General features: G+C 68.3%; 48 protein-coding genes and 1 pseudogene (1 of these 49 cut by a window edge). 20 read left to right on the top strand and 29 right to left on the bottom strand.

Annotated features, from left to right (window positions below):
* The 5 genes from QZ814_RS10330 to QZ814_RS10310 all read right to left on the bottom strand — a co-directional run.
* Positions 1–2,277 carry the 5' portion of a GH92 family glycosyl hydrolase gene (locus tag QZ814_RS10330; RefSeq protein ID WP_294331652.1) on the bottom strand. Its footprint begins 45 nt before the window's first position, so 2,277 of the gene's 2,322 nt are visible here — the first part of the coding sequence; its start codon is at positions 2,275–2,277; its stop codon lies off the left edge, out of view.
* A complete protein-coding gene (locus QZ814_RS10325; protein ID WP_294331651.1) occupies positions 2,277–3,704 on the bottom strand; it encodes a glycoside hydrolase family 125 protein in 1,428 nt (475 codons plus the stop codon). Before QZ814_RS10325 ends, QZ814_RS10330 begins: the two co-directional genes overlap by 1 nt.
* On the bottom strand, positions 3,701–6,262 hold the full coding sequence (locus QZ814_RS10320; RefSeq protein ID WP_294331649.1) for a glycoside hydrolase family 3 C-terminal domain-containing protein: 2,562 nt from the start codon (positions 6,260–6,262) through the stop codon (positions 3,701–3,703). Before QZ814_RS10320 ends, QZ814_RS10325 begins: the two co-directional genes overlap by 4 nt.
* Entirely contained in the window at positions 6,262–8,856 is a 2,595-nt protein-coding gene (locus QZ814_RS10315; protein WP_294331647.1) for a glycoside hydrolase family 2 protein, read from the bottom strand. Before QZ814_RS10315 ends, QZ814_RS10320 begins: the two co-directional genes overlap by 1 nt.
* Before the next feature lie 113 nt (positions 8,857–8,969).
* The gene (locus QZ814_RS10310; RefSeq protein ID WP_294331645.1) at positions 8,970–11,291 is read right to left on the bottom strand and encodes a family 20 glycosylhydrolase; all 2,322 of its coding nucleotides are present in this window, start codon (positions 11,289–11,291) and stop codon (positions 8,970–8,972) included.
* Between the two features lie 248 nt (positions 11,292–11,539).
* Here QZ814_RS10310 and QZ814_RS10305 point away from each other — a divergent pair, with 248 nt between their 5' ends.
* The 3 genes from QZ814_RS10305 (at position 11,540) to QZ814_RS10295 (ending at position 16,643) form a co-directional block, all read left to right on the top strand.
* A complete protein-coding gene (locus QZ814_RS10305) occupies positions 11,540–12,277 on the top strand; it encodes a GntR family transcriptional regulator (protein ID WP_294331643.1) in 738 nt (245 codons plus the stop codon).
* Between the two features lie 35 nt (positions 12,278–12,312).
* Positions 12,313–15,198 (top strand): beta-galactosidase GalA, encoded by a 2,886-nt coding sequence (gene galA / locus QZ814_RS10300; protein ID WP_294331641.1) that lies wholly within the window; start codon positions 12,313–12,315, stop codon positions 15,196–15,198.
* Positions 15,199–15,749: 551 nt separating this feature from the next.
* On the top strand, positions 15,750–16,643 hold the full coding sequence (locus tag QZ814_RS10295) for an alpha/beta hydrolase (RefSeq protein ID WP_294331640.1): 894 nt from the start codon (positions 15,750–15,752) through the stop codon (positions 16,641–16,643).
* 125 nt (positions 16,644–16,768) lie between these two features.
* Here the strand turns inward: QZ814_RS10295 and nagE are convergent, their stop codons facing one another.
* The 7 genes from nagE to QZ814_RS10260 all read right to left on the bottom strand — a co-directional run bounded on the left by nagE (position 16,769) and on the right by QZ814_RS10260 (position 26,267).
* The gene (gene nagE / locus QZ814_RS10290) at positions 16,769–18,487 is read right to left on the bottom strand and encodes an N-acetylglucosamine-specific PTS transporter subunit IIBC (RefSeq protein WP_294331639.1); all 1,719 of its coding nucleotides are present in this window, start codon (positions 18,485–18,487) and stop codon (positions 16,769–16,771) included.
* Complete coding sequence (gene ptsP / locus QZ814_RS10285) at positions 18,484–20,964, bottom strand: phosphoenolpyruvate--protein phosphotransferase (RefSeq protein WP_294331637.1); 2,481 nt, start codon at positions 20,962–20,964, stop codon at positions 18,484–18,486. Before ptsP ends, nagE begins: the two co-directional genes overlap by 4 nt.
* A gap of 86 nt (positions 20,965–21,050) precedes the next feature.
* The gene (gene nagA, locus QZ814_RS10280) at positions 21,051–22,184 is read right to left on the bottom strand and encodes an N-acetylglucosamine-6-phosphate deacetylase (protein ID WP_294331635.1); all 1,134 of its coding nucleotides are present in this window, start codon (positions 22,182–22,184) and stop codon (positions 21,051–21,053) included.
* Complete coding sequence (locus QZ814_RS10275) at positions 22,181–23,230, bottom strand: SIS domain-containing protein (protein WP_294331633.1); 1,050 nt, start codon at positions 23,228–23,230, stop codon at positions 22,181–22,183. The genes nagA and QZ814_RS10275 overlap by 4 nt, the downstream gene beginning before the upstream one ends.
* Positions 23,231–23,290: 60 nt before the next feature.
* Positions 23,291–24,031: a copper homeostasis protein CutC gene (locus tag QZ814_RS10270; RefSeq protein WP_294331632.1), complete on the bottom strand. Its 741-nt coding sequence runs from the start codon at positions 24,029–24,031 to the stop codon at positions 23,291–23,293.
* Between the two features lie 44 nt (positions 24,032–24,075).
* On the bottom strand, positions 24,076–24,984 hold the full coding sequence (locus tag QZ814_RS10265; protein WP_294331631.1) for a hypothetical protein: 909 nt from the start codon (positions 24,982–24,984) through the stop codon (positions 24,076–24,078).
* The gene (locus QZ814_RS10260) at positions 24,942–26,267 is read right to left on the bottom strand and encodes a replication-associated recombination protein A (RefSeq protein ID WP_294331628.1); all 1,326 of its coding nucleotides are present in this window, start codon (positions 26,265–26,267) and stop codon (positions 24,942–24,944) included. Before QZ814_RS10260 ends, QZ814_RS10265 begins: the two co-directional genes overlap by 43 nt.
* Positions 26,268–26,399: 132 nt before the next feature.
* Between QZ814_RS10260 and ubiM the strand changes: the two genes are divergently transcribed.
* From ubiM to QZ814_RS10245, 3 genes are all read left to right on the top strand, one after another.
* Positions 26,400–27,572: a 5-demethoxyubiquinol-8 5-hydroxylase UbiM gene (gene ubiM / locus QZ814_RS10255; RefSeq protein ID WP_294331625.1), complete on the top strand. Its 1,173-nt coding sequence runs from the start codon at positions 26,400–26,402 to the stop codon at positions 27,570–27,572.
* Between the two features lie 215 nt (positions 27,573–27,787).
* Entirely contained in the window at positions 27,788–28,288 is a 501-nt protein-coding gene (locus QZ814_RS10250; RefSeq protein WP_294331623.1) for a PadR family transcriptional regulator, read from the top strand.
* A 72-nt stretch (positions 28,289–28,360) separates the two neighbouring features.
* Positions 28,361–28,684, top strand: coding sequence for a DUF2218 domain-containing protein (locus tag QZ814_RS10245; RefSeq protein WP_294331622.1), 324 nt, complete (start codon positions 28,361–28,363; stop codon positions 28,682–28,684).
* Between the two features lie 39 nt (positions 28,685–28,723).
* Here QZ814_RS10245 and QZ814_RS10240 read toward each other — a convergent pair whose 3' ends face one another.
* The 3 genes from QZ814_RS10240 to QZ814_RS10230 form a co-directional block, all read right to left on the bottom strand.
* Positions 28,724–29,842 (bottom strand): collagen-binding domain-containing protein, encoded by a 1,119-nt coding sequence (locus tag QZ814_RS10240; RefSeq protein WP_294331620.1) that lies wholly within the window; start codon positions 29,840–29,842, stop codon positions 28,724–28,726.
* Between the two features lie 348 nt (positions 29,843–30,190).
* Complete coding sequence (locus QZ814_RS10235; RefSeq protein ID WP_294331619.1) at positions 30,191–32,707, bottom strand: TonB-dependent receptor; 2,517 nt, start codon at positions 32,705–32,707, stop codon at positions 30,191–30,193.
* 426 nt (positions 32,708–33,133) lie between these two features.
* Positions 33,134–34,285, bottom strand: coding sequence for a glycosyltransferase family 1 protein (locus QZ814_RS10230; RefSeq protein ID WP_294332579.1), 1,152 nt, complete (start codon positions 34,283–34,285; stop codon positions 33,134–33,136).
* Positions 34,286–34,380: 95 nt separating this feature from the next.
* Between QZ814_RS10230 and QZ814_RS10225 the strand changes: the two genes are divergently transcribed.
* Positions 34,381–34,599 carry a DUF2945 domain-containing protein gene (locus QZ814_RS10225; protein WP_294331617.1) on the top strand — a complete coding sequence of 73 codons (219 nt, stop codon included), beginning with the start codon at positions 34,381–34,383 and terminating at the stop codon, positions 34,597–34,599.
* Positions 34,600–34,720: 121 nt separating this feature from the next.
* Here the strand turns inward: QZ814_RS10225 and QZ814_RS10220 are convergent, their stop codons facing one another.
* Positions 34,721–36,250, bottom strand: coding sequence for a peptidase S10 (locus QZ814_RS10220; protein ID WP_294331615.1), 1,530 nt, complete (start codon positions 36,248–36,250; stop codon positions 34,721–34,723).
* 50 nt (positions 36,251–36,300) lie between these two features.
* A complete protein-coding gene (locus QZ814_RS10215; protein WP_294331614.1) occupies positions 36,301–36,801 on the bottom strand; it encodes a GNAT family N-acetyltransferase in 501 nt (166 codons plus the stop codon).
* A 253-nt stretch (positions 36,802–37,054) separates the two neighbouring features.
* On the opposite strand from QZ814_RS10215, the gene QZ814_RS10210 reads away from it, so the two are divergent.
* The gene (locus tag QZ814_RS10210) at positions 37,055–37,690 is read left to right on the top strand and encodes a CAP domain-containing protein (RefSeq protein WP_294331612.1); all 636 of its coding nucleotides are present in this window, start codon (positions 37,055–37,057) and stop codon (positions 37,688–37,690) included.
* A gap of 68 nt (positions 37,691–37,758) precedes the next feature.
* On the opposite strand, the gene QZ814_RS10205 is transcribed toward QZ814_RS10210, so the two are convergent.
* From QZ814_RS10205 to radA, 3 genes are all read right to left on the bottom strand, one after another.
* Complete coding sequence (locus tag QZ814_RS10205; RefSeq protein ID WP_294331610.1) at positions 37,759–38,385, bottom strand: L,D-transpeptidase family protein; 627 nt, start codon at positions 38,383–38,385, stop codon at positions 37,759–37,761.
* Positions 38,385–39,002, bottom strand: a complete 618-nt coding sequence (locus tag QZ814_RS10200; protein WP_294331608.1) for a PEP-CTERM sorting domain-containing protein — start codon at positions 39,000–39,002, stop codon at positions 38,385–38,387. The genes QZ814_RS10205 and QZ814_RS10200 overlap by 1 nt, the downstream gene beginning before the upstream one ends.
* Positions 39,003–39,282: 280 nt before the next feature.
* A complete protein-coding gene (gene radA, locus QZ814_RS10195) occupies positions 39,283–40,662 on the bottom strand; it encodes a DNA repair protein RadA (protein WP_294331606.1) in 1,380 nt (459 codons plus the stop codon).
* A 104-nt stretch (positions 40,663–40,766) separates the two neighbouring features.
* Here radA and QZ814_RS10190 point away from each other — a divergent pair, with 104 nt between their 5' ends.
* The gene (locus QZ814_RS10190; RefSeq protein WP_294331605.1) at positions 40,767–41,327 is read left to right on the top strand and encodes a CvpA family protein; all 561 of its coding nucleotides are present in this window, start codon (positions 40,767–40,769) and stop codon (positions 41,325–41,327) included.
* A gap of 10 nt (positions 41,328–41,337) precedes the next feature.
* On the opposite strand, the gene QZ814_RS10185 is transcribed toward QZ814_RS10190, so the two are convergent.
* Both QZ814_RS10185 and QZ814_RS10180 read right to left on the bottom strand, forming a co-directional pair.
* Positions 41,338–42,093, bottom strand: a complete 756-nt coding sequence (locus tag QZ814_RS10185; protein ID WP_294331604.1) for a helix-turn-helix domain-containing protein — start codon at positions 42,091–42,093, stop codon at positions 41,338–41,340.
* Positions 42,090–42,467 carry a VOC family protein gene (locus QZ814_RS10180; protein WP_294331602.1) on the bottom strand — a complete coding sequence of 126 codons (378 nt, stop codon included), beginning with the start codon at positions 42,465–42,467 and terminating at the stop codon, positions 42,090–42,092. Before QZ814_RS10180 ends, QZ814_RS10185 begins: the two co-directional genes overlap by 4 nt.
* A gap of 184 nt (positions 42,468–42,651) precedes the next feature.
* Between QZ814_RS10180 and QZ814_RS10175 the strand changes: the two genes are divergently transcribed.
* The 5 genes from QZ814_RS10175 to QZ814_RS10155 all read left to right on the top strand — a co-directional run bounded on the left by QZ814_RS10175 (position 42,652) and on the right by QZ814_RS10155 (position 46,162).
* Positions 42,652–43,086, top strand: a complete 435-nt coding sequence (locus tag QZ814_RS10175) for an iron-sulfur cluster assembly scaffold protein (RefSeq protein WP_294331600.1) — start codon at positions 42,652–42,654, stop codon at positions 43,084–43,086.
* Positions 43,086–44,867: a cation:proton antiporter gene (locus QZ814_RS10170; RefSeq protein ID WP_294331598.1), complete on the top strand. Its 1,782-nt coding sequence runs from the start codon at positions 43,086–43,088 to the stop codon at positions 44,865–44,867. Before QZ814_RS10175 ends, QZ814_RS10170 begins: the two co-directional genes overlap by 1 nt.
* Before the next feature lie 25 nt (positions 44,868–44,892).
* A complete protein-coding gene (locus QZ814_RS10165; protein ID WP_294332577.1) occupies positions 44,893–45,231 on the top strand; it encodes a DUF423 domain-containing protein in 339 nt (112 codons plus the stop codon).
* Positions 45,228–45,587, top strand: a complete 360-nt coding sequence (locus QZ814_RS10160; protein WP_294331595.1) for a hypothetical protein — start codon at positions 45,228–45,230, stop codon at positions 45,585–45,587. Before QZ814_RS10165 ends, QZ814_RS10160 begins: the two co-directional genes overlap by 4 nt.
* A 77-nt stretch (positions 45,588–45,664) precedes the next feature.
* On the top strand, positions 45,665–46,162 hold the full coding sequence (locus QZ814_RS10155; RefSeq protein ID WP_294331593.1) for a YcxB family protein: 498 nt from the start codon (positions 45,665–45,667) through the stop codon (positions 46,160–46,162).
* A 4-nt stretch (positions 46,163–46,166) separates the two neighbouring features.
* Here QZ814_RS10155 and QZ814_RS10150 read toward each other — a convergent pair whose 3' ends face one another.
* Together QZ814_RS10150 and QZ814_RS10145 are read right to left on the bottom strand one after the other, a co-directional pair.
* Positions 46,167–46,310 (bottom strand): DUF2256 domain-containing protein, encoded by a 144-nt coding sequence (locus tag QZ814_RS10150; RefSeq protein ID WP_294331591.1) that lies wholly within the window; start codon positions 46,308–46,310, stop codon positions 46,167–46,169.
* Between the two features lie 4 nt (positions 46,311–46,314).
* A complete protein-coding gene (locus QZ814_RS10145; RefSeq protein ID WP_294331589.1) occupies positions 46,315–48,192 on the bottom strand; it encodes a M1 family metallopeptidase in 1,878 nt (625 codons plus the stop codon).
* A 115-nt stretch (positions 48,193–48,307) separates the two neighbouring features.
* Here QZ814_RS10145 and QZ814_RS10140 point away from each other — a divergent pair, with 115 nt between their 5' ends.
* Complete coding sequence (locus QZ814_RS10140; RefSeq protein ID WP_294331587.1) at positions 48,308–49,279, top strand: methyltransferase; 972 nt, start codon at positions 48,308–48,310, stop codon at positions 49,277–49,279.
* Between the two features lie 120 nt (positions 49,280–49,399).
* On the opposite strand, the gene aroB is transcribed toward QZ814_RS10140, so the two are convergent.
* Together aroB and QZ814_RS10130 are read right to left on the bottom strand one after the other, a co-directional pair.
* Positions 49,400–50,497 (bottom strand): 3-dehydroquinate synthase, encoded by a 1,098-nt coding sequence (gene aroB / locus QZ814_RS10135; RefSeq protein WP_294331586.1) that lies wholly within the window; start codon positions 50,495–50,497, stop codon positions 49,400–49,402.
* Positions 50,494–51,033: a shikimate kinase gene (locus QZ814_RS10130; protein ID WP_294331583.1), complete on the bottom strand. Its 540-nt coding sequence runs from the start codon at positions 51,031–51,033 to the stop codon at positions 50,494–50,496. The genes aroB and QZ814_RS10130 overlap by 4 nt, the downstream gene beginning before the upstream one ends.
* A 74-nt stretch (positions 51,034–51,107) precedes the next feature.
* Between QZ814_RS10130 and QZ814_RS10125 the strand changes: the two genes are divergently transcribed.
* The 4 genes from QZ814_RS10125 to QZ814_RS10110 are packed head-to-tail and all read left to right on the top strand — an operon-like array spanning position 51,108 to position 54,897.
* Positions 51,108–51,245, top strand: a complete 138-nt coding sequence (locus QZ814_RS10125) for a hypothetical protein (RefSeq protein WP_010543352.1) — start codon at positions 51,108–51,110, stop codon at positions 51,243–51,245.
* Positions 51,226–53,031: a hypothetical protein gene (locus tag QZ814_RS10120; RefSeq protein WP_294331580.1), complete on the top strand. Its 1,806-nt coding sequence runs from the start codon at positions 51,226–51,228 to the stop codon at positions 53,029–53,031. The genes QZ814_RS10125 and QZ814_RS10120 overlap by 20 nt, the downstream gene beginning before the upstream one ends.
* Positions 53,028–53,939 (top strand): tyrosine-type recombinase/integrase, encoded by a 912-nt coding sequence (locus QZ814_RS10115; RefSeq protein ID WP_294331579.1) that lies wholly within the window; start codon positions 53,028–53,030, stop codon positions 53,937–53,939. Before QZ814_RS10120 ends, QZ814_RS10115 begins: the two co-directional genes overlap by 4 nt.
* 10 nt (positions 53,940–53,949) lie before the next feature.
* A complete protein-coding gene (locus QZ814_RS10110) occupies positions 53,950–54,897 on the top strand; it encodes an acetyl-CoA carboxylase carboxyltransferase subunit alpha (RefSeq protein WP_294331575.1) in 948 nt (315 codons plus the stop codon).
* A 90-nt stretch (positions 54,898–54,987) separates the two neighbouring features.
* Here QZ814_RS10110 and QZ814_RS10105 read toward each other — a convergent pair whose 3' ends face one another.
* Together QZ814_RS10105 and QZ814_RS10100 are read right to left on the bottom strand one after the other, a co-directional pair.
* Positions 54,988–55,152 (bottom strand): Flp family type IVb pilin, encoded by a 165-nt coding sequence (locus QZ814_RS10105; RefSeq protein WP_294287363.1) that lies wholly within the window; start codon positions 55,150–55,152, stop codon positions 54,988–54,990.
* A 113-nt stretch (positions 55,153–55,265) separates the two neighbouring features.
* Positions 55,266–55,466 (bottom strand): Flp family type IVb pilin, encoded by a 201-nt coding sequence (locus QZ814_RS10100; RefSeq protein WP_294287365.1) that lies wholly within the window; start codon positions 55,464–55,466, stop codon positions 55,266–55,268.
* Positions 55,467–55,555: 89 nt separating this feature from the next.
* On the opposite strand from QZ814_RS10100, the gene QZ814_RS10095 reads away from it, so the two are divergent.
* Entirely contained in the window at positions 55,556–55,924 is a 369-nt protein-coding gene (locus QZ814_RS10095) for a (deoxy)nucleoside triphosphate pyrophosphohydrolase (RefSeq protein WP_294287373.1), read from the top strand.
* On the opposite strand, the pseudogene QZ814_RS10090 reads toward QZ814_RS10095, so the two are convergent.
* Positions 55,895–56,437: pseudogene (locus QZ814_RS10090) on the bottom strand (SAM-dependent methyltransferase); the annotation flags it as partial. The gene QZ814_RS10095 and the pseudogene QZ814_RS10090 overlap by 30 nt on opposite strands.

The following is a 56,437-nucleotide window of genomic DNA, read 5'->3' as shown; positions in this document are numbered from 1 at the left end:
CCGGCCGAACGCCGGGTTCGGTGTAGCCGACATGGTGAAGCGTAGCGTACCGCCCTTCACCAGATCGGCGTGCGCGATCCAGCTCTTGGTCCAGGGTTTGCCGTTCCAGGTGACGGCGGCCACATAGGGCGTGTCCGGCCGGTTGCCCGGCGCCTCGATAACCAGCCGTTTGCCCGCGCCCACCGTCACCTCGGCGCGCTCGAACAGCGGGGAGCCGAAGACATAGACCGTCGAGACCGGATCGACCGGGTAGAAGCCCAGCGCCGAGAAGACGTACCAGGCGCTCATCTGGCCGCAATCGTCGTTGCCGATGATTCCATCTGGATCGTTCTTGTACATCTCCGTGCACAGCCGCCGGACCATCGCCTGCGTCTTCCAGGGCGCGCCACAATAGGCATAGAGATAGGCGGCGTGCTGATCGGGCTCGTTGCCATGCGCGTACTGGCCGACCAGCCCGGAGATATCGGGCGGGGCATTGGCCGGGAGCGTGGAGGGCGCGTTGAACAGCGCATCGAGCTTCGCCTCGAACGTGGCGTCGCCGCCCATATGCGCGATCAGGTCGTGGACGTCGTGCTGGTTGAGGAAGGTCGCCTGCCAGCCATTCGCCTCGGTATAATCGCGCCACCAAGGCTTGGGCATGTGGCCGAGCTGGATCGGATCATAGGGTGTCCACCAGCTGCCATCGGCGAAGCGGGGGCGGGCAAAGCCGATATTGCCGTCGATCACGTTGCGCCAGTTGCCCGAACGCTTGGCCAGCCGCGCCGCATCGGCCTTCTCCCCGATCGCGGCGGCGAGGTGCGCCGATGCCCAGTCGTCATAGGCATATTCCTGGGTGCGGCTGACGCTTTCCCACCATTTGTCGGCGGGCACATAGCCGAGGCTGTCGTAGAGGTCGCGGCCCTTGCTGTTGTCGAGGTCCGGCGCGGTGAAATCGAAGCTGCGGCGGCGGATCGCGGGCCAGGCGGCGGCGTACTCGGCCGGAATCCCCTTGGCCTGCGCCTCGGCGAGCGGCACCACGCCGTGCCAGCCGATCATCGTGCCGGTTTCCTTGCCCTGCAGCGGCCAGACCAGGGGGCCATAGGGTGACTGGGCAGTCTGGCGGATCAGGTCATCGACGAGCGACTTGACCCGATCGGGCGCGATCAGGGTGAGCAGCGGGTGCAGCGCGCGATAGGTGTCCCACAGCGACCAGGTGCTGTACGCCGCGCCGCCCATGGGCACGGTGTGGATCTGCCCGTCCATGCCGAGATAGCGGCCATCGACGTCCGAGAAGAGCGTGGGGGCGAGCTGGGCGTGGTACAGCGACGTCGTGAGGATCGTCCGCTGGTCGGCGGTGCCGCCTTCGACGCGGACGGCGTCGAGCGCCGGTTGCCACCGGGCGGTGGCTTTGCGACGGGTGGCATCGAAGTCCCAATGTCCCGCTTCGGTGACGAGATTGGCTCGGGCCCCGGCCACATCGACGCCGGAAATGCCACAACGTACGGAAATCGGAGCATTTCCGGCGTCCGCATAGTGCAGCACCGCCTTCAGTCGCCGCCCGGTGACCCTGGTGCTGCCGGCGGGCTGCTCGGCATCGTCATCGGCGTAGAGCGTGATCCGATCGGGCTGGCGCGAGAGCTGGAGCGCGAAGAAAATCTTGCGGCCCTTGGCCCAGCGGAAGACTTGTCGCTGGCCGGTGATCGTGCCGTCCGGCGCCACCTCGATCACCGCGTCGGCGATCAGCGGCGGGTTGTCCGAGCTGTCGAGCACCAGGTGCGAGAGGTCGAGCAGGATGTGCCCGGCGCCGGCGGGGAAAGTGTAGCGATGCCAGCCGGTTCGCTCTGTAACGGTCAGCTCGGCGCGGACGCCGTTCTCCAGCGCGACGCTGTAATAGCCCGGCTCGGCGCGCTCGTCCTGATAGCGCTGCCGATAGCCGGTCTCCGGCTTTTCGCGGGTGCCGGGCTGCAGCACCACCGGTCCCCGGCCGGGGACAACGAGCAGGTCGAGCATGTCGCCGATGCCGGTGCCCGAGAGGTGCGTATGCGAGAAGCCGAGGATCGAGCCGTCGGTGTGATAATAGCCCGAGCAGGTCTCCCAGCGCTCGACGCCGGTATCGGGGCTCAGCTGCACCATGCCGAAGGGGAGCGACGCGCCCGGATAGGTATGTCCGGTGCCGCCGGTGCCGATGAACAGGTTGGGCGCAGTACGGCGCGGCGCCTGCGCAAAGGCGATGCGCGGCGTGGCTGCGGCGGCCAGACCGATCGCGCTGGAGCCGAGCAGGCGGCGGCGGGTGAACATCACAGCATCTCCTGAAGGAGCTGGGGTTGGGTGGCGGCCAGGTGGACGATCAGCTCGCCGAACAGGCCGTTGGCCCAGGCAAACCAGTCGCGGGTGAATTTGGCGGGGTCATTCTGGTCCACGGCTTCATGGATAAAGCCGGTGCCAGCATCGCTATTGCTAAGCATTCTCAAGATATTGCGAGGCGTTCGCACATCGTCATCATGCGAGAATGCCCGAATAATCAGTGACATAGGCCAGACCTGGCCCAGCCCGACATGCGGGCCGCCAATGCCTTCGATCACCTTGCCGCGCGACCAATAGGGATTGGTCTCGCTCCACGCCGCCGCGGCGGTGCGCTGCCATAGCGGGTCGGCGCGATCGAAGCAGCGCAGATAGGCGAGGCTGGAAAGCGACGGTACATTGGCGTCGTCCATGAAGATCGCGTTGCCGAAGCCGTCGACCTCATAGGCAATCACCTCGCTGCCGTCGCGCAGCCGCATCGTGCCATAGTCGCGGAGCGCGGCGGCGACTTCGTCGGCCAGCGCGGTGGCGTCGCTCGCCAATGCGGTGTCCTGGCGGGCGGCCATCACGAGTATCGCGAGCTCGCGAAGTACCGTCACGGCGAAATAATTGGCAGGAATCAGAAAGGGGTAGATGCAGGCATCGTCTGAGGGTCGGAAACCGGAATGGATCAGCCCGACCGGCCGTGTCGGCGCGCCATAGCCGTCGAGCATCAACGTCTCGGTCGGCCGGTCGCTGTTGCGGAGGAACCGGTACGGCCCGGCACCGGTCTTACGCTGCTGCTCGCGGAAGGTGCGCAGGATCGCGCGGGCAGATTCTGCCCATTGTGCATCGAACGGCGTGGTGTCGCCGGTCGCCTTCCAGTAATCATGGGCCAGGCGAATGGGATAGCAGAGGCTGTCCACCTCCCACTTCCGTTCGGCGACGCCGGGCTTCATCTCGGTCTTGTCCGCGAGCGCCCAGCTCAGCTTGGTGCGGGCGTTCGGATCCTCGAGAAAGGCGTTGGCATAGGGATCGAGCAGGATGCAGCGCGCTTGCCGTGCGATCAGGCCGTGGTAGAGGCGGCGCAGATCGGCATCTTCCCTGGCGAGATGCAGATAGGGACGCACCTGCGCTGAGCTGTCCCGTAACCATAGTGCGTCGATGTCGCCGGTGATGACGAACGCATCTGGTTTTCCATCGACCACGCCCATCTTGACCGTGGTGTCGAGCGTATTGGGGAAGCAGTTGCCGAACATCCAGCGCAGCTTCGGATCAGCGATCTGCTTGGAAACGCGCGTGATTTCACGCTCCACCGCCTTGCTGACGAAGCGTCGGTCGGCGGGTGCCGGGCGCTTGCTGGCGAGATCGGTCGTGGTGGCGGCGAAGGCGGGCGTGGCGGCGAGCGCGAGGCCGGAGCCGAGCAGGGTGCGGCGGTCGATCATTTCGGCAGCTCCTGTGCATCGCCGTTCAGCGTGAACTCGGTCCATTGCCCCGCACCGTCGCCGGGCTGACCGCCGCCGACCCACACCCGGTAGGTGCCCGGCAGCACGCGCCGCGTGCCGTCGCGCGCGACGCTGCTGATGCTGCGGGGATCGAGCGTGAACGACAGGCTGGCCGACTTGCCCGGTGCGAGCGAGGCGCGCTGGAAGCCGGCAAGCTGACGCTGGAGCACCGGTGCCGTGAACCCGCCCGGTTTCCCCGCGTCGGGTGTGACGACATAGACCTGGGCAACTTCCTCACCGCTGCGGTTCCCTGCATTGGTGAGCTTGGCGCTGACCTGGACCGGCTGGCCGAGCCCCGCGGCCTTCACCGCCACATCGCCATAGGCGAAGCGCGTGTAGCTGAGGCCATGGCCGAAGCCCCAGAGCGGCTTGCCGGTGAAGAAGCGATAGGTCCGCTCCTTCATGCCGTAGTCGACGAACGCCGGGAGGTCGTCGGTCGAGGCGTAGAAGGTCAGCGGCAGGCGGCCCGAGGGGTTGTTTTTCCCGGCCAGCGTCTCGGCGATGGCGGTGCCGCCCTCTTCGCCGGGATACCAGGCTTCGAGGATTGCGTCGGCCAGCGAAGGATCGACTGCCACCGCGCTGCCGCTGGTGAGGACGAGGACCAGCGGCTTGCCGGTCTTGCGCAGCGCCTGGAGCAGTTCGAGCTGCGGGCGCGGCAGGGCGATGTCGGTACGGTCGCCGCCAACGAAGCCCGGGATCGAGACGCTGAGTGCCTCGCCCTCCAGGTCGGGCGACAGGCCGAGGACGGCGACGATCGTGTCGGCGCTTTTCGCCACGTCGAGCGCCTGGGCGAGCATCGGCTCGGCCGGCGGCTGCCACATCAGGCGGACGCCGAAATCCTCGCTGCGATGGTCGATCTCCATGCGGAACGGCAGCGGCTTGCCGTCGCTGGCAACCTTCACCGCCACGCGCGCCTTGCCGAGCGGGCCGTCGTGGAGCAGCTTGCCGTCGACCCACAGCCGCACCGCATCGTGCGTGGTGCAATCCTTCCAGCAGGCGGGAATGTCGATCGCGAGTTCATAGTCGCCCGCGCCCGGCGGCACGAAGTCGCCGCTCCAGCGCACCGCGAAGCCGGTGGGGTTCAGGCTCGGCAACGGCGCGGCGCGGGTATAGTTGAAGTCGATGCGGCGATCCTGCCGGATGGCGACGGGCGTGCCTGTGACCGTGGGCGAGGCGAAATATTCGGCCTTGAGGCCCGGCTTGTCGTCGGCGCGGAAGGCGGTTTCGGGCATGATCACCGCGCCGCCCTCGGCCAGCTGGGAGCCTTGCGCGTACAGGACGCGGTCCGCGCCGAACTGGCGGCGGATGCCGTCGAGCGGCGTCACCGGATCCTTGGCGGTACCGTGATAATTGCCCTCCAGCACGCCCAGATCATCGGCATTGGCGCCGATCACCGCGATGCGGCCGCCGGGGGTGAGCGGCAGGCGGTCGCCGTCGTTCTTGAGCAGCACGATCGCCTTGCGCGCGGCCTCCAGCGCCAGCGCACGCTGCGCCGGGGTGCCGCGTTCGCTGGGCTTGATCTTGCCCCACGGATTGGCGCCGCCAAAGGCGATGCCGAGTGCGCGGCGGGCGTCGAGCGCACGCTTGAGTGCCACGTCGACCTCGGCCTCGTTCACCAGCCCGCGCTTCACCGCCTCCGGCAGTGCCGCATAGGTGGTGCCGCAGTTGAGGTCGTTGCCGCCCTTGATCGCTGCGGCGGCCGCCTCGGCGGCGTCGAGGCTGTAATGGTGGAACATATGGATGTTCGCCACCGCGTCGCAATCCGACACGGTGAGGCCGGTAAAGCCCCAAGCCTTGCGCAGCTTGTCGTTGAGCAGCCCGCCCGAGGCACAGGCGGGCGTGCCGTGGATCGAATTATACGCGCACATCAGCGACTGCGCCTTGCCCTCGACGATCGCGAGGCGGAAGGCGGGGGTGTAGGTCGATTCCAGGTCTTGGGGGCTGGGATCGACATCGAAGCCGTCGCGGCCGGCTTCGGGGCCGCTATGCACCGCGAAATGCTTAGGCGTGGCAAGCACCTTGGGATGTGCCGGGTCCGGACCCTGCAAGCCCTGGATGAAGCTCACCGCCAGATGCCCGGTGAGGAACGGATCCTCGCCATAAGTCTCCTGGCCGCGGCCCCAGCGCGGATCGCGGAAGATGTTGATGTTGGGCGACCAGATCGTCAGCCCCTCATAGATCTTGCGATCGGCGGTCACGGGCTTCGCGTTGAACTTGGCGCGCGCCTCGGTGGCGACGGTGTCGCCGACCTTGTGGAGCAGGTCCATGTCCCAGGTCGCGGCAAGGCCGATCGCCTGGGGGAACACGGTCGCATAGCCATCGCGGGCGAGGCCGTGCAGCCCTTCGTTCCACCAGTCATAGGCGGGCAGGCCGATCGTCGGATCGGCGGGCGCGGTGCTCTGGAGCTGCGCGGCCTTCTGCTCGATCGTCATCTTGGCGATGGCGGCGGCGACCGGATCGGGATCGCCGGCGAGGAGGAGCAGGGGAAGGAAGGGCATCAACGGGGTCCCAGCGTGCGAAGGGTAAGGGCGCGGGCGAGCGCGGCGGCGCTCGCCTCGGAGGTGATGGTGAGGGTGCGGCTCTCGCCGGGCAGCAGGTCGAAGCCGTTGTCGCTGGCATGCGCGACGGTTGTGCCGAAATCGAGCATCACCGCACGGGCGAGCGCACCGGCGGTCACGGTAACCTGCTTGCCCTGCCAGCGGGCCGACAGGCGCGGGGCGGGATAGACCATGTCCTTGGGTGCCAGCCGCTCGACGATTTGGCGCGAGACCGGCTTGCCGTCGATCCACAGCTCGGCGACGGCATAGCTGTCGGCAGGCGCCGCGGTACCGAACAGATCGGCATCCGCGATCTTGACGAGTTCGAGCGAACCCGGCGAGAGGTCGAACTTCTCCGCCTTCGTACCGAGCGGCTTGCCGTCCATGGTGAAGCCGCGCACGCGCCATTCGGCGGCGATCAGCTGGGTAGCGTCCGACACCGCGGCGAGGCGGGTGGCGCCGTCCTTGTGCTCGGCGACGATCGCCTGGGGCGCGAACATCCGGCGCGCCTCGTACTGGAGCAGCTTCCACTGGCCGTCATAGTCGATGCTCGCCCAGCTGATCGCCGGCCAGGCATCGTTGAGCTGCCAGAACAGCGAGCCCATGGTGATCGGCGCACAGGCGCGATGGTGGCGCGCCGCCATGCCGATCGCCTGCATCTGGTTCACCTGGGTGAGGTAGACGAGGTCGGCGAAGTCGGCGGGCTTGCGCAGCCGCTGGTCGAGATAGAGCTGCAGGCGGCTATTGCCTTCGCCGGCCAGGAACTTCTGGTGCGCCTTGAGCACCGGGCTGTCGATCGCCAGCGGTCCATCCCCGGCGAAATCGCGGATCGTCGAGAGGTTGGGCATCGCCTGGAAGCCATATTCGGACATGAACCGCGCGCAGCCGCCAAGATAGTTCTCGACCGGCTTGGAGCCCGACCAGACATCCCAGAAATGCCGGTCGCCGGTGGCATCGGTATCCACCGGGCCGGTATAGTCGTTTGAGGGCGAGCCCGGCCAATAAGTGGTGCCCGGCGCTTCCTGCTCGACCGCGCGGCGCAGCGTGCGATCGAACAGCACGGCCATGCCCGCGCCGATCCGCTCCTGTTCGTCGGCGCCGACCGCCTTCTTGAACGCCTTGCGATCGGACCAGTTTTCCCAGCCGGCGAGCACTTCGTTGCCACCGTTCCAGCCGACGATCGACGGGTGCGGCTGGAGCCGGGCGACCTGCTGCTCGGCTTCGATCCGCACATTCTCGCGGAACGCCGCGTCGGGCGGGGTGATCGATCCGCCGAACATGAAGTCCTGCCACACCAGGATGCCGAGTTCGTCGGCGGCGGCGTAGAAGGCGTCGTCGAGATAATAGCCGCCGCCCCAGACGCGGAGCATGTTCATGTTGGCGTCGCGCGCATCGGCGACCATGCGGCGCATCCGCGCCTCGGTGACGGCGCTGGGGAACATGTCGAACGGGATCAGGTTCGCACCCTTGGCGAAGATGCGCAGGCCATTGATGCGGAAACCGAAACCGCCGCCTTGGGTCAGCAGCTCGACGGTGCGCAGGCCGATGCGCTGGGAAACGCGGTCGCTCACCGCGCCGTCTTCCTCCAGCACGGCCTCGACCTTGTAGAGCGGCTGCGCGCCATAGCCCGCCGGCCACCAGAGCTGGGGCTTGGGCACGGTGAGCGGCACGCTGACCGCGTTCTCGCCAGCGCCGAGCGTCAGCCTGCGCGCGGCCTCGACGGTCTGGCCGTCAGGACCGGTGATGCGGGTACGGACGGTGACGGCGCGCGCGCGGTCGCCGAGCAGCTTCCAGCGCGCCACCAGCCGCGCCTCGGCGGGATTCAGCGCTTCCTGATCGACGCGGAAACCGTCGATCCGGGCATCGTCCCACGGCTCCAGCCGCACCGGCCGCCACAGCCCGATCTTGACGAGGCGCGGCGCCCAGTCCCAGCTGTAATCATATTTCGGCTTGCGGATATAGGGCGAGGTCTGCTTGCCCTTGGGCTCGTCGCCGAAGGCGGAATCATATTCGCCGGGGAGCGGGAATTTTTCCGCCAGCACCATCGGCTGCAGCGTCTTGATCGGCGAGGCGATGGTCACGACCAGCTCATTGGCACCAGCCTTGAGCGCCTGCTTGGCCTCTACCCGCCAGCGGCGATGGGCGTTGTTGGTCTCGATCAGCTTGTGGCCGTTGAGCGTCACGCTCGCAAACGTGTCGAGCCCGTCGAACACCAGCTCGAGATGGTCGCGCGCCAGCATGTCGGGCGTGACGTTGAGCGTGCGGCGGAACTGCCAGCGGGTAAGGCCGGCCCATTGGATCGGCGCCTCGTTGATGCCCTTGTAGGGATCGGGCACGCGCTTGGCGGCGATCAGGTCCTGCTGGACGCTGCCGGGCACCTTGGCCGGGAACCAAAGGGCTTCCTTCGGATGTGCCTTGGCCGCCTCGGTATCGCTGGGATCGATCCGCACCTCCCACGCGCCGTCGAGCGAGACCGACTGGCGCGCATCCGCCCAGGCCGGCGTGGCGAGGGCGGCCAGCGAGACGAACGCCAGTCCTAGCGCCTTGGCGGTCATCCCCGCGAAGGCGGGGATCCATTGGTGGGACCGCTGCGGCTCTTGCCCCAAGCGCACAGGCTGATGGATTCCCGCCTTCGCGGGAATGACAGTGGGGGCAGACTGCGCCGTTCTCACTTGCCGCCCTCCGTCAGCACCACCTTCTCGACGGTGTAGAACGGGTCACTGAGCGGGGACGTGAACTGGAAGCACAGGTCTTCGTCACCGCTCAGCTTGGGCAGGCTGCCGGAAAAACGGAACTGCTGCGGCGACTTGGCCGGATCGGGCAGGGGGAAGGTGGCGACGACGACTGGCTTCACCGCCGGATCTTTGGCGGCGGCGATGCACCGGGCGGTGACGATCAGCTCGCCATAGGTGCTGACATTGTAGAAGGCGCGGACCTTGTTGAAGTCGTGCGCGAGGCCGTAGTTGCGCGGCAGGCGCGCGACGTCGACGGTGAAGCCGGTCGCCACGTCCAGCGGCGCGGCGGGGTAGGCCGTGCAGGTGTCGAACAGGTTGACGTTGAATACCGGCGCATTCTCCTGCGCCTCGGCGTTGAGCGGCACGCGCAGGCCGAGCGCGCCCTTGGGGCACGCCACCATATCCGAGCTGGTGCGGGTGAGCAGCGCGGTGCGGCTGGTATCGAACGCACGCGGGGCGGCCGTGAAGATGCCCGACTCGTCAAACGCCGCGGCGGTGATCGTCGTACCCGGCTTCAGCGTCAGCGGCGCCTTGTAGGCGGGTGACTTGGCCGTCGGCTGCTTGCCGTCCAGCGTATAGCGGATCGTGCCGAAGCCGGTCTGGGTGGTGATCGCCACCTTGGCTTGCCCGGCTCGCAGCGCCTCGCCGCGCGTGCCCTGCAGCTTGTAATCGACCGCAAAGGCGCTGTCGGCGACTTCCATGCCCGAGCGGCGCCAGCGCGCGATCTGCGGCTGGAGGCGCGTCACGAAGCCGCCAAAGTCCCGCTTGTCCTTGCCCGACCAGGTGATCTCCGCGATCGCCGCCGCGCGCGGGAACAGCATGTGCTGCACCTGATACGGCGTGATCAGATACTCGCTCCATGCATTGCCCTGGGCGCCCAGCACATGGCTCGCCTTGGCGGCGTCGATCCCCGCCGGCATCGGCTCATATTTGTAGACATCGGCCAGCGTCTGGATCGAGAGGCGGCCGGGCGGCTCGTCGCGGCGATCGCTCTGCAGGCTGTCGAGATAGAGGGTGGGGGCGGGGGTCAGCACCACGTCGTGCCCCTTGTTGGCGGCTTCCACCGCGCCCTTCTCGCCGCGCCACGACATTACCGAGGCCGAGGGCGGCAGGCCGCCTTCGAGAATTTCGTCCCAGCCGATCAGGCGGCGGCCATGGCTTTCGAGATAGGCGCCGAACTGGTCGATCATCCAGCTCTGCAGCGCATTCTCGTCCTTGAGGCCCAGCGCCTTGATCTGCGCCTGTACTTCCGGCGAGCGCTGCCACTGGTCCTTCACCGCCTCGTCGCCGCCGAGATGGATGAAGGTGCCGGGGAACACCGCCATCAGCTCGTCGAGGACTTCCTTGACGAAGGCGATGCCCTTGGGGCCGGGATTGAACAGATAGGGGTTCACGCCCCAGTCGTGCGAGACTTCCGGCCGATCGCCGAAGATGCCGAGCTCCGGATAGGCGGCGACCAGCGCCTGGGCATGGCCGGGCAGGTCGATTTCCGGCACGATCGTCACGCCGCGCTCGGCGGCATAGGCGACCAGGCCTTTCAGCTGCTCCTGGGTGTAGAAACCACCGACCTTGGCGCCGGGCGCGCCGCCGGTGCTCGGCGGGGTGCGCCAGCCGCCCACTTCGGTAAGCTTCGGATAGCGCTTCACCTCGAACCGCCATCCCTGGTCGTCGGTGAGGTGGAGGTGCAGCGTGTTGAGCTTCACCGAGGCCATCTGGTCGACCACGCCATAGACGAACTCGATCGGCTGGAAATGGCGGGTAACGTCGAGCATCAGCCCGCGCCAGCCGAAGCGCGGCGCGTCGTCCACCGTCAGGGCGGGCAGCTTCACCGCCTTGCCGAAGCCGTGATCGGGGCTGAGCAACTGGGCCAGCGTCATCGCGCCATAAAGCAGGCCGCGATCCCCCGAGGCGGCGATGCGCACCCCCTTGGTGTCGATGGTCAGGCGATAGGCTTCGTCGCCCTTGATACCGGCATCGCGTTCGAACCGGATCGCGCCGCTGGTGCCGGTGGCGCCCAGGGCAAGGCCGCGCTCCGCCTTCACATGCGCGGCAAGAAGGCGCGCGGCAGCGGCGGCGGCGGTATCGCCGGCCGGCACGGCGATGCCGGTGCCGTTCGCCACGGTGAAGCTGCCCTTGCCCAGCTGGACGCTGGCGGGCAGGGGGGTGAGCGGCGGCACCGTCTGGGCGAAAGCGGTGGAAGACAGCAGCAGCGCCGCCCAGCCGGAATGCTTTGCCTGGTTCAGGAACGCGCGCATCGGAAACTCCCCTTGGTCGCGGCCGCCGAACGGGGCCGGAGCAAGGGTGTAACCAATTTAGATCCTATCGGACAATAGGGTTGCGCAGACGGACATAGTTCTTTGCAATTAACCTCTTGACCAAGTCGCTTGAGGCTGTTGGTATTGTCATACCAATGTAGGTCCCGGAGAACGTTTGCGCGCTACGGGGCGCTTGCTGTAGGTCCGGCACGCCGATGGGCGCTGGCGCCTGGCAAGGGGGAGGACGAATGACGTTTTCGGATCAGATCGGACGGTTTCGCGAGGGCAACCCGTCGCCGCTCTATCTGCAACTGCAGCAACTGATCCGGGAAGCGATCAGCGGGAAGATCCTCGCTCAGGGCGACGCGATCCCGCCCGAGCGGGACCTCGCCGTGGAATATGACGTGTCGCGCATCACCGTCCGCAAGGCGATCGGCGGGCTGGTCGAGGAAGGCCTGCTTACCCGACGCCGCGGTGCCGGGACCTTCGTCGCCGAGCGTGTCGAGAAGAGCTTCTCCAAGCTTTCCTCCTTCACCGAAGACATGGCCGCCCGCGGCCGCGCTGCCAGCAGCAGCTGGATCGCGCGTTCGGCGGGCCAGGTGACGCCGGAAGAGGCGATGGCACTGGGCCTGTCGCCTGGTGCCGGCGTGCTGCGCTTCTCGCGCATCCGCTTCGCCGATGGCGAGCCGATGGCACTCGAATTCTCGACCATCGCCGGCTATTGCCTGCCGTCCGTCGATGCCGTGGGAGACTCGCTCTACACCGCGCTCGAAGCCGCCGGGAACCGCCCGGTGCGCGCCCTGCAGCGGCTGCGCGCGGTGCCGTTCCTCGGCGAGCATGCCAAGATGCTGGGGGTCGATCCGGGCCATGCCGGCCTGCTGATCGAGCGCCGCGCCTTCCTGCGCGACGGCCGCCCGGCCGAAGTGACTCGCTCCTACTATCGGGGCGATGCCTATGATTTCGTGGCGGAACTCAGCGACGTCTGAGTTCCCCCTTCCAGCCTGACTTTGGAGATTGCTGCATGGATCGTCGCCAGTTGCTGCTCGGCAGCGCGGGGTTGGGGGCGCTTGCCTCGCTGGGGCTGCCCGAGGCGCAGGCGGCCGCGCGCGCGGTGGAGGGCGACGGCTTCCCGATGCCCGCGCCCAAGACCGCGCTGATGCCGCGCCTGCCCGACGGTGATCCCACGCGGACCCGCATCGAGCGCGGCTGGCGTTTCCATGAAGGCGATGTGCTGCCCGCCGCCCTCAAGGACCATGACGATACCTATGGCAGCGTGAAGGCGGGCAATGCCCGCGGCGCCGCCGCCCGCGACTATGACGACAGCGACTGGGCCGAGGTGCGCCTGCCGCACGACTGGGCCTCGTTCCAGCCGTTCGAGCAGACCGCCAACGTCTCGCAGGGCTATCGTAAGCGCGGCATCGGCTGGTATCGCCGCCGCCTGACGCTCGACCCCGCCGATCACGGCAAGACGATCGAGCTGCATCTCGACGGCGTCGCGACCAATGCCACCGTGTGGGTCAACGGCAGCGTCGTCGCGCACAGCTGGTCGGGTTATGCCAGCATCCTGGTCGACATGACACCGTTCGCCCGATTCGGCGACGAGGACAATGTGATCGCGATCCGCGTCGATGCCGAGGCGATGGAGGGCTGGTGGTATGAAGGCGCGGGCCTCTACCGTCATGCCTGGCTGGTGCGCCGCTCGCCGGTGTCGATCGTCACCGACGGGGTACATTGCGATCCGCGCAAGACCGACAATGGCTGGCAGGTGCCGGTCACCGTCACGATCGTCAATATCGAACGTGCGCCGGTGGGCGTGACGATCGAGGCCGAACTGCTCGATCCGGCCGGCAAGCGCGTCGCCATCGGCACCACCGCCGCGACGGCGCTGGTGCTCGATCGCGTCGAGGCCTCGTTCGAGCTGTCGGCCGGGGCGCCGCAGCTCTGGTCCGTCGAGACGCCGACGCTCTACATCGTCCACACCCGCCTGCTGCGCGACGGCAAGCTGATCGACGAGCGTCGCACCGCGATCGGCTTCCGCACCGTCCGCTTCGATGCCGACAAGGGGCTGTTCGTCAACGACAAGCCCGTCAAGCTCAAGGGCGTGTGCATCCACCAGGACCATGCCGGCGTGGGCGTCGCGCAATATGACGCGCTGCTGGGCTGGCGGCTGGAGCGGCTCAAGGCGATGGGCTGCAACGCGATCCGCATGTCGCACAATGCGCCTACCGCCGAGCTGCTCGACTGGTGCGACCGGATGGGCTTCCTCGTCATGGACGAGAACCGCCACTTCAACCCGGCGCCCGATTATCTGGCGCAACTCAGCTGGATGGTGCGACGCGACCGCAACCATCCGAGCGTCATCCTCTGGTCGGTCTTCAACGAAGAGCCGATGCAGGGCACCGAAGCGGGCGTGGAGATGGTCCGCCGCATGGAAGCCGCGGTGCGCAAGCTCGACGACAGCCGCCCGGTGACCTCGGCGATGAACGGGTCGTTCTACAATCCGTCGAACGTCTCGTCGGTCGTCGACGTGATGGGCTTCAACTATTACCAGGGCGAGTACGACAAGTGGCACCGGCTGAACCCCGGCCGGCCCAGCACCAGCTCCGAGGATACCAGCGCGTTCGAGACGCGCGGCGCCTTCGCCAGCGATCCCGCCAAGCACGTGATCACCTCGTACGACGAGGAGCCCGCGCCCTGGGGCAATACCCACCGCAAGGCGTGGCAGCTGATCGCCGCGCGCGAGTTCATCGCCGGCGGGTTCGTCTGGACCGGGTTCGACTATCACGGCGAGCCGACGCCCTATGCGTGGCCGACGATCGCCAGCTTCTTCGGCATCATGGACCTGTGCGGCTTCCCCAAGACCGCGTTCGGCATCCACAGCGCCGCCTGGATCGACGATGCAGCCGTCGTGTGGCTGGCGCCGCACTGGACCTGGCCGGGCAAGGAAGGCCAGCCCATCAAGGTGTTCGTCGCCTCCAATGCCGAGAGCGTGACGCTGCTGCTCAACGGCAAAGCGATCGGCACCCAGAAGGTCGACCGGCTGCAGGGCAATGAATGGCAGGTGCCCTATGCGCCCGGCCGGCTGGAGGCGCAGGCGATGCGCGGCGGCAAGGTCGTCGCGCGGATGGTGCACGAGACCGTGGGCAAGCCGGTCGCGCTGCGGCTCACGCCCGCCCGCACCGTGATGGCCGGCGATGACGAGGACGTCCAGCCGATCACCATCGACGCGATCGATGCCAAGGGCCGCCATGTGCCGACCGCCAATCTGATGACCAACTTCACGGTCGAGGGCGCAGCGATCCTCGGCGTCGGCAATGGCGATCCGAACAGCCATGAGCCGGAAAAGGGCCATGCCCGCTCGCTGTTCAACGGCCTTGCCCAGATCCTGGTGCAGGCGGGCACCGGTCGCGGCAAGATCACCGTGCGGGCCACGGCCGAGGGGCTCAAGCCCGCGCTGCTGACGATCGACCGTGCCGAGATCGCGCCGCGCGCGCAGATGGGCGTGACGCCGTCGCTGATGGTGCTGGGCGACTGGCGGCGCTCGGCGCTGCTCGCCGACAAGCCGAAGCCTGGCCTGGTGCCGGACAATAACAGCTGGGCCTTCCTGCGCAGCGCGATGCCGACCCCCGCCGAGCCGCAGCCTGGCTGGCGCGTCTACAACAACCGCCTGACCCCGTGGCGGCGCATCGCAGCCAATGGCGGCACGCTGCGCTTCGCGAGCATCGGTGGCCGCGCGGAACTGTGGGTCGACGGCAAGAAGCTCGCCGAGAAGACCGACGCGGCGCCGGCGCCGCTGGAGGCTGTATTCCCGGCGGGTGCGGGGCAGCGGACGGTCGAGCTGATCGTGGAGGCACCGGCAGGGCAGGCGAGCGGCCTGCTGGGCAAGGCGACGCTCACGCCGCGTTGAGCTGCCGACGCCGTCCTCCCCCGCATGCGGGGGAGGGGGCTCGCGCAATCCGGCGGATGCCGGGCCCCTGGCCACCGAGCTTCCCATCGCTCCAAGCCTCGACGCGCCAGCGCCCGCTGGCGGGAGGGAGGGGGAAGCGCTCGCAGCCGGCCAAGAACCGCCGCGCCCGGCTGCTGGCCCCGGGCCGAAGTTTAGGAAGTTTAGGCGTGCGCGCGTTTCGGTGGGTCGCGACGGGCCGGCGAGCGGGGGCAAAGTTTAGGAAGTTTAGGTTGGTGACGGTTCAGCGCGTGCGGCGTGCCGAAGCACCGATCGAGGCCGCCAAGCGTCTCGCTTCGCGCGCGGTGGCGTTACCGAACGGATCAAAGAGCGACCGCCTGAAAGCGGTGTGCTGGTACATATGGGGAACGTCGTCGTACCCGCAAGACGGCCGGTGTACCGCTCTACGGTAATGGCGGAAGTTGGTGGGAAGCGGACATGGTGTCAGTACGCATTGCCGTTGCCGACCAAATAGCGCACAAACATCAATAGGCAGCAATGAGGGGAAGATCTCGATGCGCTGGTTTCCCGCCACAGTCCTTTGTCTAGCCGCGCTTGTTGTCTCCGCCAATTCGGCCATTGCGCAGAACGATACTGCTGAGATGACCTACAAGGCCGCAGGGGCGCTTGCCAGCAAGCCAACCGCAACAATTGCTTACGGCCCCTCAGATCTGCAGGTAGCCGACCTACGGCTCCCTAAGGGCAAGGGGCCTTTTCCCGTCGCAGTGATCCTGCACGGTGGATGTTTCATGGCGAGCGTAGACAAGCGCGCCGGCATCGCTGCATTCGCCGACGCACTCACCGCAAAGGGTTTCGCGACTTGGAACGTTGAGTATCGACGGGTCGGGGATCCGGGGGGCGGTTGGCCCGGCACCTTCCAAGACGTTGCTGCCGGGATCGACAAGCTTGCGGAGATCGGGCCGCGTTATCGTCTCGATCTTTCGCGGCTGACGTTGGTCGGGCATTCGGCAGGAGCATTTTTCGCACTTTGGGCGGCGTCTCGACCGCGCCTGGATCCGCCGTGGACCAGTACACGGGTTAAACCTGTCAGCGTCGTTGCAATCGACGGTCCGGGCGCTCTTGCACCCTTCGTTGGTATCGATGCGCAGGTTTGCGGCAGGCCAGTTATCGTGCCGCTCATGGGCGGCACACCGGGAGCGAAGCCGGCCGAGTACCACATAGCTTCTCCGGCGGATCACCTGCCGCTCGGTATCTCGCAACTACTGGTCTCCGCAGAGCTCGGAGATCTGATGACGCCATACATCGCAGCTGCGAAAGCATCCGGCGATAGCGTGCAGGTTCTAGAACCGGCGGGTGCAAACCACTTTGACATCGTCATCCCGGCGACACCGAACGGGCAGGCAGTGGTGCAGTTCATTGTGGACCATGCGCTGCCCTCTCAAAGGTAATGATCGATGGGAGTCGCGGACGTTGTCGCGGGGGCCACGATGAGCGCCTGCATGTCTGCTATTGGGCGCGAGCCGTCGTGCGTCGCCCCTCGCTCCCGCCTCATCCGAGAGCGCGGAGCGCGGCTTCACCCCCGCAGCGCCACCAGCACCGCCTCGTCGCCCAGCAGGTGCAGTACCGCGCCCGAAGGTCGCGCCACGCCGCGCAGGCCGAGGGCCAGCAGCGCCGCGTCGTCGACGTCCGCCGGGTTGGTCAGTTCCACCCGCAGGCGATGGTCGTGGGCGCTGACCGAAAGGATGTTCGCCGCACCGCCCAGTGCGGCCAGCGCCGCCGGTTGGAGCGCTACCGGACGCTCGGGCGTCGGGGCCGCGACGGGGGCGGCCGGCGCCGCGACACCGCCACGCGCGGTCGCGTCGCGGATCTCGACCGCCACCACATCGGCGATCGGGCCCAGCACCACCTGCAGCGCGCGCTCCGAGGGACGCAGGATGCCGTGGGCGCCGAGCGCCTTGAGCGCGGCATCGTCGACCACGCCTTGGTCGGCGACGATCAGGCGCAGGCGCGTCGTGCACGCGCCGACCTCGACCAGATTTGCCGATCCGCCCAAGGCGCGGGCGAAGGCTTCGCCGCGGCTGGACGGCGCGGCACCGGCCGCGGTCTCGGCGGCCACCGGTGCCTCGGCATCGCGGCCCGGCGTCTTCAGGTCGAAGCGGCGGATCGCCCAGGCGAAGATGCCGTAATAGAGCGCGAAATACACGACGCCCACCGGCACCAGCAGCAGCGGCTTGGTCGCCTTGCCGAAGTTGAGCACATAGTCGAACAGGCCGGCGGAGAAGCCGAAGCCGAGCTTCACGCCCAGCAGGTCCATCACCACCATCGCCACGCCGGTCAGCACCGCATGGACGACGTAGAGGGCCGGGGCCAGGAACATGAAGCTGTATTCGATCGGCTCGGTCACGCCGGTCAGCAGCGAGGTAAGCGCGAGGCTGAACAACAGGCCCCCCACCGCCGCGCGGCGCTCGGGCAGGGCGGCGCGGTACATGGCGAGGCACGCGGCGGGCAGGCCGAACATCATGACCGGGAAGAAGCCGGCCATGAACGCGCCCGCATGCGGATCGCCGGCGAAGAAGCGGCGCAGGTCGCCCGTCGCGCCGTTATAGTCGCCCTGCACGAACCAGAACACGTTGTTGAGGATGTGGTGCAGGCCGGTCACCAGCAGCACGCGGTTGAGCACGCCGAAGGCGAACAGCCCGAACGGCCCCGCACCGGCGATGCCGTGGCTCAGCCCGTCCACGCCCGCGCTGATATGCGGGAAGCCCAGGCCGACGATCACCGCGATGACGAGACCCGCCACCCCGCTGACGATCGGCACGAAGCGCCGGCCACCGAAAAAGGCCAAATAGGAGGGCAGCTTGATCGCCGAGAATCGGTTGTAGAACACACCGCCGATCAGGCCCGAGGCGATGCCGATCGGCACGTCGAGCCGGGCGACCGCCTTGGCCTTCCACGCCGCCACGGCCAGCGCGGCCGGATCCTTGGCGAGGCCGACGCCCACGTCCGCCGGCACCGCCAGCAGGCTCTTGCCCGCCTCGGTCGAGACCAGGAAGCAGACGATGCCCGCAAGCGCCGCCGCGCCGTTGCCGTCCTTGGCATAGCCGGTCGCGACCCCGATCGCGAAGAGCAGGCCGAGATGCGAGAACAGCGCGTCGCCGGCGGCGCTGATGAAGGCGATGTTGAGCAGATCGGGCTGGCCGAGCCGCAGCAGCAGCCCCGCCACCGGCAGCACCGCGATCGGCAGCATCAGCGCGCGACCGAGCGGCTGGAGCGTTTCGAGGATCTGCTTCATGCGGTATATTCCCGGGCAAGGCGGCGGACATCGGCGGCGGTGGCGCAGACCAGCGCCTGGGCGGCATGGGCGCGCACGCACTCGAGCGTGAGGGTGGAAAGCAGCGCCTTCACTTCGGGCACCATCGCGACGGTGGCGGAAAGCTCGGTCACGCCGAGCCCGATCAGGATCGGCACGGCCAGCGGATCGGAAGCGAGGCCGCCGCACACGCCGACCCAGCGGCCATGCGCGCGCGCGCCGCGACAGGTATCGCCGATCAGCCGCAACACGGCCGGATGCAGCCCGTCGATCCCGCTGGCGACGGCGGGATTGCCGCGGTCCATCGCCAGTGCGTACTGGGTGAGGTCGTTGGTGCCGATCGACAGGAAGTCGGCTTCGGCGGCCAGCAGATCGGCGGTCGCGGCGGCGGCGGGCGTTTCCACCATGATGCCCAGCTCGACCTTCTCGCCAATGCCGAGCTCGTCGCGCAGCCGGTCCAGCACCGCGCGCACCGCGCGCAGCTCGCCGACGCTGGCGATCATCGGCAGCATGATCTTGGCGACGCCGATCGGACGGACGCCGAGGATCGCGCGCAGCTGGTCTTCCAGGACCTGCGGGTGGGCGAGGCCGACGCGGATGCCCCGCAGGCCCAGCGCCGGGTTCTCCTCCGCTGCGATCGGCAGATAGGGCGCGGGCTTGTCGCCGCCGATGTCGAGCAGGCGGATGATCAGCGGGCGGCCCTGCAGCGCGTCGGCGATCGCCTGATATTCGCCGGTCTGCTCCTCCACGGTCGGCGGGGTGTCGCGATCGAGGAACAGGAATTCGGTGCGCAGTAGGCCGCTGCCCTCGGCGCCGGCGGCAACCGCGCGTTCGGCATCGCCGACCGAGCCGAGATTGGCGAACACTTCGATGCGGGTACCGTCGGCGAGCCTTGCCTGGTTCCTTGCGGCGGCGCGGGCCGCTGCGAGTGCGATGGTGCGGGCGTGCACCCGTGCCTGTGCCTCGGCGCGCTGGTCTTCGTCCGGGGCGATGCGCAGCGTGCCGGCGGCCGCATCGAGGATGAGCGTCTCGTCTTCGGCGATGCCACGCAGCGCCGGCCCCATCGCCACCAGCGCGGGGATGCCGAGGCTCGCCGCGAGGATGGCGACGTGGGAGGTGGGCCCACCCCGCACCGTGCAGAAGCCGCGGACCTGCGCCGGGTCGATGCCGGTCACCTGCGACGGCAGAAGGTCGTCAGCAAGCAGGATCGTGCCTTCCGGGAAGGTCAAGGGCGCGTCCTGTACGCCTTCGATGGTCGATACGACGCGGCGCTCCAGATCGACCATGTCATCGGCACGCTCGGCGAGATGGGCGTCGCCGCTGGCGCGCAGCAGATCGGCCTGCGGGCGCAGCGCGAGCCGCCAGGCATGGCCGGCGCTGGCGCCGTCGAGGATCGCCTGCCGCGCGGTTTCGAGCATGTCCGGATCGTCGAGCATCGCGCGGTGCGCCGCGAGGATGGACCGCATCGGGCCGGCGGCGTGGCTGAGATCGGCGTCGATCGCGCGAGCGACGCGGGCGATGCCGTCCTCCAGCCGCGCGCGCTCGAGGCTGGCACCCTTGCCGACCGGATCGATGGTCAGTTCCGGCAGGCGGAAGAAGCGGGCGGTGCCGATCGCAAGGCCCGGCGCGGCGGGGACGCCGGCGAGCAGGCCCGGATCGTTCGACGCCACCGGCGCAACGGGCGCAGCCGCCGGTGCGGGCGCGGGCGCCGAGGCGGGATCGGCCTTCTCGCCCATGCCGCTCTCGATCATCGCGGCGAGCGTCGCGGCGGCTTCGTCGGCACGGCCGCCCTCGGCGGTGATGCGGATGGTATCGCCCAGCTTGATGCCCAGCGTCATCAGTCGCACCGGGCTGCGCGCGTCGGCGCTCTGGCCGCCCTTGGTGATCGTCACCTTGGCGGCGAAGGGCACCAGCACTTCGCGGAGCTTGGCGGCGGGGCGGGCGTGGATGCCGTGCGCCAGCGGCACGACAACGTCGCGAAACGCCGTCTCGGAGGCCGGCGTGACGGCCGTTTCGGCAACGACCGCCGCACGCTGGATCGTGAAGATCGGCTCGCCAGGCGCGACCATGCCGCTGCCGCGCTTGCCGGCAAGCGTCAGGCCGTCCTGGCTGATCAGCAGCACCGGCGTGGTCACCGACGGCGCGCCGCACACCACCGCGTCGAGATCGAAGCGGATCAGCACGTCGCCCGCGCGCACCCGGTCGCCCACCTTCACCTGCGGATCGAAGCCGGCGCCGGCCAGCTGCACCGTGTCGATGCCGATATGCATCAGCAGTTCCACGCCGTCGCCGGCGCGCAGGGTGATCGCATGGCCGGTCGGCTGCAGCACGGTCACTTCGCCGTCGCAGGGCGCGTAGAGGCAGCCTTCGGTCGGGTCGATCGCCACGCCGTCGCCCAGCATCCGCTGCGCGAAGACCGGATCGGGAACGTCTTCCAGCGGCATCAGCCAGCCCGCCATCGGCGCGCCGATGGCGAGGGCCCCGGCCGAGGCGTCGTCGTGGGAAGAGGGCGGCGCGATCGTGCTCAGGGCGGGTCTCCGTGCGATCAGGGGAAGCGGGTTGCGCCGATCCAGCACCCGGCGGGCTGGAAGTCGCGGGTCATCTGCACCCAGTCGGCGCGCAGGCCGGGGGCGAGCGTGCCGCGCTCGTGCGACAGGCCGAGAAAGGCGGCGGGGCTGGCGGCGGCCATCATCGCGGCGTCCTCGGGCGAGGTGCCGACGCGGGTGACCATGTGGCGGAACGCACCGGTCATATCGAGCGCCGAACCGGCCAGCGTGCCGTCGACGCCGAGCAGCCGCCCGCCTTCGACGCGGATATGCTGGCCGTGCAGATCGAACGCGGTCATGTCCGATCCTACGTTCGGCATCGCATCGGTGACCAGCAGGAAGCGGTCGTGCGGGCGGGCCGCCAGCGCAATGCGCAGCGCTGCATCGTGCACGTGGAAGCCGTCCGGGATGATGCCGCAATAGGCGGTCTGGTTCTCCAGCGCCGCGCCGACCACGCCGGGCGCGCGGTGGAGCAGTGGCGACATCGCGTTGTAGAGATGGGTGACGCCGGTCATGCCGGCCGCGAACGCCGCCACGGCGGTGTCGTAGGTCGCGTCGCTATGCCCGATGGCGAGCAGCACGCCCGCGTCGGCAAGACGGCGGACATCGGCCAGGTCGACCATCTCCGGCGCCAGCGTCACCAGCACCTTGCCGCGGCGCGGGCGGCCGAGCAGCTCGACCATGCCGGCATCGAGCCCGCGGAACTTGTCCGCATCGTGGATGCCCTTGCGCGCCTTGTTGAGAATCGGCCCCTCGATGTGCACGCCGACCACGCCGGGCACGCCGGCCTCGATCGCGGCATCGGTCGCGGCGAGCGCGCGGGCGATCACCTCGGGCACGTCGCTGATCAGCGTCGGCAGGAAGGCGGTGGTGCCGAACTTGGCGTGCGCCGCACCGATCGCGGCGATGCCCTCCACCGTCGGATCGTCGTTGAACAGCACGCCGCCGCCGCCGTTCACCTGGACGTCGATGAAGCCGGGGACGATCCAGCCGCCGTCCAGGTCGATGGTGTCGGTGCCGGCGCCGCTCGCCGAGATCGAGACGATGCGGCCCTGGTCCACCTCGATCACCGCCTCCGGAAGCGTGCCGGCGGCGGTGACGATCTGGCCGTTGACGAAGCGGAAACTGCTCATCGAGTCTCGGTCACCTTGCGGAGATACAGCGGCGCGTCGGGATTGTTGCCGCGCGCCAGCGAGAGCGCATTGACCATCGGGTAGAAGCTCTGGACCATCAGGATCGGCTCCAGCGCCGGGTGGCCAGCGAGCACCGGCAGCGGCGAAGCATCGACGGCCTTCGCATCGGCGAGGCAGACGCGCGCGCCGCGCTCGGCGAACTCGGCGGAGGCTTCGCGGACGCTGTCGCCGGCGGTGTCCGAGGTCGCGAAGGCGAGCACCGGGAAGCCTTCGCCGACGATCGCCATCGGACCGTGGCGCACTTCCGCGGCGCTGAACGCCTCGGCATGCAGGCCGCAGGTTTCCTTGAACTTGAGCGCGGCTTCCTGGGCGACCGCGAAGCTATAGCCGCGACCGATCACGAACAGGTTGGTGGCGTCGCGGAGCGTCTCCACCACGGCCGACCAGTCGAAGTCGCGGGCCTGTTCCAGCTGCTCGGGCAGCGCTGTCAGAGCCGACGCCACGGCTTCGTCCTGCGCCCATTCCGCGACCAGCGCGGCGAACGCGGCGAGCGCGGTGATGTACGACTTGGTCGCGGCAACCGAACGCTCGGGACCCGCCTTGAGGCCGATGGTGGTGTCGGCCATCGCGGCAAGAGGGGACTCTTCGTCGTTCACGAGTGCGACGACGCGGGCGCCCGCTGCCTGATAGGCCTTGACGGTGGCGAGCAGATCCGGGCTGCGGCCGCTCTGCGACACCGCGATGCACAGCGCACGCGCGGTGGAGACGGGGGCCTCGAACACCGACGCGACCGACGGCGCGGCGGAGGCGACCGGCACGCCGATCATCGTCTCGATCAGATATTTGCCATAGGTCGCCGCGTGGTCCGACGATCCGCGCGCACAGGTTACGACCAGCGCCGGCGGATTCGCCCGCAGATCTTTGGCCAGCGCGGCGAGCGCCGCGCTGTTGGCGTCGAGCAGGCGGCGGACCGCTGCACCGGCTTCGGCCGCCTCGGACGCCATCAGCGTCGCGCCGCCCGCGGGCTTTTCGATTTCAGCGATCATGTCCCCCATTGCCTCCACTGGCTATGACCGACACAGGGATAAGTTACATATTGGTATTGTTCAAGCGCTAGGTTGCAGATCGAGCAATTTCCGCAAGCCCGCGACCTTCTCCGCATCGGTTGCGAGCCGCGGGCCGGCCTGAAAACCGAAGGAAATTTCGCGCGCATCGGCGGCGCCCTGCGGACTGCGACAGGAGGCATGGACCTCGCGCACCCCGGTTTCCAGAATCGGCGGCAAGGTCACCGCATCGATGCCGCTGCCGGCGAGAATGGTCAGCCGATCGCCGGCAGCAGCGACGAGCGCTGCAAGCGTGGCGCGGCCGTCGACCGCCTTGGGGGTGCATCCCGAGGTAAGGATGCGGTCGAAGCCGAGCTGGACTGCCGTTTCCAATGCCGCGAGCGGATCCGGGCAGAGATCGAAGGCCCGGTGCAAGGTCAGCGAAAGGGGGCGCGGGCCGCTGCGCGCCACCGCGACCCACGCGGCCAGCATGTCGACGTCGAGGCCATGGTCGACTCGGCTGGCGCCGATCACCACGCCGGCCAGCCCCGCTTCCGCCGCGGCACGAATGTCGGCCTCGACCAGCGCCGCCTCGGCGGCGGTATAGACGAAGTTGCCGTCGCGCGGGCGGGTCAGCAGATGCACCGGGACCGGGGCCTGCGCCGCCGCCGCGATGAGCGATGCGGGCGGAGTCAGGCCACCCACCGCCAGTGCCGCGCAAAGTTCGATCCGGTCCGCCCCGCCGACGATGGCGGCGTCGATTCCGGCGACATCTTCCACACAGACTTCGAGCAGGCGGCGCATAAGGTATTCGATTCCGTTCGGCAGGTTCTAGAAAAGTCCTATGCCTATGCTACGCCGAACGTCCAGCCCTCCGTGGCGGCGAGAGCGGGCGTTAGGCCCGCGGGGGTCCAGAGCCGTGCTTGCCCGGCGGCGACGCGCAACCAGGCGGCGCTGAGGATCGCGTCGGTGGCGTGGTCGTCATAGCGGGAGAGGGGGGCGTGCGGCGCGGATCCGAAGGCGGCGAGCATCGCGTCCAGGGTTTCGGCGTCCCGAATCTTGGAGATCCCCTTGCGCATGCCCGCCAGCCGTGCGGCGAGCGAGGTGTAGATTTCGACCAGCACCGGGCCGGTCTCCGGTAACGGGTCGAACGGCCAGATGCCGATGCGCCCGCGCAGGCGATGCAGCACCCGCATGCCGGTAAGGCTGGACTTGCCCACCTGGCTCGCGCCGACCAGGTTGAAGCAGCTATAGGGCGAGAGCGCCATCGCCTCCTGGCCCGCCTCGCAGACCCGGAAACGGCCGCGCCCGCCGGGGAACAGATCGCCGCAATCGCCCATCTGGCGGAAATGGCGCCGCGCCTCCGGGTGGCGTACGAAGCTGGTGGCGGCGAGGTGCGGATCCCTCTCGGACAGTCGATGCACCAGCGCCCATAGCCCCGGTCCGTCGGCGGGGCTTTCGTCCCAGCCGGGGAAATAGGCACCGGCATCGACGAACGGGAAGGCAGGCGAGAGATCGAGCCCGACCAGGGCGCGGGTGCCGCTGGCGGCGAGATCCTCCAGAAAGGCAAGAATGTCCCCGCGCGACCAGGGGCGGTCGATCAGCACCGGTGCGCCGTCGCCCGCATGGGCGTGGGCGACGGCCAAGCCCTTGGGGCGCTCCACCGCCTGGCCCGACCAGTCGATCGCGATGAAATCGGTGAAGGGCAGCGTGTCTATGCGCCCTCTCCGCGACGTTTCTCCCGCATCTCGGCCCACCAGGCGAGACGTTCGGATACCCGCTTCTCATGTCCCCGATCAGTGGGCACGTAGAAGGTCTGCGGCTCCATCTCCGACGGCCAGTAATGGTCGCCGGAGAAGCCGCCTTCGGCATCATGATCGTAGGTGTAGCCGGTGCCGTAGCCGATCTGCTTCATCAGCTTGGTCGGCGCGTTGAGGATGTTCTGCGGCGGCATCAGCGAGCCGGTTTCCTTCGCCACCTTCCACGCGGCCTTCTGCGCCTTGTAGGCGGCGTTCGATTTGGGGGCTGTCGCCAGGTAGAGACATGCCTGGACGATCGCCAGTTCCCCCTCGGGCGAGCCGAGAAAGTCATAGGTGTCCTTGGCGGCAATGCACTGCACCAGCGCGTTGGGATCGGCCATCCCGATGTCTTCCACCGCCATGCGGACCAGGCGGCGAAGCAGGTACAGCGGCTCTTCGCCGGCGGTCAGCATCCGCGCGAGATAATAGAGCGCCGCCTGCGGGTCCGACCCGCGCACCGATTTGTGAAGCGCGGAGATCAGGTTGTAATGCCCCTCGCGGTCCTTGTCGTACACCGCGACGCGGCGCTGGAGAAAGCCGGACAGGCCCGCTGGACCGAGCGGCGCCTCGAACTGCACCGAGAACAAGGTCTCGGCCTGGTTGAGCAGGAAGCGGCCGTCGCCGTCCGCACTTGCCACCAGGGCGTCGCGGGCCTCCGGCGTGAGGGGGAGAGGGCGTTCCTCCAGCGCCTCGGCGCGGTCGAGCAACTGGGTGAGCGCCTCGTGGCCGAGCCGGTGCAGGATCAGCACCTGCGCGCGGCTGAGAAGTGCGGCGTTGAGCTCGAACGAGGGGTTCTCGGTGGTGGCGCCGACCAGGGTGACCGTGCCGTCCTCGACATAGGGCAGGAAGCCGTCCTGCTGGGCGCGGTTGAAGCGGTGGATCTCGTCCACGAACAGCAAGGTGCGCTTGCCGATCCGGGCATGCTCGCGCGCCTCGGCGAACACCTTTTTGAGGTCCGCGACGCCCGAGAAGACGGCGGAGATCGCGACGAAGCGCAGCCCCACCGCATCGGCGAGCAGCCGCGACATGGTGGTCTTGCCGGTGCCGGGCGGGCCCCAGAAGATGATCGAGCTGAGCTTGCCCGCGGCGACCATCCGGCCGATCGCGCCCTGCGGGCCGGTGAGATGCTCCTGCCCGACGACGTCGTCCAGCTTCCGCGGGCGCAGGCGATCGGCGAGCGGGCCACCGGCGGGCGTGGTGTCGGGGGCGGGCGGTTCGTGGGTCGCAAAGAGGTCGGCCATCGCGGCCAAGATAGGCGGCGGCGCGGGGATTTGCATCCTCGGCCTGTGCGGCGCGTGCAAGGACTTGATCGCGCGCAAGGCATCCGCACTCCCGGTGCCGCACGCAGGGGGCGGTTTTGAGGAGGATCGGGCATGGACTGCGACGTCGTCATCGTCGGGGGAGGGCCGGTGGGCCTGGCCTTCGCGCGCTCGTTGCAGGACAGCGGACTGCACATCATCCTGCTCGAGCGCGCGCCGCTGGAGGCGCTGGCCTCGCCCCGCTTCGACGGCCGCGAGATCGCGCTGACCCATGGATCGAAGCGCATCCTCGAACAACTCGGCGCCTGGAGCCGGATTCCGGCGGACGCGATCGCGCCGATGCACGCCGCCAAGGTGGTCAACGGCGATTCGCCGTTCGCGCTCAACTTCACCGCCGGCGGCGGGGCGGACGACCCGCTCGGCTGTCTGGTGCCCAACCACCGGATCCGTGCGGCGCTGTACGATGCGGTGAAGGCGCAGCCGGGGCTGCGGATCGTGACCGGCGCGGAGGTGGTCCATGCCCGCTCCGGCGCCGCGGGCCCGCGTGCCGAGGTGCTGCTCTCCTCGGGGGAGGTGGTGCGTGCTCGCCTGCTGGTGGTGGCGGATTCGCGACTCTCCAAGATGCGCGAAGCGCTCGGCATCGATGCCGATATCAACCCGCTCGGCCGTTCGATGATGGTGGTGCGGGTGCGGCACGAGCTGCCCCATGGCAGCGTGGCGCTCGAATGGTTCGATCACCGCCAGACGCTGGCGCTGCTGCCCCTCAACGGGAACATGGCCGGCGCGGTGCTGACCCTGCCGGAAGACGCCGCCCGGCGCGTGGCCGCGTTCGACGATGCCGCACTCGGCCGCGACCTTACCCGCCGCTTCCGCCAGCGGCTCGGCCGGATGGAGGTGGTGAGCGACCGCAACGTCTATCCGCTGGTCACCACCTGGGCCCATCAGTTCGTCAGCGGGCGCGCCGCGCTGATCGGCGACGCCGCGGTCGGGATGCATCCGGTAACCGCGCACGGCTTCAACCTGGGGCTCAGTGGCCAGGCGCTGCTCGCCGCCGAGGTGCTGGGTGCCGTGCGGCGCGGGATGGATCCGGCGTTGCCGGCGGCGCTGCGCCGTTTCGAGAACGGCCACCGCGCCGCGTGCAAGCCGCTCTACACGGGGACCAACCTACTGGTGCGGCTGTTCACCGACGAGCGCCTGCCCGCGCGCGCGATGCGGCACGCGGTGCTGCGGCTGGGCGCAGGGCTGCCCTTCGTCCGACCAACGGTGCGGGCGATGCTGATGCATTGAGGGATCTCTCGAGGACCTTACCTCGGGAAGGGGGTCTCGCAAGGGGCTTGCATAATCTCTCTCAAGATATATCTTGTGTGCATCAAGACTCAGACGAGAAAGAGAGCATCATGTTTTTTCATTTTGGACATCCTGGCCGCCATCGGCACCAGGACCGGCATTGCGGCCCTCGCGGCCGCGGCGGTTGGGGCGGGGAATTTCCCGGCGGCTTCGGCATGGTCTTCGGCATGGAGGAGCGCGGGCGCGGCGGACGCGGCCGGCGCATGTTCGGCGGCGACGAGCTTCGCCTGATCCTGCTCAAGCTGATCGAGGAAGCGCCGCGCCACGGCTATGACCTGATCCGCGAGATCGAGGCACGCTCGAACGGCGCCTATGCCCCCAGCCCGGGCGTCGTCTATCCGACGCTGACCATGCTCGACGACATGGACCTGATCGCCGAGCACAAGAGCGACGGCGCCAAGAAGCAGTTCGCCATCACCGAGGCCGGCACCGCGCATCTGGCGGAAAACGCGGCGGAAGTCGCGGCGCTGTTCGAGCGGCTGGCCGATCTGGGCGAGCGCCATGCCCGCACCAGCGGCGGCCCGGTCCGTCGCGCCATGCACAACCTCAAGACCGTGCTCGCGGCCAGCGTGTTCGAGGAGGAAGTGGCGCCCGAGCGGCTGCACGCGATCGCCGAGATCCTCGACGAAGCCGCGCGCAAGATCGAGCGGCTGTAAGCAACGATGCCGCGGATCGAGGTGTTACGCCGCCGGCTGGGCCTCGTTCCCGCCGCGGCCAAGGAGAATGGAATGACGATGACCAGCTTTAGCGCCGAGGCGCTGGTGCCGACCGAGCATGCCAGCCGCTATCTCCAGCAGCTGTGCAAGCACTGGCAGCATAATCTGCAGGTGGCGTTCACCCCCGAGAACGGCACGGTGATCTTCCCGAAGGATGCCCGCGGCGCCAGCCACCCGGGCGATGCAGTGGTGACGTTCAACGTGGCGGAAACCGGCCTCGACGTCCGGATCGACGCCAGCTCCGCCGAGCAGCTGGAAGGGCTGAAGGGCGCCGTGGCCCGGCATCTCGATCGCTTCGCGTTTCGCGAGGGCGAACTGCAGTATAATTGGCAGTAAGCGATCCAGGGGCGCCGAGTGCGGCGCCCCTTCGCAGGGTCAGGCGAGCGCGAGCGCGCGGCGCTTGCGCAGCACGCCGCCGATCGTGCCGAAGCCGAACAGCAGCATCGCCCAGCTGGCCGGTTCCGGCACCGAGTTGGTCGTCACGAACGTGCTGGTGCCGGCATAGGTGCCGAGATGCACCTCGCCGTTCAGCTGCATCGACTTGGCGACGATGCTGCCCTCGATCGCGCTGCTGTTGACCAGCGCGGCGAGCGGCGCCAGCACGGTGCCGTGGAAGCCCTTCAGCGACAGGTTCTCCGCCTGGCTGAAGTTCCAGATCACGGTCTGGTTGAGCGACTTGTCGTTGATGTTGCCGCGCTCCACCAGATTGGTGCCCAGCACGTTGATGATGGTGGTAACGCCGCTCGGCACGCCCTTGAAGAGATTGTCGAAATTGGCGTTCTGATCGGTGAACGCCGCTTCCGTCATGGTGAACACGGCATAGCCGTTCGTTGCACCCGAATAGTTGAGCGCGCTGTTCGTCGAGGTGATCGTGCCGAGCGAGGTGAGGCCCGCCAGCTGCGTCGAGAGGGCGGTGAGGTTGTTGCTCAGCGCGCTCATCTTGACGACCAGACCCGCCGCCACGTCGTTCGCACCGCCGGGGGCGAGGCTTGCGTCCTTGACCGCGCCGTTGATGCCGCCTGCCGCCGTGCCGCCATAGGTCACGCTATGGTTGTTGACGTTGAACTGCGTCGTAAGGTTGCCGCCGGCGACCAGCTTGCCGACCTGCCCGTTGGCATCGTTGAAATCGATATAGCCGACATTGCCGCCGATGCGGGCGGTGTCGCCCAGCGGGTTGGCGTTGCTGCCATTCGCATAGCCGGCCTTGAGACGGAACGAGCCCGTCGCATCGCCCACGACGCTGAGCACGTCGAACGCCGAGCTTGCCGAGCTCTGGGTGGTCGAGCCGATGCCGAAATTGGTGAAGTTGGCGGCCGCCAGCGATCCGACGAAGCTGCGTCCTTCGACTTCCTGCCCGTTGGTCGACAAGGTGCCGAAGACGACGAGGTTGAGTTCGCGCAGCGCCTGCAGGCCGGCAGCGGCGTCACCGGGCGCGGCCTGGGCGCTGGTGGCGATGAGGGTAGCGACAATGGCGGCAGCAGACACGAGGCGCATTCAGATTTCTCCATGAGATGTACGCGCCCTGGCCGCCCCCTCCGGTGACCCCCGTGCGCGTGCCACGCCTGCCGTGGCATCGTTCCTACACCAACTAGGTGTTTTTGCGGTGTTGACTATACCGTTTTCCGCATTTGCTCGACCGAATATGGCATATGCTCAGAGAAACATACGGTTTCATTGCGCCTCGATTATCCGACGCCTGGCCGACCTTGTCCTGAATCGAAACGGGGCAGGGGGGAGCGGCGTCAAAATTCCCGGCCGGCCGGGACACGAACGAAAAGGGCGGCGCCGCACATTCGCGGCGCCGCCTTCTTCAAGCGGGGCTTCGAGACCCGGCCTGCGCGCTCAGAAGCTGAAGCGCATCGATGCCGTGAAGGTGCGCCCGGTCAGCGTCTGGGCGGTGACGACGCCCGACGTCGGCAGCGCCGCCGAGTTGACCGACACAAAGGCGAGCTTGTCGAACACGTTATAGACATTCAGGCCGAGCTGGATGCTCTTGACCGGACGGACCTGCACGAACGGGCTGACGATCGTGTAGCCGGGCTGCTTCAGCAGGTTGCTGTCCTGCGCGTAGCTGCTGGTGGTGCCGATCACGTTGGTGCCGATGGTGAATTTCTTCACCTCGAACTGCGGCGTCGCCTGGAAGATCAGGTCCGGCTGATGGCGCGGCGTGTTGCCGACCAGCGTCTTGTCCGCCTTGTCCGCGTCGATCTTCGCCTTGGTGTAGGTCGCACCCAGGCGCAGGCTGAGCGGGCCGCGCTCGAACAGGCCTTCGAGCTCGATGCCCTTGGCGCTATAATCGCGGTCGATCTGCAGCACCACCGTCTGGCCGGTCGCGTCGGCGCCGATCTGCAGGTTCTTGTCGGTGGTCGTCGCCCAGAAGGCGGTGGCGAACAGCGAAACCCCGTTCTTGCGGAACTTCACGCCCGCCTCGGCCTGCTTGACCGGGCCATAGGCCATCGACGGATCGGTGAGCGTGCCGGCATTGGCATTTACCGCCGGCGAGAAGAACAGGCGCTCGGCGCTGGCGCGCGCGCCGCGGCTATAGCGGGCGAACACCGACAGCGGCTCGGCCACGCGATAGTTCACGCCTACCGAATAGGACGCGTAGTTGTAGCGGTAGTTCGCATAGCCTGGCTGCGCGAGCGGCAGCACGGCGACGGAACGCTCGGGCAGCGAGATCACGCCGTCGCGGTTCATGTCGACCGGTGCGGTGCCCACGCGGGTGCCGCCCAGATCGGCGCCGTACAGCGTGCCGCTGACCTTGCCGAAATCATAGCGCAGGCTGGCGCCGACTGAAAGCGCGCCGATCTGGTAGTTGACCGAGCCATAGGGCGCGAACACGCGGTAGCTGAGATCGTACCGGCGGCGATAGGCGGCACTGCCACGAATGCCGTAGGACAGCACACCACCCTGGGTCACCGGCGTGCCGTTGCCCGCGATCACGTCGACATAGGCCGAGTTGCCGCCGCTGGCGATGTCGAACACGTCGTTCAGCAGGTGCAGGTTCTGCGCCATCGCCTGCGAGGAGGCATAGAAGCCCGCAGTGGTGGTCAGCTTGCCGTCCCCGACGCCCCAGACACGGCTGCCGCGGAAGTCATTGGTGAAATTGTCGAGCTTCTCGAGATCCGAATGGATTTCGAGGCCGTACATCAGCAGGCCGTTGCCGTTGAGCGTTGCGGGCGAGGCGATCGTCGTGCCCGCATTGGGGCCGGTGGCATAGCGCAGCGTCGCGCCGGGGCCGGCGAAGGTCGGCGCGGCGATCGCGGCCGGCAGCAACGCCATCGAGCTGCTTTCGTTGTAGGTACCGGAAACCTGCGCGAAGCGCACGCGGTCGCTGAACGTCCAGCCGGCGATGTCGAACTGCGCTTCGAGGCCGACCGAGGCGACCTTGCTGCGATCGCCGTCGCGCAGATCGAGATTCTGCACATTGTTGTTGCCGTCGAGCGCCAGGATCGACGTCTTGTAGCGCGAGTAGAGCGTGTCTTTGCGCGGATCGAAGCCCGGGATCGTGCTGTACACCGGATTGGCGTTGGTGCCGCGTACGGACACCGGCAGCATCGCGTAGTTGGGCTCGCGATCGTCGAGATACTTGGCGTAGAGGCGCACATAGCCGTGCTCGAACGTCTTGGTGACGTTGAACTTCAGCTGGCCACCCTTGAAGGCGTCATAGCCCGTCGCGCGGGGGCCCTCGCCCTGGCGGTAGAAGCCGCCGATGTTGAAGCGGACGGTCTTGCTGAGGTGGCCGCCATAGTCGAAATCGACCCGGCCGAGTTCATAGTCGATGCCCGACGAGAGCTGCAGCGTGCCGCCCTCCTGCTCGCCGGTCTTCGACAGGAAATTGACGAGGCCGCCCGGCGAATTGGACGCGAAGGTCGAGGCCGAGCCGCCGCGAATCGCCTGGACCTGCGAGAGGCTGAGGTCCGTGCGCAGGAATGCGTTGGTCGAGGCGAAGTGGATGTCGCCGAATTCGAGGACCGGCAGGCCGTCTTCCTGGATCTGCAGGAACTTCGAACCGTCGGCGGCAAGCGGCAGCCCGCGGATGGTGATCGCGCTCAGGCCTTCGGTGCCGGAGCTCTCGGCGCGAATGCCGGGCATGTTGCCGAGCACTTCGGCCACCGAGCGGGTGCCGATCTTCTGGATATCGTCTTCGTCGATGCTGCTCGCCGAGATCGCCGAATCGAGCAGGTCGCGACCCTTGGCGACGCCGGTGGTGAACGCCTGCTTGGCTGGCTGCGGTTCTGCGGGGGCAGCCTTGCGCGGTGCCGGCGCGGCTTCGGCCTTCTGGGCCTCCTGGGCGTAGGCGGGAAGGACGAATAGCGCACACGACGCTGCGAGTGCGAGACGAAGTCGGTGATGCACGTGGACCCCTTTTGTTTTTCCAACGATCAATCGCCGTTTCTTTGGGGGCTTGCCGTTAAGAGATTGAAACGAGGGCGTTACGTACAACTACGGCGCTGAACGTTCGGCTGCGGGGTACCGTGGCGACGTTTGGAGAATGTCGTGTCCCGCGCGAGGAGGTGTCAGGGCAGCCCTGCTCGCCAAGGTTTGGAAGATCGCAACGCTGGGGCGCTGCGCGGAGGCGAAATCTCCGTGACGGACAATCCACGCAGCTTCCCCGCAGGGGCCATGCCCGAGACCAAATGGTCGGCCAGCGGAGGGCAGAGGAGCGGGCTCCGTAGCCGTCGCCGCATCCTGGAGGCGTATGAGAGCAGGCTGGCTCATATCGCCGCCCGGAGGCGGGGCGAAATGCTCGGCTATGCTGGCGTCGCTTGGCGGCGAGCAAGCCTAGCGGCTGCGGCGCGCGAGCACCTCGACATAGCTGTCGAGCACGGCGCGGTTCACCCGATCCCACACATAGGCCTGCGCCTTTTCGTGCCCCGAGGCACCGGCGGCGGCGGCGAGCGCCGGATCCTGGATCAGCCGGGCGATCGCGCCGGCATAGGCGTCCACGTCGCGCGGCGGCACGAGGAAGCCGTTGACGCCGTCCTCGACCAGGTCGATCGCGCCGGTCGCGCGGGCGGCGACGATCGGCACGCCGCAGGCCATCGCCTCCGAGGTGACGTTGCCGAAGGTCTCGGTGACCGAGGGGTTGAACAGCACGTCCATCGACGCGACGGCGCGGGCCAGATCGTCGCCGCGCTGGAAGCCGGTGAAGATCGCACCCGGCACATGCTCGGCGAACCATTGCCGCGCCGGGCCTTCGCCGATCACCAGCACCTTGTGGGGAATGCCGCGCTGGGTGAGGGTGTTGCAGACCTCGGCGAAGATATCGAGACCCTTTTCGAGCACGAGGCGGCCGAGAAAGCCGACCGCGAACTCCTGGTCGCCGATGCCGAGCGACCGGCGCCATTCCAGGCTGCGTCGGCTGGGATTGAAGCGGGCATGGTCCACCCCGCGCGACCAGATGCGGATCGGCGTCGTCACGCCCCAGTCGCGGATCAGCTCGGCGGTCGAATTGCCGGGTGTCACCACCTGGTCAACCCGGTTGTAGAAGCGGGTCAGCAGCTTGATGATCACCGGCGCGACGAAGCCGAGATGGTAATAGGCGGGATAGGTCTCGAACCGGGTGTGGAGCGAGGCGAGCGTCGCGATATCATGCTTGCGCGCCCAGGTCACCGCCCCGTGACCCAGGAATTCCGGGGCCGAGACATGCACCATGGTCGGTTCGAAGGCCTCCAGATCGGCGCGGATGCTCTTGGGCAGGCCGGTGGCGAACTTGTATTCGGCGCGGCCGCCCGGCACGGGCCAGGCGGGCACGCTCACCAGATCGCCGGTGGGCGGGAAGGCGGGGGTGTCGGTGGTCGGCGAATAGACGCGGACGGTCACGCCCTGATCGAGCAGAAAGCCGACGAGCTTGTTGAGTGCCTGGTTCGCGCCGTCGCGAACATAGTTGTAGTTGCCGCTGAAAAGGGCAACGCGAAGATCGGAGGGCTGCATGTTCATGCCCCGCATAGTCGCGCGGCGGCGGCCCGGCAAGCGGACGTCATGTTAGCGTCACGGAACAGCGGCAGCGGCTGCCGGTTCTGCCAGCCATGAGCAAGCATTTCGCGAAGGGCGCCGCGGTGCGCTGGAACTGGGGCGGCAGCCACGCCGAGGGCAAGGTGGCCGAGCGCTTCGATCGCCGCGTCCAGCGGACGATCAAGGGCGAGAAGATCGTCCGCAACGGCAGCAAGGACAATCCGGCCTATCTGGTCGAGCAGGAAGATGGCGGCCGGGTGCTCAAGCTGGAGAGCGAGCTGGAGGCGGGATGACGTTCCTTAGCCCTCCCCTTCAGGGGAGGGGGTGGGGCAGGGGCTCACCGAGACCGAGCTGCGTTCTGGCATCCCTCCACCCCAACTCCTCCTCCCAGGAGAAGGGGCCAAGCTTGCGTTGTCACCGCACGTACAGTGCCCGCGCATCGGCCTTGAACGCCTCGGCGCTGGCCTTGCGCGAATAGAACATGTGCCCGCCCGGATAGACTCCCAGCTTCACCCGCTGCTCCACGCCGTAGCGCGGCAACTGGTCGATGATCAGCCGCGATCCGAAATAGGGGCAGGACAGGTCATTATAGCCGTGGACGATTAGCACGCCCATCTTGGGATCGTTGGCCACCGCCTTGCGCAGATCGCTCACCGGCGCGTCGTCGGGCGTGCCGCGGTCCCAGGCCGCGTTCACCGAGAAGGACAAGGCGTTGTAGCGGGCGCCGGTCTTCCAGCCCACTTCGCGGGTGATGAAATCGACCATCGCGCTGGTCGTCGGTGCGATGATGCCCTCCAGGATCGGGTCGCCGGACTTGCGCTCGGCGGAGTTGGGGAAGGGATCGAAGGCGTCGACATTGGAGTCATAGACGCTGCCGATCTTGCCGTCGTCGCGGTGCACCTCGCGCAGATAGGTGCCTTCGTCGACACGCCCATCGAGCCGCGAGACAAGCTTGGGGTCGAGCCCGGTCAGGTCGGACACCCGCGCGCTGATTCGTGCCGTCGCCTGCGGATCCGAGCGGCCGGCGAGCAGGTCGGTCGCGAAGGCGCCGCGGGTATAGGCCTCCACCTGTGCCATCGCCTGTGGGCTCAGCTTGCCCTGGCGCTCGAGATGCCCGGCTGCCATCGACGGCAGGTTGATCATCCACGGCAGCGGCGACAGCGCATCCGAACCCGAGGTCGCGGCCGGATCGAGATAGGGCGACACCATCACGATGCCGTTGACGCCGATGCCGAGCTGGGTCTGCAACTCATAGGCGATGCGCGGCGCGCGGTAGCCGCCATAGCTTTCGCCCATCACGAACTTGGGCGAGCGCAGCCGCTCGTTCTTGACCAGCCAGTCATAGACGATGCGCGACAGATATTTCACGTCGGGCTCGGTGGCGTAGAAGGCCTTCTTGGTCGCCTCCTCGTCGACCAGGCTGCGGCTGAAGCCGGTGCCGATCGGATCGATGAACACGAGGTCGGTCATGTCCAGCCAGCTCGCCGGATTGTCGACCAGCAGCGGCGCGTCCGAGGGCGCATCGCCCTTGTCGCCGAACTGCACCCGCTTGGGGCCCACCGCGCCGAGGTTGAGATAGACCGAGGACGCGCCGGGGCCGCCGTTGAAGGCGAAGGTCACCGGTCGCGACGGCCCGCCGCCGGGCACGACATAGGCGGTGTAGACCACCTCGCCGATCTTCTTGCCCTTGGAATCGTACACCGGCAGCTTGCCGACCGTCGCCTGATAGCGGATCGGCTTGCCGCCGATCACCGCGGCCTGGGCGATGGTCTTGTCGTCGGGCAGCGGCGGAAGCTCGTCCTTGTCGGCCTTCGCCTCGCCCTTTTCGGCGGCGGGGTCGGGCTTCTTGTCCTGCGCCGGTGCCTGGGGCGCGAGGAGGAGGGCGGCGAGCGAGGCGGCAAGCAAGGTGCGGTGGCGCAAGAACAGGGTCCCCCGATGGATCATTGGTGCCCTAGCCTAGCGGCACACCGGGCGCGAATCCACCGCCGGTTCCATCACAGCGTGCGGACCATCCACCGGGCACCCGCGCCATAGCCCGCGACCTTCGCGGCCAGTGCCGGGGAAGCGGGGCACGGGGCAAAGCCCAGCCCGATCCAGAAGGGGGCCGCGCCCTCGATCGCGATCAGTTCGGCGCGCCGAACACCGTCGGCACGGGCAAGCGTGACGGCATGTTCCACCAGCGCGCGGCCGACCCCGGTACCCCGCGCGGCGGGCGACACTGCCAGATCGTGGACGAACAGCGTGTCGCCGCGGATGCTGGGATCGAGCACCGCGCCCACCGGCGGCGGCGTCTCGCCCGGCCAGCCATGGGCGAGCAGATAGGCGACCAGCACGCCGTCGCGCTCGGCCGCCAGGCAATAGGGCGCGGCGGTGGTGCGCCGGCTGGCAAAGGCGTCCTCCGGCTCGACCAGGAAGGGCGGATAGACCTGCGCCTGGAGGCGAAGCGCCTCCGCCAGGTGCCGTGGTTCGAGCGGGATCAGGATCGGTGCGGGCATGGGTACGGCCATGCCATCCCCGGCGGGCAGCGAAAAGGGGCGGTGGTGTGCCACCGCCCACCCGGTTGCCGTCGGCAATTGTGGCTAAAAGTCCCTTAACCGTCTCTAATAACTATACTCCTGAACCCTATCTTACGGCCGAGATGGCACAAGCGACGCTGGATGCTGGCGATATATTCGCCTGAATTCGGTGGAGTGATCCGTGTCTGTCTTGCGTTGCATCATTTGCCTGATTGCTGCCGGTACTGTGTTGATGCTTGCCGGGAATAGCGACGTTCCGGATCTGGAAGTGCAGGTGCTGGACCGGATCAATCATGTTCGGCAGGATCCCGACGCCTATGCGGAACGCCTGCGCAGCCTTCGCCCGCATTTCGTCGGCAAGACGCTCTATCTGCCGGGGCAGGCACGTGGACAGGTGACGCAGGAGGGCGTGCACGCCGTCGACGAGGCGATCGCCTTCCTGAAGACGCAGACGCCGCTGCCGCCGCTCAGCCGCGGCGACCTGCTCGATCTTGCCGCGCGCGAGCATGTGGTGGTGCAGGGCGCGCTGGGAACCCGCGGCCATTTCTCGCCCGACGGCGCCTCGCCCGGCGACCGCGTGCAGCGTCACGGCGGCGGCAAGCTGGTGGGGGAGGAAATATCCTATGGCTATGCCAATGCCGACGACGTCGTGCGGCAACTCGTGGTCGACGACGGCGTGCCCGACCGCGGCCACCGCGAACTGCTGTTCAATCGCGAGCTGCGCTATGCCGGCGTTGGCTGCGGTGCCCATAGCCAGTACGGCCATATGTGCGTCATCGACGTCAGCCGGACGCGCAACGGCGCGTCGCGGTACGAAGCCCTGGCGCAGAATGACGCCTCGCCCGGAACGGCGGCTCGACCGCGCTGAACGCGGGTCGGAGCAGGGCGACGCTGGGAGACCACGCGCGCAAACCGGGCTGGCCCGACCGCTTCGGGTCAGCGCACGACGGCGACCAGATCCCCGGGCTTGACGACGGCGAAGACATGCCGGGCGAAGGCGAGCGGCACGCCGATGCAGCCATGGGTGGCAAGGCCCTGGCGGACGTCGCTGCCATGAATGGCCACGCCGTCGCTGGTCAGCCACATGGTATAGGGCATTTCGGCGTCATAGTTGTTCGAGCGATGGTTGCGCTCGAGCGCGCGGATCGGGAAATTGCCGGTCGGCGTCGGCGTCGCGTCCTGTCCGTACAGGATCACGCTCGTGCCGATCTCGTCCGCGCCCCGAAAGACGGAAACGAGCTGCCGCGCCAGGTCTACCCGGATCCAGATCGGCCCGGCGGGCACATCGCGCTCGTTCCACAAGAATTCGCCGAACTGCATCCGCGCCGGCACCTGGAGCAGGCTGCGCACCGTGCGGGCGCTGCCGTCGGCGAGGCGCAACTGCTGCGCCTGGTTTTCGGGGAGCTGGATGCGATCCGCGGGCGCGGGCGCGGTCAGCGCCGGAGCCGCCAGGGGTACGGCGCCGCCCGATCGACGTGAAAGCGCATGCGCGCCGACCACCGCGACAAGCGATACGCCTGCCGCCAGCGAAACCCACATGCCGATCGGGCGTCGCGTCGGCATTATACCGCGGCGTTCCTCCGCCTGCGGATCCGGATGGCGCCGCCGATCAGGAAAAAGGCCGCGATCATCATCGCCCAGGCCGAGGGCTCCGGCACCGGGGAAGGTACGGGCGTGGGGGGCGAGGGCGGCGGATTGGTCGGGTTATTGGGGCCGATGGGCGGCACGCCGCCGCCCGGTGAGCCCCCAGTTGGGCCCCCGGGTACGATGCCGTCGCCCGGAGTCGGCAGACCCGAGGCGTTGGGCACGACATCCGCGGCCGGCGTCAGCGATGCGATGTTCGAGGGGAACCCGAGCGGAAGCGGCGGCGGCAGATCTTCGGGCAACCCAAGCGCGGCCGGGATCGGCGCATCCTCGGCGGTCAGATCGAACACGCGGGGATAGGCAATGCCGTTCTTCGCCGTGGAATCGGGCACCAGCGCGTCTCGCGGGCGCTTGTCGTCCACCCCGTGATTCCGGCGGCCCTTGATGCTGTAGGCGCCGGCCTCGCGGGCCCCGGGGGACCGCGCCGTGAGCAGCCCGAGCGCGTCGATCGAGCGGGTGATCCGATTTACCGCGCTGGCAACGGGCGGCACCGCGATACCGGCGGACGTGGCGGAGAGAAGGACGACGGCAGCCACGGCCGTACCGAGCTGGCGCAGGCGGCTGCCTGCAACGCGTCCCTGTTCTGTTTTCTCCACCCTGGTACTCACTCGAACCTCTTCTTCCAGACGGCTCGTTCTTGTTAACTACTGCATTATCAGCAAAATACTTAACAAATTTGAACAGCCTTGCATGCCGATAGTTCCTGCAGCTCTCGTCGGCAACCTTCCTGCCGCGAGCCAGAACGTCCAATCTGTTTCCGGTGTATCAAAATAGACATCTTCATACTAGTGCAAATATGAAGATGTATGCAGGGGCTCATTTTCCGAGGAGATGCTCGACCAAGCTGTTGAGACTACGGAAGTTTGCGACGGTAAGCGAGTGATTTTCGCGTTCCGGCGCGGACGGTGGCAGCGGCGCCAGTGCACGGGCGAAACCGAGTTTCGCCGCCTCGCGGGTTCGCAGCGCGGCATGGGCAACCGGCCGAACCTCACCGGAGAGCGCGATCTCCCCGAACACCACCGCATCGGTGGGCACCGGCCGCTCGGAAAGCGCCGATACCAGCGCGGCGGCGATCGCCAGATCGGCGGCGGGATCCTGCACCCGGTACCCCCCGGCGATGTTCAGATAGACTTCGCACGAGGAGAAGCTGAGCCCGCAGCGCGCCTCCAGCACCGCCAGCACCATCGACAGCCGCGCCGTATCCCATCCCACTACCGATCGCCGGGGCGTCGCGCCCGACGCGAGTCGCACGGTCAGCGCCTGCACCTCGACCAGCACCGGCCGCGTCCCTTCCAGCGCCGGGAACACCACGGTGCCGGCGACATTCTCGTCGCGCTGGGTGAGGAACAGCGAGGACGGATTGGCAACTTCGCTCAGCCCTTCGGTCTCCATCGCGAACACGCCGATCTCGTCGGTGCCGCCGAAGCGGTTCTTCACGGCGCGCAGGATACGGTAGAGATGGCTGCGCTCGCCCTCGAAGGCGAGAACGGTGTCGACCATATGCTCGAGCACGCGCGGGCCGGCGATCGAACCGTCCTTGGTGACATGGCCGACCATCACCAGCGCGGTGCCGCGTTCCTTGGCGAAGCGGATCAGTTCCTGGGCGCTGGCACGGACCTGGCTCACCGTGCCCGGCGCGCCTTCGATCAGGTCCGAATGCATCGTCTGGATCGAATCGATGATCAGCAGGTCGGGCGGGGTGCCCATGCCCAATGTCGTCAGGATGTCGCGCACCGACGTGGCGGCGGCAAGCTGCACCGGCGCCTGGCCGAGGCCGAGCCGCCGCGCGCGCAGCCGCACCTGGTCCGCCGCTTCCTCGCCCGAGACATAGGCGACCGAGAGCCCGCGCATCGCGATCTTGGCGGCGGCCTGAAGCAGCAGGGTCGACTTGCCGATGCCGGGGTCGCCGCCGATCAGCGTCGCCGATCCTTCGACAAAGCCGCCGCCCAGCGCGCGATCGAATTCGGCGATGCCGCTCGGCATCCGTTCGGGCAGCGCGATCTCGGTATCCAGCCCCGAAAGCTGGATCATGCGGCCGCCGGTTTGCAGGTGGTGCTTGGCTTGGAAGGGGGTCGGCGAACTGCCTGCTTCTTCGACCAGCGTGTTCCACTCCGCGCAGTCGGCGCATTGCCCCGCCCATTTCGAGGTGACCGATCCGCAGGCCTGGCACACATAGCGCTTCTGAACTTTTGCCATGACGCCCTGTGTAGGCGAACGAAAACGAAAAGGGAACGTGCGGCAGGGGCGACGGACGCATGCAAGCCTCTTCACCGTCCGCGCGGGGCTGCTATGGAGCAGGCATGACCGGGCTCGACATCCTCACCCTCCTCATCATCGCGGGCGCTGCCATTCTGGGCTTTCTGCGCGGCTTCACCACCGAGGTGCTGGCGTTCCTCGCCTGGATCCTGGTGGTGGTGGCGGTGAAGTTCTTCCATGCCGGCTTCACGGCGATCCTCGCGCCGATGATCGGCACCGAGGGCGGCGCGGCGGTGCTCGCCTTCGCGCTGCTCGCGGGGCTCAGCTATTTCGGCGGGCGGCTGATCGCCAACACGCTGGGCGGGCAGATGCGCAATTCGATGCTGGGCCCGATCGATCGCGCGCTGGGCGTCGGCTTCGGCGTCGCCAAGGGGCTGATCCTCGTCAGCATGGGCTTTCTGGTGCTGATGCTGGTGCTCGACACGTTCGAGGGCGGACGAACGCATCGGCCGAAATGGATCACCAGGTCGGTCACCTATCCGCTGCTCGACACGACCAGCGCCGCGATCGGCGACTTTGTCGACCGCCGCCGCAAGGGGGAGCCGGTGTTCGGCAAGGACAAGACGTCGGACGACCAGACCGACGCGCGCGAAGACCAGAACTGATCCGTACCGGTCAGCCCTCGCCCCGGCGATAGCGCGCGGGGGAGGTTCCGAACTGCCGCCGAAAGGCGGTGCTGAACGCCGCCACGCTGTCATAGCCGCTGTCCAGCGCGGTGCTGGTCACCGAGGCGCCATCGCCAAGCAACCCGGCGGCGTGCAGCAGGCGCGCCTTTTGCCGCCAGGCCTCCAGGGTCAGCCCCGTCTCGCGCGGGAAGGCGCGTTGCAAGGTGCGGATACTGCCGCCGGCCTCGCGCGCCAATGCCGTGAGGCTGCGCCGATCGGCAGGCGCCTGCTGGCAGTGCAGCGCCACGCGCCGCGCCCGAGCGTCCCGGGGCAGGGGCAGCATCCGGTCCTCGTGCGGCGCGGTGCGGAGGAGATCGATCAGAACGGCCGCGAGCCGATCCTCTTCCGCCCGGTCCCGATGCAGCATGCCGAGGGCGAGGAGGTGCAGGATCAGCTCGCGCAGCAGCGGCAGGACCGTCAGCACGGTCGGCGCGTCCGGAAGCGGGGCCGAGCGGGGCGCCGCGATATAGAGGGTCCGCATGGCGACTTCGCCCTGCATGGTAAGGGCGTGCGCGACGCCGGCCGGGATCCAGATCGCCCGGGTCGGTGGCACCACCCATAGCGCGGCCTCGGTACGGACGTGCAGGATGCCCCGCGTGGCGAAGACAAGCTGGCCCCAGCCATGGCGATGCTCGGCGAGGATGGTACCCGGGCGGAACGTCGCGGCGAGGCTGCGGACGTCGAGCCCGTCCTCCGCCTCGCTCAATCGAAGAACCCCGGCACATAGTGCATCGCGCCGGCGAAATTGCCTTCGCTGTCCTCGAAATAGACCAGCTCGCCGACTCCGTCGATGCGGTAGGGCTGCATCAGGATCCGGCCGCCATTCGCCTCGATGGCGGCGATCGTTTCCCGCAGGTCGTCCACGCCGAAGCTCGCCTCGAAACCGCGCATCGGCGCGTCGGGCACCAGTTCGCGGCGTTCCTGCAGCGCCCCGATCACCCCGGCGCCGGCATTGTGGATCTGGTAGAAGCCCGGCGGCCCCCAGGGGTCGAAGCGCCAGCCGAACACGCTTTCGTAGAAGCGTTTGGCGCGCGGCAGATCGTCGGCATTGATGGCGAAGTGGCGGAAGGTGGCAGGCATGGCGATGCTCCCGGAGTGGATCGGTGTCCGCAGAATAGCGTGCCGCGGCGTGGCGCGCTTGCCGAGAAATGCCGATTTCGTCTTTTCACGCGACACACTGCGGATCCCGCGCGCGCGTGCAACCCATACCAACGGCAGGCATTTCGCGCTCGCAACTGCGGGGCGGCTACCCTAGATCGGGGGCATGAATGCGCCGCTCTACAATCTCGAAATCCTGCGGCTCGCCGCCGCCATCCCGCATCACGAGCGGCTCGCAAACCCCGGGGGCACGTCCGAGAAACGCTCGCCGGTATGCGGCAGCCGCGTGACGGTAGACATCGCCGTCGACGATAGCGGCCGGGTCGCCGCGGTGGGAATGCTGGTGCGTGCCTGCGCGCTGGGCCAGGCATCGGCTGCGCTGCTCGGCGAAGCGGTGGTCGGCCGCATGCCGGCCGAGATCGCCGCGGCGCGCGACGAGCTGACCGCCTGGCTCGCCGGCGAGCGGGACACGCCGCCCGACTGGCCGGGCATGGACCTGTTCACGCCCGCGCTGCCGCATCGCGGCCGTCACGCCTCGATCCGGCTCGCCTTCGAGGCGGCGGCGGAAGCTGCCGCGCAGGCAGTGGAGGCACGGGTCTGATGGAACATGCAGGCGGCGGTTCGATGCTGGTCGATGCGGTGCCGATGCTCGGCTTCGCGCTGTTCTTCGTGCTGCTGTTCCGGCGGCTGGGGTTGGGTGCCACGCTGGGCTTTCTCGTCGCCGGCGCGCTGGTGGGGCCGCATGTCCTCCGGCTGGTCGGCGATGCCGAGGGCAAGATGGGCATTGCCGAGCTCGGCATCGCGCTGCTGCTGTTCCTTGTCGGCCTGGAACTGAGCCCGACCCGGCTGTGGCAGATGCGGCGCGACATATTCGGGCTCGGTCTCCTGCAGGTGACTTTGTGCGGCGTGGCGATCGCGGCGATCGTCTGGCTGGCGACCGGCTCCACGCTGGGCGCGGCGCTGGCGCTCGGCCTCCCCATGGGGCTTTCCTCGACCGCGCAGGTCTTGCCGCTGCTGCAATCCGCCGGTCGCCTGCGCACGCCGTTCGGCGAGCGCGCCTTCGCGATCCTGCTGTTCCAGGATCTCTCGATCGTGCCGCTGATCACGATCGTCGCGGCACTGTCGCGCAATCCGGCGGACCAGGCGGGGCCGCCGGGATGGCTGCTCGGACTCTACACCGTTGCCGCGATCGTCGGGCTGGTGCTCGCCGGGCGCTTCCTCTTGCGGCCGCTGTTCCGCGTGATCGGCAATCTCGACGAGCGCGAGATGTTCGTCTTCGCCGGGCTGCTGACGGTGATCGCCAGCGCCGCGGTGATGGAAGCGCTGGGTCTCTCCGCCGCGCTGGGGGCGTTCATCGCCGGCGTGATGCTGGCGGACTCGCCCTTCCGGCACGAGATCGAGGCCGATGTCGAGCCGTTCCGCGCCATCCTGCTCGGGCTGTTCTTCGTGGCCGTGGGCATGACGCTCGACCTGCATGCCATCGCCGAGCGTCCGTTCTTCGTCGCGGGCATGGCGCTGGCGCTGATCGCGACCAAGGCGGCGGTGATCATGGGGCTGGGGCTGCTGTTCGGGATGAAGCCGCGCGGCGCCTTTGCGCTGGGCGTGCTGCTCAGCCAGGGCGGCGAGTTCGGCTTCGTCCTGTTCGCCCAGGCGCAGAAGGCGCTGCTGATCGAGCCGCAGGCGGCCAGCGTGTTCAGCGCGATCGTCACCGTCTCGATGGCGACCACGCCGTTCCTGATGATGGCGACGCGGCGCCTCCGGGCCGAGCCCCCCAAGGCGGGCGCGCTGCCCGACGGGCCGCGGCAGGAAGGCGCCAATGCCGTCGTCGTCGGCTATGGCCGGTTCGGCCAGACGGTGGCGCAGATGCTGATCGCGCAGGGCATTCCGGTGACGATCATCGACCGCGACGTGGAGATGATCGAGACCGCCGGCACCTTCGGCATGAAGGTCTATTATGGCGATGGCACGCGCACCGATCTGCTGCGCCAGGCCGGCGCTGCCGAGGCCGAACTGATCCTGTTCTGCCAGGACGGCGACGGCCTGGACACCGCGATCATGGAGGGCGTGCATGCCGCCTTCCCCAAGGCGAGCCTGTTCGTGCGCGCCTATGATCGCCGCAGCATCATGAAGCTGAAGGGCGCGCCGCTGTCGGGCGTCGTGCGCGAAGTCATGGAGAGTGCGATCGTGATGGCCCGTCGGGCGATGGACGCCGTGGGCGTGGACGGCGCCGAGATCGACAAGACCGAGGCGGAATATCGCCGTCGCGACATCGAGCGGCTGAAGGCCCAGAAGGAAACCGGCGATCTCTATGCCGGGCGCGACGGGGTGTTCAGCCAGTCGGCCGCCGCGGCGGCCGCAGTGCAGGATCGCGGGGATGGATGAACTGAAGCAAGAGACCACGCCGGTCATGCCGGTCATGGCGGTTCTCGTGGCGCTTTCGGGCGCGGTGGCAGTGGCGGCGGGGGCGTTCGGCGCCCATGGCGCGCATGGTCAAGCGGCCGAGTGGCTCAAGACCGGCGGACAATATCAGCTTGTGCATGCCAGTGTTGCGATGATCGCTATTCTTCGGGGCGCGCGCGTGCCGGCATGGCTGTTCCTCGTCGGCAGCTTCGTCTTCGCCGGCACGCTCTACCTGATGGCGCTGGGGCTGCCGCGCTGGCTGGGCGCGGTGACGCCGATCGGCGGGGCGGCGATGATCCTCGGCTGGCTCTGGTTCGCCTGGATGCTGGCGAGGGCGGCGCGATGACCGAGCCGCAGGCCCCCTGGGATCCGGTGCAGGTCCGCAGCTGGCTGGAGCGCCGCATCAAGGCGGCGCGCGCCGACCAGGATGTGGCCGATCGCTATGGCCGCGATCGCGAGGACGACTATGACAAGGCCGCCGCCGAGGAATGGGTGTGCGACCAGTTTCGGCACAGCGATGCCGTCGAGGACCAGGCCCGCTTCGCCGATGCGATCCAGGCGTTGGTGTCGAAGGACGATTTCTACCGCCCCGGCGTACGCAGCGAGCAAAGGTTCGAGCGCGAGGTGAAAACCTATTTGCGCAAGCTCGCCAAGATGACGAAGACCAATACCGGGTTCGGGAAGATGCTGCGCTATCAATAGGCGCGGCACTTCATCGCGCGCGCCTTTCTGGGAACTGCCCGATTGCGGCGCCGGGCAAGCTCCGGCATCGTTGCACCATGCACAGCGTAACCTTCGAGCCGACGCAAGACGATGTGATCGCTGCTTCCCGTCTGAACTATCGGGCCACGCTGCGATCCGGGCGAGTGGTGCGCGCCTACCTGCTGCCGTCGGCGGTGCTCGCTTTGCTGGGCTGGTTCCTGGCGGGGCCTTGGTCGCTGGGCCCGGCGCCCCTGATCGCGGCGCTCGCAGGCGGCTACTGGCTCCTCGTGTTCTCGCTGATTCTCTGGACGAATTACCTTTTCATTCCATCGAGGGCCCGCCGCAACTTCGCGCAGCAGCGAGCGCTCCACGATCGCACCACCATTACCTGGTCCCCGGCGGGCATTTCGTTCGTTTCCGAGCGCGGGCATACGAACTTCGCCTGGACGGACTTTATCGGAATCGTCCGGGGGCGTGACGTCATCATCCTGCGGCAGACCGACCTGCTGGTCAATTTCGTGCCGACGCGCCTGCTTGATTCGGAACAGCTCGACAGTTTCCCGGCGCGCGTTTGACCGGCTATTTCGCCGCCCGCCGGCACCGGTCCGAGCAGTAGATCACATGCTCCCAATCCCGTTCCCACTTCTTCCGCCAGGCGAACGGGCGCTGGCAGACCGGGCAGGTCTTGGTCGGAAGGTCCCGCTTGGCGACACCGCGCGGCATCGGTCTATTCCGCGCCCACGATCTTGGCGACGCCGGCCGCGACCGTGGGGTGGTAGCCAGCCTTTGACGCCTCGTAGAAGCGACGCGCGATCGGCTTGCCCCAGTCGCCCTGTGCCATCAGATCCTTGTAGATCGGATAGATCAGCAGCCCGCGGCCGACGCTGCCGACCAGCTTGCCGATCGACGGGAGGGCCGGATCATAGCGATTGGCGATCGCCAGTTCGCCCCAGGCCGAGCGGACATAGGCGTTGCTGGATGCCGAGAGCCCCAGCGTCTCGTCCAGTTCCTTGAGCCGCGCCGGTGCCTGTTTGCGCTCCAGGCCGTTCAGGAAGCGCAGCCACTGCTGCGTCGCCCAGCCCTGCGGCTGCACCGCGGAGACCGGCCCGCCCGCATTCACCGCCGCCAACTGGGCATCCACCGCCTTCAGCGTCGCGGACTGCACATGTACGGCATTGGTCGGCAGCCCCGCAGCATAGGCCCAGCGATCGAGCTGGAGGTTCGATTCGAGCGCCCGGTCGCCCTGCACGAGATTGGCGCGCAGATCCGCCAAGAAGCCCGCGGTGGTCTGCGGCTGGAAGGCGTGTCGGTCGAAATAGCCGCGCAGATACACGTCCCAGCGCTGGCGCCCGACGGTCCGCTCGATCGTGCGCAGGAAGGTCGAGCCCTTGAAGTAATCGAGCTGCCCGAAGGTCGCGCCCGGATCTCCGTGGAGCCGCGTCGTCGGCGCCTCCATGCCGCCGGCATCGGCGATGTCCTTCTGGAGCCCGTCCCATTCGAGATCGGCGTCGGTCGCGGCGCGTTCCTTGCCGTACACCGCCTCCATGATGCGGTTCTCGAAATAGGTGGTGAAGCCCTCGTTCAGCCAGCTGTCCGACCAGGTCGCGTTGGTGACGAGATTGCCCGACCAGCTGTGGGCGAGCTCGTGGGCCACGACGTCGACGTTCGACTTGTCACCGGTCAGGATGGTGGGCGTGAGGAAGGTGAGGGTGGGGTTCTCCATGCCGCCATAGGGGAAGCTCGGCGGCAGGACGAGCATGTCGTAGCGGCCCCAGCGATAGGGGCCGTAGAGCGCCTGGGCCGCGTCGATCATCTTCTCGACATCGGCGACTTCCTTGGCGGCTGCCGCGAGCATGCTCGGTTCGGTCCACACACCGGCGCGCGGGCCGACGGGCTGGAAGGCGAGGTCGCCTACCGCGAAGGCGATCAGGTAGGGCGGCACCGGCTTGTCCATGCGGAAGCGGAACTTGTGCCAGCCCTTGCCGGCCGGCACGCCCTTGGCGCCGTCGATCCGTGTGCCGCTCGCCACCGCGACCAGATCGGCCGGGACGGTGAGGGTGGCCGACCAGGTCTGGCGAATGCCGGGGCTGTCCTGGGTCGGGATCCAGCTGCGGTTGTTGATCGGCTGGCCCTGGCTGAACAGATACGGCTTCTTCTTGCCGGCGGTGAGTGCGGGCGCCAGCCATTGCAGCGCCGAGGCGCCGGGCGCGGTCGCATAATGGACGACGATCCTGCGCGCGCCGTTCAGCTGCACCGTGAGCGGCGCGCCGAGATCGGGCTTGGCGGCGCCGACCGTGAAGGGCAGCGGCTTGCCGGCCGAATCCGTCACCTTGGCGATCACCAGCCCGTCGTCGTCGAGCACGATCTCCTGCGCGCCGGGCGCGGCGAGGATGTCGAGCGTCGCGGTGCCGGACAGCGTGTTGGCCGTGAAGTCCGCACGCAGGTCGAGTGCGACATGGGTAACGCGGGCGATCTCCGGTCGCGCATAGGTCCACACGTCGTTCGCCTCGGGCGTGGTGAGGATCGGCGCGGGAGCCGATCGCTGGGCGAGGGCGGGGGAGACGAGCATGGTCGAAGCGGCGAGGGCCAGGGCTAGGATGCGCATGCGCAGGAGCTAGGCCTTGGCGCTGCCCGGGACAAGCGGTTGTCATGGATCATCTCCGCGGCGCGGACCCTCCGCAGAGCCGAACCGTTGATGCCCGATGAAGGCAGGGGGGGACATGGCAGATCTGGTGGCCGAGCGGCCGGCAACAGTGGCTGGCGAGGGTGCGGCGCTGCACGCGCTGATCGCCTATCTCAAGCAGCAGGACTATCGCTTCGTCACGCCGACACCGGCCAGTCACGCCCGCGTGCTCGCCCGACCGGACCGGCAGCAGGCCGCCGATCTGCGCGGCATCTTCGGCTGGAGCTTGCCCTTCGCAACCGATCGCTTGGAAGCCGCGCTTCTGGAAGCCCTGCGACGCGCCGACCTGGTCGAGACGGCAGGGGAGCAGTTGCGGAGCAAGGTCCGCGTATCGACGCTCGGGCCGGACCTTCTGGTGCATTCGGCCTATCCGACCGACGATACGCACGCGGTATTCTTCGGCCCCGACAGCTACCGCTTCGCGCGCTTCATCGCCGAGGAACTGCGCCGCTGTCCGCAGCGGGAAGGCGCGAGGCTGGTCGATATCGGCACCGGCGCTGGCGCCGGGGCGATCGCTGCGGCGCATTGCTGTCCGCGGGGCGACATCGTGATGACGGACATCAACCCGGCCGCACTGCGGCTGGCGCGGGTGAACGCGGCCGCGGCGGGCGTCGAGGCGCGGTTCGTGGAAGGTGAGGGCCTGTCGGGCATCGCGGGCGCGCTCGACCTGGTGCTGGCCAATCCGCCCTATATCATCGATCCGGCCGGCCGTGCCTATCGCGACGGTGGCGATCTCCATGGCGCAGGCGTGTCGCTGGCCATGGCTCGCGAGGCGATACCGCGGCTCGCGGCGGGCGGGCGCTTCCTGCTCTACACCGGTAGTGCCATCGTGGACGGAGCCGACGGGCTTCAGGAACGGCTGGCGCAGCTCGCCGCGGCGGCGGGGTGTCGGCTGCGATACGAGGAAATCGACCCCGACGTGTTCGGCGAGGAACTCGAGACGGCGGCGTATGCGGACGTCGAACGCATCGCGCTGGTGACCGCGGTGATCGAGCGAGATCGCGTGTAATAAAGCCCCTCCTCCTTGGAGGAGGGGTTGGGGTGGAGGGATTCCAGAACTTCTGTTGGTCTCGGTGAGACACTGCCCCACCCCAACCCCTCCCCTGAAGGGGAGGGGCTTAGATGGGCTTCAGCGTTGCGAATCCAGAAACGCTGCGACCTTCGCCAAGTCGACCGTTTTGTCCAGATAGGTCTGCCCGATGCCGCGGGCGAGCAGGAAGGGCAGGGTGCTGCCCTCCATCTTCTTGTCGTGGAGCATGTGCCCGACCAGCGTCGCGCCGTCGGCGGTCACGCCTGCGGCCGCGAGCCCGTCCGGCAATCCCACCGAGCGGAGATGCGCCGCCACCCGCGCGGCATCCTCGGCCGGGCACAGGCCCTGCTGCGCCGAGAAGGCGAAGGCCAGGGCCATGCCCGCTGCCACCGCTTCGCCGTGGAGCAGCTTGTCCGAAAAGCCGGTCTCCGCCTCCAGCGCATGGCCGAAGGTGTGGCCGAGGTTGAGCAGCGCGCGGGTGCCGGTCGTCTCGCGCTCGTCCGCCGCGACGATCCGCGCCTTGGCGGCCACCGAATGGCCGATCGCCGTTGCCCGTGCCTCGGGATCGCCCGCGAACAGCGCCGCCGCGTTGGCCTCGCACCAGGCGAAGAAGCCGGCATCGTCGATCAGCCCGTATTTCGCCACTTCGGCATAGCCCGCGCGCAACTCGCGCTGGGGAAGGGTGTCCAGCACCTGCGGATCGATCAGCACCACCGCCGGCTGATGGAAGGCGCCGATCAGATTCTTGCCGGCCCTGGAATTGATCGCTGTCTTGCCGCCCACCGAGCTGTCGACCTGCGCCAGCAGCGTCGTCGGGATCTGGACGAAGTTGCAGCCGCGCTTGAGGATGCTGGTGGCGAAGCCGACCAGGTCGCCGATCACCCCGCCGCCCAGCGCGATCACGTGATCGCTGCGCACCACGCCCTGTTCCAGCAGCCAGTCGGTCAGCGATTCGAGCTGTGCCCAGCTCTTGGTGCCTTCGCCTGCCGGCAGCACCAGCACCGGGGCCGTCACGCCAGCAGCGGCAAGGCTGGCGACCAGCGTCTCGCAATGCGCGGCAAGATGGGTGTCGGTGACGATCGGCATCGGTCGCCCGCGCGACAGCGGGGCGAGCACCTCGCCGACACGCGCCAGCAAGCCGGGCTCGATGCGCACGTCATAGCTGCGTGCGCCGAGGGCAACGGGGATGGTGGTCATTTGCGCAGGGCCTTCAGGATCGCGTCCACGGTGGTTTCGTGCGGGGCCGCTACGCTGGGCACGCGGATCTGCGCAAGCGCGTAATAGGGATTGCGCACCTGGGCGAGCTCGGTGAGAATCGCCAGCGGGTCCTTGCCGCGGAGCAGCGGCCGCGTATCGCGCCGCCGCACCCGATCGGCGAGAATCGCCGGCTCGGCATCGAGCCAGATCGAAATCGCCTGATCGAGGATCAGCGTCCGGGTCTCGTCATTGATGAACGCGCCGCCGCCGGTGGCGATCACCTTGGGGGTGCCGTCCACGAGCCGCGCGATAACCCGCCGTTCGCCGTCGCGAAAATGCGGCTCGCCGAATTTGGCGAAGATGTCGGAGACCGACATGCCCGCCGCCGATTCGATTTCCGCATCGGCATCGACGAAGGGAAGCCGCAGGCGCTGGGCGAGACGGCGCCCGACCGTGGTTTTTCCGGCCCCCATCAGGCCGACCAGGACGATCGGCTTGCCGGTCCAGCTGTTCAGTTGCGCATGCGTTTGTAACATCGTGCGAAGGGCTATACAGCGAGGGACCGTCTCGGGCAAAAGGCCCTTACCGCTTAAGGATTGGACCGTTTTTCATGTCGCGTTTGCTTGTCGTGTTGCTCGTCATTCTGGTGGTTCTGGTGGGTGGCATGTTCGCCCTGGCCGGCCGCAACACCGTGAAGGAGCCGGTGCGCATGGAGAAGGCGGTCGCGCTTGAAAACCTCGCCAACTAGGGTTTCCCGGATCGCGCTCGGCGCGGCGCTGCTCGCCGCGATCGGCGTTCCCGCGTTCAGCCAGCAGCAGAAAGCCCCCGAATCGCTGCTGCCGCCCGGCTTCGACCAGCCGGCCCCGCGGCAGCAGCCCTCTGCGCGCCCGAGTCCTCCGCCGAGCGCAGCGCCGGCAGCGGCTCCGTCGCCGAGCGGTGACGTTGCGTCGCCGGCCGGAGACATGGGGCCCGACGCCTTCGATATCGAGGAAAGCAACGCCAGCGTCGCGGCCGCGCCGGCGATCGACCTCTCGCAATACGACCTGCCCAAGGGCGTGCGCCGGCCGCTGAACCGCATCGGCATTCTGGCGGCGGGCAATGCGCCGTTCCCGGCCGATGCGTTCGGCGACGTGCCCGGCGCGACGCAGGTGACCCTGATGCGCCGCCTGAACGCACCCGTGGCCTCGCGCTGGGTGTCGATCGCGTTGCGCCGCGCGCTGATGTCGCCGATTGACACGCCGCGCGGGATCAACGGCGCCGACTATGCCGCGGAGCGGGCCTGGCTGCTGCTCCGCATGGGCGAGGCCGGCGCGGCGCGTGGTCTCGTCAGCTATGTCGATATCGACGACTATACCAATGCGCTGGACCGCGTGGCGATGCAGGTCGCACTGGCGACCGGCGACCCCGCCTCGGTGTGCCCGATCGTCGACGATGCGGCGGCGAACATTCCCGATCGTGGCTGGGCGCTGGCCCAGGCGATCTGCGCCGGCCTGGCCGGCAAGCCCAGCGAGGCCGACCAGCGGCTCGACGCCGCCGCCAAGGGCAAGCCGCGCAACGATCTCGATACACTGCTCGCCACCAAGGTGGTGGGGATGGGCGCCGATTCGCGGCGTGCGGTGACGATCGACTGGGTGGGGGTGCCCGCGCTTTCCGCCTGGCGGTTCGGCATGGCGACTGCGGCCGGCGTGGATATCCCCGACAATCTGTTCGCGACGGTGGGCCCGGAGTTCCGCTACTGGCAGGCGCTGTCCCCCTCGGTATCGCCCGCCAACCGCGCGGGAGCGGCCGAACTGGCCGCTGCCGCGGGCGTGCTGTCCAACGCGGCGCTGGCCGATCTCTATGCCGAGCTCGACCAGGCGAGCGACGTACCCGATCCGCTGCAAAAGACGGTGCGCGACCTGCGGAGCGCCTATATCGGATCGGCAAGCGAGCGGGTGCAGGCGATGAAGAGCCTGTGGGACGCGGTGGAAACGCCGCGCCTGCGCTACGCCCGGCTGGTGCTGACCGCCAAGGCCGCGGTGTGGATCCCCGCCAACAAGGATGCGGCGGAGCCCGACCGGCTGATCGCCTCGATGCTCTCCGCCGGCTATGATTCGGCGGCACTGCAGTGGCGCGGAGTGGTTGCCCCGGGCAGCGAGGGCTGGGCGTTGCTCGCGCTGGCCGCGCCGGCCGGCACGCTCGGCTATGGCGATTTCGAGCGCTATGCGGGGTCGGCCAGCCCGCGCAAGGCGGCGATGTTGCTGGCCGGGCTGGCGGGGCTCGGTCGCCTGTCGCCTGCGGATGCCCAGCGCGGGGCGGAGGCAACCAAGGTGGGGATCAGCGGCGTCAACGCCTGGACCCAGGCGATCGATCGTGCGGGGGCGCGCAACCAGCCCGGCATGGTCGCGCTGCTCGCCGGAGTCGGCATGCAGTCGCCGCGCTGGGACCAGGTGACGCCCGAGGCGCTCTACCACATCGTCGCGGCAATGCGTGCCGCCGGAATGGCCAACTATGCCCGGATGATCGCCGTGGAGGCGGTCACGCGCGCGGCGTGAGCGCCGATCGCGACCTGATCGAGCGCTTCCTGGAAATGCTCCGCGCCGAGGCGGGCGCGGCGGCGAACACCATCGCCGCCTATGGCACCGACCTCCGGCTCGCCTCGGAGGCACTGGGCGGTGACCTGGTCAACGCGGGCCGCGAGGAGATCGAGCGGCTGGCGAGCGGGTGGGGCGAACTGGCCCGCGCCACGGTGGCTCGGAAGTCGGCGGCGCTCCGCCGCTTCTTCGCCTTCCTCGCGGAGGAGGGGCACCGCGCCGACGACCCCGGCCACGCGCTGCCGCGGCCCGGCACCGCCCGCCGGCTGCCCAAGATCCTCAGTACGAACGATGTCGACGCGATGTTCGCCGCCATCGCCGAACGCCAGGCGCGGGAGCCGCCCGATCCGCTCGACCTGCGCCTCGCCGCGCTGATCGAGCTGCTCTACGGCTCGGGCCTGCGCGCAACCGAACTGGTGTCGCTGCCGCGCAACGCCATCCATCCCGATCGGCCGTTCCTGATCCTCAAGGGCAAGGGGGGCCGCGAGCGGCTCGTGCCGATCTCCGATCGGGCCCGCGCCGCGGTGGCGATCTGGCGGCGCGAGGTGCCGCCGGACAGCGCCTGGCTGTTCCCGTCGGGCAAGAAGCACCTCACGCGGGTGCGGCTCTACCAGATCGTCCGCGCGCTCGCGGGGATCGCCGGCATCCCGCCCGAGCGGGTGAGCCCGCACGTCCTGCGGCACGCCTTCGCCACCCATCTGCTCGAGGGCGGGGCGGACCTGCGCGCGCTCCAGGCGATGCTGGGCCATGCCGATATCGCGACGACCGAAATCTATACCCATGTCGACAGCCGCCGGCTGGTCGAACTCGTCAACGAGAGACATCCGCTGGGCGAGGCGCTCGTTGACGCGAAGCGCGGCTCCGCGTAGCGCCACGCGCATGACGACATTCCTCGACTTCGAGAAGCCGATTGCCGAGCTCCAGGGCAAGATCGACGAGCTGCGCAGCGCCGCCCATGACGGCGATGTGGACATCGCCGCCGAGATCGCCCCGCTCCAGGCCAAGTCGGACAAGCTGCTGCTCGACACCTATGCCAAGCTGACGCCGTGGCAGAAGACGCAGGTCGCTCGCCACCCCGAGCGCCCGCACTTCAAGCATTACGTCGCCGGGCTGATCGAAGACTTCATGCCGCTGGGCGGCGACCGCGCCTTTGCCGACGACGCCGCGATCATCGGTGGCCTCGGCCGGTTCCGCGGGCGCCGAGTGATGGTGATCGGCCATGAAAAGGGCGACGATACCGCCACCCGCCTCAAGCACAATTTCGGCATGGGCAAGCCGGAGGGCTATCGCAAGGCGATCCGCCTGATGAAGCTGGCCGATCGATTCGGCATCCCGGTGATCACGCTGGTCGATACCTCGGGTGCCTTCCCCGGCGTGCAGGCCGAAGAGCGCGGCCAGGCGGAAGCGATCGCGCGTTCGACCGAGGCGTGCCTTGCGCTCGGCGTGCCGCTGGTCGCCTCGATCCTCGGCGAAGGCGGCTCGGGCGGCGCGGTGGCGCTGGCGACCGGCAACGTCGTGCTGATGTTCGAGCACGCCGTCTATTCGGTGATTTCGCCTGAGGGCTGCGCGTCAATCCTGTGGCGCACCGCGGACAAGGCCCCCGAGGCGGCCGAAGCGATGAAGGTGACCGCGCAGCACCTGAAGGATCTGGGCGTGATCGACGGCATCGTGCCCGAACCGCTGGGCGGTGCGCATCGCGATCCGGCGGCAGCGATCGCCGCACTGGGTACGGCGCTGGAGACGGCGCTGACGGACTTCGACGGCCGCGAACCCAGTGCCGTGCGCGCAGCGCGTCGTCAGAAGTTCTTGGCAATCGGGCGGGTTTAATCCTTCCGATCTCTTTCCCAACATGACAGACAAAAAGGGCGGCGAACCGGGATGGTTCGCCGCCCTTTCTGCTATTCGGTCTGAAGCGACTTACTGCTTCATGTTCGACGAAACGTTCTCGAACGTCTTCTTCAGGTTGTTGCCCAGGCCCTGCATCGCGGCGATCGCGGCAACGGCGATCAGAGCGGCGATCAGGCCGTACTCAATGGCGGTCGCGCCCTTCGAGTTCTTCAGGAAATTGCGAATCTTCTGCATGTCGATCTCCACTGTTCGAAACTTCAGTCACCCGGCTGGACGGGTCTTCCCCCCGAACAGCAACACCGGTTCTACGGCCCCGACAGTTTAGAAAGGTTTAAAGCCGCAACCGCTCAATACCCCGTTGCGGTGGAAATTCGGTTGTACAGCCCGTTCCACGTCGAGGTGGTCTGCGAACCCAGGCTGCTGACCCCACCGATGAGCGCGATGACGATCAGCGCGATAATCAAACCATATTCGACGGCGGTCGCGGCCTTGCGGTCTCGCGCCAGTCCGGCAAGGACGCGCTGGGCATGGCGGGTCGAAAAGGGCATCATACCCGCAACAATAGGGTGGAGACGGTTAATCAAATGCTATCTGGGCCGAATCGGTGACGGCGCTTCTTCATGTGGTGGCGGTGGCGATGGTCGATCTCGACGGCCGCGTGCTGGTTCAGCAACGCCCGGCGGGAAAGCCTATGGCTGGACTGTGGGAGTTCCCCGGCGGCAAGATCGATCCCGGCGAGACACCCGAAGCGGCGCTTATCCGCGAACTGCATGAGGAATTGGGGATCGAGGTCGCGCAGGCGTGCCTGGCCCCGGCCGCCTTCGCCAGCGAACCGCTGGGCGACCGCCATCTGCTGTTGCTGCTCTATGCCTGCCGCAAATGGGACGGCATTCCCGAAGCGCGCCATGCAACGGCGCTGCGCTGGGTCTATCCCGCGCAGCTCCATGCGCTCGACATGCCGCCCGCCGATCGACCGCTAATCGGGCTGCTCGAGGCCCTTTTGTAACGCTGCGGTCAGGCTGGCGGTCGCGCTGCCGCGCTTGGCCGGCTGCGGCTGGCCGGGGGCGGGGGCCCAACCGGTTAGAAAGACGATGTCGAACCGCTCGCCGACGCGCCCATCGGAATCGGCGCGCGCGGCAAAGGCATCGGCCAACCGCGCTAGCGTATCGCGGCGCAACGGCCGGCGATCGACCAGCAAATTGCTCGCCGCCATGCCGCGCAGATCGCCGATCAGGCCGAACAGGCTGCCGTAGCGCACGGTCACCGTCTCGACATCGGCGACCGGCAGCGCGAAGCCGGCGCGGACCAGCAGGTCGCCGGCCGACCGCACGTCGATCATCGGATGTGCACGCGCCGTTCCCGGATCGGCATCGCGCAAGGCGGCGCGCAGCGTCGACAGGCTGTTGCCGCCGAGGAAGGCGCCGAGGAACACGCCATCCGGCCGCAGCGCCCGCCGGGCCAGCGACAGCGCGCCGGGCACGTCGTTCACGGTATCGAGCACACCCGCCGAGACGACAAG

It is taken from the genome of uncultured Sphingomonas sp. (genome assembly GCF_913777625.1).
Taxonomy (GTDB): domain Bacteria; phylum Pseudomonadota; class Alphaproteobacteria; order Sphingomonadales; family Sphingomonadaceae; genus Sphingomonas.
This window is presented reverse-complemented; position numbering and strand designations above follow the sequence as displayed.

Bases quoted from the DNA above. Each gene is read 5' to 3' on its own strand.
- QZ814_RS10325 (WP_294331651.1), bottom strand. From the start codon at position 3,704: ATGATCGACCGCCGCACCCTGCTCGGCTCCGGCCTCGCGCTCGCCGCC.
- QZ814_RS10320 (WP_294331649.1), bottom strand. From the start codon at position 6,262: ATGCCCTTCCTTCCCCTGCTCCTCCTCGCCGGCGATCCCGATCCGGTC.
- QZ814_RS10315 (WP_294331647.1), bottom strand. From the start codon at position 8,856: ATGACCGCCAAGGCGCTAGGACTGGCGTTCGTCTCGCTGGCCGCCCTC.
- QZ814_RS10310 (WP_294331645.1), bottom strand. From the start codon at position 11,291: ATGCGCGCGTTCCTGAACCAGGCAAAGCATTCCGGCTGGGCGGCGCTG.
- QZ814_RS10305 (WP_294331643.1), top strand. From the start codon at position 11,540: ATGACGTTTTCGGATCAGATCGGACGGTTTCGCGAGGGCAACCCGTCG.
- galA (WP_294331641.1), top strand. From the start codon at position 12,313: ATGGATCGTCGCCAGTTGCTGCTCGGCAGCGCGGGGTTGGGGGCGCTT.
- QZ814_RS10295 (WP_294331640.1), top strand. From the start codon at position 15,750: ATGCGCTGGTTTCCCGCCACAGTCCTTTGTCTAGCCGCGCTTGTTGTC.
- nagE (WP_294331639.1), bottom strand. From the start codon at position 18,487: ATGAAGCAGATCCTCGAAACGCTCCAGCCGCTCGGTCGCGCGCTGATG.
- ptsP (WP_294331637.1), bottom strand. From the start codon at position 20,964: ATGGCGGGCTGGCTGATGCCGCTGGAAGACGTTCCCGATCCGGTCTTC.
- nagA (WP_294331635.1), bottom strand. From the start codon at position 22,184: ATGAGCAGTTTCCGCTTCGTCAACGGCCAGATCGTCACCGCCGCCGGC.
- QZ814_RS10275 (WP_294331633.1), bottom strand. From the start codon at position 23,230: ATGATCGCTGAAATCGAAAAGCCCGCGGGCGGCGCGACGCTGATGGCG.
- QZ814_RS10270 (WP_294331632.1), bottom strand. From the start codon at position 24,031: ATGCGCCGCCTGCTCGAAGTCTGTGTGGAAGATGTCGCCGGAATCGAC.
- QZ814_RS10260 (WP_294331628.1), bottom strand. From the start codon at position 26,267: ATGGCCGACCTCTTTGCGACCCACGAACCGCCCGCCCCCGACACCACG.
- ubiM (WP_294331625.1), top strand. From the start codon at position 26,400: ATGGACTGCGACGTCGTCATCGTCGGGGGAGGGCCGGTGGGCCTGGCC.
- QZ814_RS10250 (WP_294331623.1), top strand. From the start codon at position 27,788: ATGGTCTTCGGCATGGAGGAGCGCGGGCGCGGCGGACGCGGCCGGCGC.
- QZ814_RS10245 (WP_294331622.1), top strand. From the start codon at position 28,361: ATGACGATGACCAGCTTTAGCGCCGAGGCGCTGGTGCCGACCGAGCAT.
- QZ814_RS10240 (WP_294331620.1), bottom strand. From the start codon at position 29,842: ATGCGCCTCGTGTCTGCTGCCGCCATTGTCGCTACCCTCATCGCCACC.
- QZ814_RS10230 (WP_294332579.1), bottom strand. From the start codon at position 34,285: ATGCAGCCCTCCGATCTTCGCGTTGCCCTTTTCAGCGGCAACTACAAC.
- QZ814_RS10225 (WP_294331617.1), top strand. From the start codon at position 34,381: ATGAGCAAGCATTTCGCGAAGGGCGCCGCGGTGCGCTGGAACTGGGGC.
- QZ814_RS10220 (WP_294331615.1), bottom strand. From the start codon at position 36,250: ATGATCCATCGGGGGACCCTGTTCTTGCGCCACCGCACCTTGCTTGCC.
- QZ814_RS10215 (WP_294331614.1), bottom strand. From the start codon at position 36,801: ATGCCCGCACCGATCCTGATCCCGCTCGAACCACGGCACCTGGCGGAG.
- QZ814_RS10210 (WP_294331612.1), top strand. From the start codon at position 37,055: ATGCTTGCCGGGAATAGCGACGTTCCGGATCTGGAAGTGCAGGTGCTG.
- QZ814_RS10205 (WP_294331610.1), bottom strand. From the start codon at position 38,385: ATGCCGACGCGACGCCCGATCGGCATGTGGGTTTCGCTGGCGGCAGGC.
- radA (WP_294331606.1), bottom strand. From the start codon at position 40,662: ATGGCAAAAGTTCAGAAGCGCTATGTGTGCCAGGCCTGCGGATCGGTC.
- QZ814_RS10190 (WP_294331605.1), top strand. From the start codon at position 40,767: ATGACCGGGCTCGACATCCTCACCCTCCTCATCATCGCGGGCGCTGCC.
- QZ814_RS10180 (WP_294331602.1), bottom strand. From the start codon at position 42,467: ATGCCTGCCACCTTCCGCCACTTCGCCATCAATGCCGACGATCTGCCG.
- QZ814_RS10175 (WP_294331600.1), top strand. From the start codon at position 42,652: ATGAATGCGCCGCTCTACAATCTCGAAATCCTGCGGCTCGCCGCCGCC.
- QZ814_RS10170 (WP_294331598.1), top strand. From the start codon at position 43,086: ATGGAACATGCAGGCGGCGGTTCGATGCTGGTCGATGCGGTGCCGATG.
- QZ814_RS10165 (WP_294332577.1), top strand. From the start codon at position 44,893: ATGCCGGTCATGGCGGTTCTCGTGGCGCTTTCGGGCGCGGTGGCAGTG.
- QZ814_RS10160 (WP_294331595.1), top strand. From the start codon at position 45,228: ATGACCGAGCCGCAGGCCCCCTGGGATCCGGTGCAGGTCCGCAGCTGG.
- QZ814_RS10155 (WP_294331593.1), top strand. From the start codon at position 45,665: ATGCACAGCGTAACCTTCGAGCCGACGCAAGACGATGTGATCGCTGCT.
- QZ814_RS10150 (WP_294331591.1), bottom strand. From the start codon at position 46,310: ATGCCGCGCGGTGTCGCCAAGCGGGACCTTCCGACCAAGACCTGCCCG.
- QZ814_RS10145 (WP_294331589.1), bottom strand. From the start codon at position 48,192: ATGCGCATCCTAGCCCTGGCCCTCGCCGCTTCGACCATGCTCGTCTCC.
- QZ814_RS10140 (WP_294331587.1), top strand. From the start codon at position 48,308: ATGGCAGATCTGGTGGCCGAGCGGCCGGCAACAGTGGCTGGCGAGGGT.
- aroB (WP_294331586.1), bottom strand. From the start codon at position 50,497: ATGACCACCATCCCCGTTGCCCTCGGCGCACGCAGCTATGACGTGCGC.
- QZ814_RS10130 (WP_294331583.1), bottom strand. From the start codon at position 51,033: ATGTTACAAACGCATGCGCAACTGAACAGCTGGACCGGCAAGCCGATC.
- QZ814_RS10125 (WP_010543352.1), top strand. From the start codon at position 51,108: ATGTCGCGTTTGCTTGTCGTGTTGCTCGTCATTCTGGTGGTTCTGGTG.
- QZ814_RS10110 (WP_294331575.1), top strand. From the start codon at position 53,950: ATGACGACATTCCTCGACTTCGAGAAGCCGATTGCCGAGCTCCAGGGC.
- QZ814_RS10105 (WP_294287363.1), bottom strand. From the start codon at position 55,152: ATGCAGAAGATTCGCAATTTCCTGAAGAACTCGAAGGGCGCGACCGCC.
- QZ814_RS10100 (WP_294287365.1), bottom strand. From the start codon at position 55,466: ATGCCCTTTTCGACCCGCCATGCCCAGCGCGTCCTTGCCGGACTGGCG.
- QZ814_RS10095 (WP_294287373.1), top strand. From the start codon at position 55,556: ATGGTCGATCTCGACGGCCGCGTGCTGGTTCAGCAACGCCCGGCGGGA.